The organism is Asticcacaulis machinosus, assembly GCF_028550435.1.
Taxonomy (GTDB): domain Bacteria; phylum Pseudomonadota; class Alphaproteobacteria; order Caulobacterales; family Caulobacteraceae; genus Asticcacaulis; species Asticcacaulis machinosus.
The window spans coordinates 173,015-228,697 of the sequence record NZ_JAQQKV010000003.1 but is presented as its reverse complement, the minus strand read 5'-3'; the positions used below and the strand labels follow the sequence as shown (position 1 = coordinate 228,697).

At 57.8% G+C, this 55,683-nt stretch carries 61 protein-coding genes and 1 other RNA gene (1 of these 62 running past the window's edge); 26 read left to right on the top strand and 36 right to left on the bottom strand.

Features of this window, described 5'->3' with window-relative positions:
- A protein-coding gene (locus PQU98_RS14640) for a hypothetical protein (RefSeq protein ID WP_272745700.1) crosses the window boundary here: on the top strand, positions 1-535 show its 3' portion. The gene continues 203 nt to the left of window position 1, outside the view; the window shows 535 of its 738 coding nt (coding positions 204-738); its start codon lies off the left edge, out of view; the stop codon is at positions 533-535.
- Positions 536-538: 3 nt separating this feature from the next.
- Here the strand turns inward: PQU98_RS14640 and PQU98_RS14635 are convergent, their stop codons facing one another.
- From PQU98_RS14635 to rpsU, 3 genes are all read right to left on the bottom strand, one after another.
- Positions 539-1,063 (bottom strand): hypothetical protein, encoded by a 525-nt coding sequence (locus tag PQU98_RS14635; RefSeq protein ID WP_272745699.1) that lies wholly within the window; start codon positions 1,061-1,063, stop codon positions 539-541.
- 295 nt (positions 1,064-1,358) lie between these two features.
- A complete protein-coding gene (locus tag PQU98_RS14630; RefSeq protein ID WP_272745698.1) occupies positions 1,359-1,763 on the bottom strand; it encodes an acyl-CoA thioesterase in 405 nt (134 codons plus the stop codon).
- 77 nt (positions 1,764-1,840) lie between these two features.
- Positions 1,841-2,080: a 30S ribosomal protein S21 gene (rpsU, locus tag PQU98_RS14625; RefSeq protein WP_272745822.1), complete on the bottom strand. Its 240-nt coding sequence runs from the start codon at positions 2,078-2,080 to the stop codon at positions 1,841-1,843.
- A 281-nt stretch (positions 2,081-2,361) separates the two neighbouring features.
- On the opposite strand from rpsU, the gene PQU98_RS14620 reads away from it, so the two are divergent.
- Entirely contained in the window at positions 2,362-3,021 is a 660-nt protein-coding gene (locus tag PQU98_RS14620) for a COQ9 family protein (RefSeq protein WP_272745697.1), read from the top strand.
- Positions 3,022-3,192: 171 nt separating this feature from the next.
- Here PQU98_RS14620 and PQU98_RS14615 read toward each other — a convergent pair whose 3' ends face one another.
- Positions 3,193-4,278: a 5-(carboxyamino)imidazole ribonucleotide synthase gene (locus PQU98_RS14615; RefSeq protein WP_272745696.1), complete on the bottom strand. Its 1,086-nt coding sequence runs from the start codon at positions 4,276-4,278 to the stop codon at positions 3,193-3,195.
- Positions 4,278-4,769 carry a 5-(carboxyamino)imidazole ribonucleotide mutase gene (gene purE / locus PQU98_RS14610; RefSeq protein WP_272745695.1) on the bottom strand — a complete coding sequence of 164 codons (492 nt, stop codon included), beginning with the start codon at positions 4,767-4,769 and terminating at the stop codon, positions 4,278-4,280. The genes PQU98_RS14615 and purE overlap by 1 nt, the downstream gene beginning before the upstream one ends.
- A 252-nt stretch (positions 4,770-5,021) precedes the next feature.
- Between purE and PQU98_RS14605 the strand changes: the two genes are divergently transcribed.
- The 4 genes from PQU98_RS14605 (at position 5,022) to PQU98_RS14590 (ending at position 7,765) form a co-directional block, all read left to right on the top strand.
- Positions 5,022-5,876, top strand: coding sequence for a GGDEF domain-containing protein (locus PQU98_RS14605; protein WP_272745694.1), 855 nt, complete (start codon positions 5,022-5,024; stop codon positions 5,874-5,876).
- Between the two features lie 47 nt (positions 5,877-5,923).
- Positions 5,924-6,397 carry a T6SS immunity protein Tdi1 domain-containing protein gene (locus tag PQU98_RS14600; protein WP_272745693.1) on the top strand — a complete coding sequence of 158 codons (474 nt, stop codon included), beginning with the start codon at positions 5,924-5,926 and terminating at the stop codon, positions 6,395-6,397.
- 261 nt (positions 6,398-6,658) lie between these two features.
- Positions 6,659-7,021: an endonuclease domain-containing protein gene (locus PQU98_RS14595; RefSeq protein ID WP_272745692.1), complete on the top strand. Its 363-nt coding sequence runs from the start codon at positions 6,659-6,661 to the stop codon at positions 7,019-7,021.
- 156 nt (positions 7,022-7,177) lie between these two features.
- Entirely contained in the window at positions 7,178-7,765 is a 588-nt protein-coding gene (locus PQU98_RS14590) for a hypothetical protein (RefSeq protein ID WP_272745691.1), read from the top strand.
- Between the two features lie 218 nt (positions 7,766-7,983).
- Here PQU98_RS14590 and PQU98_RS14585 read toward each other — a convergent pair whose 3' ends face one another.
- The 4 genes from PQU98_RS14585 to PQU98_RS14570 all read right to left on the bottom strand — a co-directional run bounded on the left by PQU98_RS14585 (position 7,984) and on the right by PQU98_RS14570 (position 11,115).
- Complete coding sequence (locus tag PQU98_RS14585) at positions 7,984-9,021, bottom strand: alpha/beta hydrolase (RefSeq protein WP_272745690.1); 1,038 nt, start codon at positions 9,019-9,021, stop codon at positions 7,984-7,986.
- A gap of 69 nt (positions 9,022-9,090) precedes the next feature.
- Entirely contained in the window at positions 9,091-10,041 is a 951-nt protein-coding gene (locus PQU98_RS14580) for a class I SAM-dependent methyltransferase (protein ID WP_272745689.1), read from the bottom strand.
- A 347-nt stretch (positions 10,042-10,388) separates the two neighbouring features.
- On the bottom strand, positions 10,389-10,877 hold the full coding sequence (bfr, locus tag PQU98_RS14575; RefSeq protein WP_272745688.1) for a bacterioferritin: 489 nt from the start codon (positions 10,875-10,877) through the stop codon (positions 10,389-10,391).
- A 52-nt stretch (positions 10,878-10,929) separates the two neighbouring features.
- Positions 10,930-11,115: a (2Fe-2S)-binding protein gene (locus tag PQU98_RS14570; protein WP_272745687.1), complete on the bottom strand. Its 186-nt coding sequence runs from the start codon at positions 11,113-11,115 to the stop codon at positions 10,930-10,932.
- A 241-nt stretch (positions 11,116-11,356) separates the two neighbouring features.
- On the opposite strand from PQU98_RS14570, the gene thiE reads away from it, so the two are divergent.
- Positions 11,357-12,028, top strand: a complete 672-nt coding sequence (gene thiE, locus PQU98_RS14565; protein WP_272745686.1) for a thiamine phosphate synthase — start codon at positions 11,357-11,359, stop codon at positions 12,026-12,028.
- Between the two features lie 4 nt (positions 12,029-12,032).
- On the opposite strand, the gene PQU98_RS14560 is transcribed toward thiE, so the two are convergent.
- Positions 12,033-12,713 carry a hypothetical protein gene (locus tag PQU98_RS14560; protein ID WP_272745685.1) on the bottom strand — a complete coding sequence of 227 codons (681 nt, stop codon included), beginning with the start codon at positions 12,711-12,713 and terminating at the stop codon, positions 12,033-12,035.
- Positions 12,714-13,088: 375 nt separating this feature from the next.
- Between PQU98_RS14560 and efp the strand changes: the two genes are divergently transcribed.
- The 3 genes from efp (at position 13,089) to PQU98_RS14545 (ending at position 15,705) form a co-directional block, all read left to right on the top strand.
- Positions 13,089-13,658 (top strand): elongation factor P, encoded by a 570-nt coding sequence (gene efp / locus PQU98_RS14555; RefSeq protein WP_189486323.1) that lies wholly within the window; start codon positions 13,089-13,091, stop codon positions 13,656-13,658.
- A gap of 151 nt (positions 13,659-13,809) precedes the next feature.
- Positions 13,810-14,604: an inositol monophosphatase family protein gene (locus PQU98_RS14550; protein ID WP_272745684.1), complete on the top strand. Its 795-nt coding sequence runs from the start codon at positions 13,810-13,812 to the stop codon at positions 14,602-14,604.
- Between the two features lie 138 nt (positions 14,605-14,742).
- Positions 14,743-15,705, top strand: coding sequence for an SMP-30/gluconolactonase/LRE family protein (locus PQU98_RS14545; RefSeq protein WP_272745683.1), 963 nt, complete (start codon positions 14,743-14,745; stop codon positions 15,703-15,705).
- Positions 15,706-15,919: 214 nt separating this feature from the next.
- Here the strand turns inward: PQU98_RS14545 and PQU98_RS14540 are convergent, their stop codons facing one another.
- Positions 15,920-17,773, bottom strand: coding sequence for an ABC transporter transmembrane domain-containing protein (locus PQU98_RS14540; RefSeq protein ID WP_272745682.1), 1,854 nt, complete (start codon positions 17,771-17,773; stop codon positions 15,920-15,922).
- Between the two features lie 152 nt (positions 17,774-17,925).
- Between PQU98_RS14540 and rpmE the strand changes: the two genes are divergently transcribed.
- From rpmE to PQU98_RS14525, 3 genes are all read left to right on the top strand, one after another.
- Positions 17,926-18,150, top strand: coding sequence for a 50S ribosomal protein L31 (gene rpmE / locus PQU98_RS14535; protein WP_272745681.1), 225 nt, complete (start codon positions 17,926-17,928; stop codon positions 18,148-18,150).
- 123 nt (positions 18,151-18,273) lie between these two features.
- Entirely contained in the window at positions 18,274-19,149 is an 876-nt protein-coding gene (locus PQU98_RS14530; protein ID WP_272745680.1) for a heme-dependent oxidative N-demethylase family protein, read from the top strand.
- A 38-nt stretch (positions 19,150-19,187) separates the two neighbouring features.
- Entirely contained in the window at positions 19,188-19,634 is a 447-nt protein-coding gene (locus PQU98_RS14525) for a hypothetical protein (RefSeq protein WP_272745679.1), read from the top strand.
- Between the two features lie 231 nt (positions 19,635-19,865).
- On the opposite strand, the gene cckA is transcribed toward PQU98_RS14525, so the two are convergent.
- The 5 genes from cckA to fliQ form a co-directional block, all read right to left on the bottom strand.
- Complete coding sequence (gene cckA / locus PQU98_RS17105; RefSeq protein ID WP_272745678.1) at positions 19,866-22,022, bottom strand: cell cycle histidine kinase CckA; 2,157 nt, start codon at positions 22,020-22,022, stop codon at positions 19,866-19,868.
- A gap of 147 nt (positions 22,023-22,169) precedes the next feature.
- Positions 22,170-22,589, bottom strand: a complete 420-nt coding sequence (locus PQU98_RS14515; RefSeq protein ID WP_272745677.1) for a hypothetical protein — start codon at positions 22,587-22,589, stop codon at positions 22,170-22,172.
- Between the two features lie 90 nt (positions 22,590-22,679).
- Positions 22,680-23,753: a flagellar biosynthesis protein FlhB gene (flhB, locus tag PQU98_RS14510; protein ID WP_272745676.1), complete on the bottom strand. Its 1,074-nt coding sequence runs from the start codon at positions 23,751-23,753 to the stop codon at positions 22,680-22,682.
- 3 nt (positions 23,754-23,756) lie between these two features.
- Positions 23,757-24,569 (bottom strand): flagellar biosynthetic protein FliR, encoded by an 813-nt coding sequence (gene fliR / locus PQU98_RS14505; RefSeq protein ID WP_272745675.1) that lies wholly within the window; start codon positions 24,567-24,569, stop codon positions 23,757-23,759.
- 11 nt (positions 24,570-24,580) lie between these two features.
- On the bottom strand, positions 24,581-24,844 hold the full coding sequence (gene fliQ, locus PQU98_RS14500) for a flagellar biosynthesis protein FliQ (RefSeq protein WP_272745674.1): 264 nt from the start codon (positions 24,842-24,844) through the stop codon (positions 24,581-24,583).
- Between the two features lie 183 nt (positions 24,845-25,027).
- Between fliQ and PQU98_RS14495 the strand changes: the two genes are divergently transcribed.
- Both PQU98_RS14495 and PQU98_RS14490 read left to right on the top strand, forming a co-directional pair.
- Positions 25,028-25,330: an autorepressor SdpR family transcription factor gene (locus tag PQU98_RS14495; protein WP_272745673.1), complete on the top strand. Its 303-nt coding sequence runs from the start codon at positions 25,028-25,030 to the stop codon at positions 25,328-25,330.
- Entirely contained in the window at positions 25,327-25,701 is a 375-nt protein-coding gene (locus PQU98_RS14490) for an SdpI family protein (RefSeq protein ID WP_272745672.1), read from the top strand. The genes PQU98_RS14495 and PQU98_RS14490 overlap by 4 nt, the downstream gene beginning before the upstream one ends.
- Before the next feature lie 200 nt (positions 25,702-25,901).
- Here the strand turns inward: PQU98_RS14490 and fliE are convergent, their stop codons facing one another.
- The 3 genes from fliE to flgB are packed head-to-tail and all read right to left on the bottom strand — an operon-like array spanning position 25,902 to position 27,094.
- Positions 25,902-26,216: a flagellar hook-basal body complex protein FliE gene (gene fliE / locus PQU98_RS14485; protein ID WP_272745671.1), complete on the bottom strand. Its 315-nt coding sequence runs from the start codon at positions 26,214-26,216 to the stop codon at positions 25,902-25,904.
- Positions 26,217-26,225: 9 nt separating this feature from the next.
- The gene (flgC, locus tag PQU98_RS14480) at positions 26,226-26,663 is read right to left on the bottom strand and encodes a flagellar basal body rod protein FlgC (protein WP_272745670.1); all 438 of its coding nucleotides are present in this window, start codon (positions 26,661-26,663) and stop codon (positions 26,226-26,228) included.
- A 23-nt stretch (positions 26,664-26,686) separates the two neighbouring features.
- The gene (flgB, locus tag PQU98_RS14475; protein WP_272745669.1) at positions 26,687-27,094 is read right to left on the bottom strand and encodes a flagellar basal body rod protein FlgB; all 408 of its coding nucleotides are present in this window, start codon (positions 27,092-27,094) and stop codon (positions 26,687-26,689) included.
- A 218-nt stretch (positions 27,095-27,312) separates the two neighbouring features.
- On the opposite strand from flgB, the gene PQU98_RS14470 reads away from it, so the two are divergent.
- Genes PQU98_RS14470 through PQU98_RS14460 form a run of 3 tightly spaced genes read left to right on the top strand, consistent with a single transcriptional unit; the run spans position 27,313 to position 28,847 of the window.
- Positions 27,313-27,669 carry a flagellar biosynthetic protein FliO gene (locus tag PQU98_RS14470; protein WP_272745668.1) on the top strand — a complete coding sequence of 119 codons (357 nt, stop codon included), beginning with the start codon at positions 27,313-27,315 and terminating at the stop codon, positions 27,667-27,669.
- Between the two features lie 47 nt (positions 27,670-27,716).
- A complete protein-coding gene (fliP, locus tag PQU98_RS14465) occupies positions 27,717-28,484 on the top strand; it encodes a flagellar type III secretion system pore protein FliP (RefSeq protein WP_272745821.1) in 768 nt (255 codons plus the stop codon).
- The gene (locus PQU98_RS14460; protein WP_272745667.1) at positions 28,485-28,847 is read left to right on the top strand and encodes a hypothetical protein; all 363 of its coding nucleotides are present in this window, start codon (positions 28,485-28,487) and stop codon (positions 28,845-28,847) included. It abuts the gene before it with no gap.
- 11 nt (positions 28,848-28,858) lie between these two features.
- Here PQU98_RS14460 and PQU98_RS14455 read toward each other — a convergent pair whose 3' ends face one another.
- The 7 genes from PQU98_RS14455 to PQU98_RS14425 form a co-directional block, all read right to left on the bottom strand.
- The gene (locus PQU98_RS14455; RefSeq protein ID WP_272745666.1) at positions 28,859-29,776 is read right to left on the bottom strand and encodes a hypothetical protein; all 918 of its coding nucleotides are present in this window, start codon (positions 29,774-29,776) and stop codon (positions 28,859-28,861) included.
- Positions 29,777-29,897: 121 nt separating this feature from the next.
- Positions 29,898-30,794 (bottom strand): SPFH domain-containing protein, encoded by an 897-nt coding sequence (locus PQU98_RS14450; protein WP_272745665.1) that lies wholly within the window; start codon positions 30,792-30,794, stop codon positions 29,898-29,900.
- A gap of 61 nt (positions 30,795-30,855) precedes the next feature.
- Positions 30,856-33,900, bottom strand: a complete 3,045-nt coding sequence (locus tag PQU98_RS14445; RefSeq protein WP_272745664.1) for a tetratricopeptide repeat protein — start codon at positions 33,898-33,900, stop codon at positions 30,856-30,858.
- Positions 33,901-33,921: 21 nt separating this feature from the next.
- Entirely contained in the window at positions 33,922-34,749 is an 828-nt protein-coding gene (locus PQU98_RS14440; protein ID WP_272745663.1) for a MotE family protein, read from the bottom strand.
- A 16-nt stretch (positions 34,750-34,765) separates the two neighbouring features.
- Positions 34,766-35,509, bottom strand: coding sequence for a DUF6468 domain-containing protein (locus PQU98_RS14435; RefSeq protein WP_272745662.1), 744 nt, complete (start codon positions 35,507-35,509; stop codon positions 34,766-34,768).
- An 11-nt stretch (positions 35,510-35,520) separates the two neighbouring features.
- Positions 35,521-36,699 (bottom strand): flagellar motor switch protein FliM, encoded by a 1,179-nt coding sequence (gene fliM / locus PQU98_RS14430; protein ID WP_272745661.1) that lies wholly within the window; start codon positions 36,697-36,699, stop codon positions 35,521-35,523.
- A gap of 116 nt (positions 36,700-36,815) precedes the next feature.
- Positions 36,816-37,484, bottom strand: a complete 669-nt coding sequence (locus PQU98_RS14425; protein WP_272745660.1) for a flagellar basal body-associated FliL family protein — start codon at positions 37,482-37,484, stop codon at positions 36,816-36,818.
- A gap of 357 nt (positions 37,485-37,841) precedes the next feature.
- Here PQU98_RS14425 and flgF point away from each other — a divergent pair, with 357 nt between their 5' ends.
- From flgF to flgH, 4 genes are read left to right on the top strand one after another with little or no spacing between them, the layout of a single operon-like run.
- Complete coding sequence (flgF, locus tag PQU98_RS14420) at positions 37,842-38,594, top strand: flagellar basal-body rod protein FlgF (protein ID WP_272745659.1); 753 nt, start codon at positions 37,842-37,844, stop codon at positions 38,592-38,594.
- Position 38,595: 1 nt separating this feature from the next.
- Positions 38,596-39,384 carry a flagellar basal-body rod protein FlgG gene (gene flgG, locus PQU98_RS14415; protein ID WP_272745658.1) on the top strand — a complete coding sequence of 263 codons (789 nt, stop codon included), beginning with the start codon at positions 38,596-38,598 and terminating at the stop codon, positions 39,382-39,384.
- A gap of 12 nt (positions 39,385-39,396) precedes the next feature.
- Complete coding sequence (flgA, locus tag PQU98_RS14410; protein ID WP_272745657.1) at positions 39,397-40,164, top strand: flagellar basal body P-ring formation chaperone FlgA; 768 nt, start codon at positions 39,397-39,399, stop codon at positions 40,162-40,164.
- A 9-nt stretch (positions 40,165-40,173) separates the two neighbouring features.
- Complete coding sequence (flgH, locus tag PQU98_RS14405; protein WP_272745656.1) at positions 40,174-40,908, top strand: flagellar basal body L-ring protein FlgH; 735 nt, start codon at positions 40,174-40,176, stop codon at positions 40,906-40,908.
- A 165-nt stretch (positions 40,909-41,073) separates the two neighbouring features.
- Here flgH and PQU98_RS14400 read toward each other — a convergent pair whose 3' ends face one another.
- Together PQU98_RS14400 and PQU98_RS14395 are read right to left on the bottom strand one after the other, a co-directional pair.
- Positions 41,074-43,500, bottom strand: a complete 2,427-nt coding sequence (locus PQU98_RS14400; protein ID WP_272745655.1) for a TonB-dependent receptor — start codon at positions 43,498-43,500, stop codon at positions 41,074-41,076.
- A 185-nt stretch (positions 43,501-43,685) separates the two neighbouring features.
- Positions 43,686-43,862 (bottom strand): YezD family protein, encoded by a 177-nt coding sequence (locus tag PQU98_RS14395; RefSeq protein WP_272745654.1) that lies wholly within the window; start codon positions 43,860-43,862, stop codon positions 43,686-43,688.
- A gap of 325 nt (positions 43,863-44,187) precedes the next feature.
- Here PQU98_RS14395 and ssrA point away from each other — a divergent pair.
- Positions 44,188-44,546, top strand: a transfer-messenger RNA (tmRNA) gene (gene ssrA / locus PQU98_RS14390).
- Positions 44,547-44,600: 54 nt separating this feature from the next.
- On the opposite strand, the gene PQU98_RS14385 is transcribed toward ssrA, so the two are convergent.
- Positions 44,601-45,941, bottom strand: a complete 1,341-nt coding sequence (locus tag PQU98_RS14385) for a globin-coupled sensor protein (RefSeq protein ID WP_272745653.1) — start codon at positions 45,939-45,941, stop codon at positions 44,601-44,603.
- Positions 45,942-46,183: 242 nt separating this feature from the next.
- Here PQU98_RS14385 and PQU98_RS14380 point away from each other — a divergent pair, with 242 nt between their 5' ends.
- From PQU98_RS14380 to PQU98_RS14370, 3 genes are all read left to right on the top strand, one after another.
- Positions 46,184-47,437 (top strand): alpha/beta hydrolase family protein, encoded by a 1,254-nt coding sequence (locus PQU98_RS14380; protein WP_272745652.1) that lies wholly within the window; start codon positions 46,184-46,186, stop codon positions 47,435-47,437.
- A gap of 189 nt (positions 47,438-47,626) precedes the next feature.
- Complete coding sequence (locus tag PQU98_RS14375) at positions 47,627-48,133, top strand: SspB family protein (RefSeq protein WP_272745651.1); 507 nt, start codon at positions 47,627-47,629, stop codon at positions 48,131-48,133.
- Between the two features lie 37 nt (positions 48,134-48,170).
- Complete coding sequence (locus PQU98_RS14370; RefSeq protein ID WP_272745650.1) at positions 48,171-50,369, top strand: serine hydrolase domain-containing protein; 2,199 nt, start codon at positions 48,171-48,173, stop codon at positions 50,367-50,369.
- Between the two features lie 50 nt (positions 50,370-50,419).
- On the opposite strand, the gene PQU98_RS14365 is transcribed toward PQU98_RS14370, so the two are convergent.
- From PQU98_RS14365 to PQU98_RS14335, 7 genes are all read right to left on the bottom strand, one after another.
- Positions 50,420-50,827: a hypothetical protein gene (locus tag PQU98_RS14365; protein ID WP_272745649.1), complete on the bottom strand. Its 408-nt coding sequence runs from the start codon at positions 50,825-50,827 to the stop codon at positions 50,420-50,422.
- Positions 50,828-50,849: 22 nt separating this feature from the next.
- Positions 50,850-51,206 carry a RusA family crossover junction endodeoxyribonuclease gene (locus PQU98_RS14360; protein WP_272745648.1) on the bottom strand — a complete coding sequence of 119 codons (357 nt, stop codon included), beginning with the start codon at positions 51,204-51,206 and terminating at the stop codon, positions 50,850-50,852.
- Positions 51,203-51,808 carry a hypothetical protein gene (locus tag PQU98_RS14355; RefSeq protein ID WP_272745647.1) on the bottom strand — a complete coding sequence of 202 codons (606 nt, stop codon included), beginning with the start codon at positions 51,806-51,808 and terminating at the stop codon, positions 51,203-51,205. The genes PQU98_RS14360 and PQU98_RS14355 overlap by 4 nt, the downstream gene beginning before the upstream one ends.
- A gap of 3 nt (positions 51,809-51,811) precedes the next feature.
- A complete protein-coding gene (locus PQU98_RS14350; RefSeq protein WP_272745646.1) occupies positions 51,812-51,979 on the bottom strand; it encodes a hypothetical protein in 168 nt (55 codons plus the stop codon).
- A 53-nt stretch (positions 51,980-52,032) separates the two neighbouring features.
- Positions 52,033-52,833, bottom strand: a complete 801-nt coding sequence (locus tag PQU98_RS14345) for a peptidylprolyl isomerase (RefSeq protein ID WP_272745645.1) — start codon at positions 52,831-52,833, stop codon at positions 52,033-52,035.
- Complete coding sequence (locus PQU98_RS14340) at positions 52,833-55,127, bottom strand: ATP-dependent helicase (protein WP_272745644.1); 2,295 nt, start codon at positions 55,125-55,127, stop codon at positions 52,833-52,835. Before PQU98_RS14340 ends, PQU98_RS14345 begins: the two co-directional genes overlap by 1 nt.
- 211 nt (positions 55,128-55,338) lie before the next feature.
- Positions 55,339-55,578 carry a ribbon-helix-helix domain-containing protein gene (locus PQU98_RS14335; protein WP_272745643.1) on the bottom strand — a complete coding sequence of 80 codons (240 nt, stop codon included), beginning with the start codon at positions 55,576-55,578 and terminating at the stop codon, positions 55,339-55,341.
- Positions 55,579-55,683 lie beyond the last annotated feature (105 nt).

Here is a 55,683-nt window from a genome sequence, read left to right as displayed (position 1 = left end):
GGCCCGCGACCAGATTCAACTGGCCTATGTGGTGCGCATCAAGCATGTGCCGGTAAGTTCGCTCGATTTCAAGCTTAAGGACGGTGCCAACGTCACCAAGCTGACCCTTGGCCCCGACAACCGCATCACGCCGCTGCCGACACTGGCGCAGCTAAATCGCAATGCGGTTGTGGTGGCGACCGGCCCAAACAATGTCTCTCTGGCCATGAAGCTGAAGGTCTATTCGACGCAAGCCCCTGCCCGCACCCTGTCGGCCGCCGACATGACCAAGGCCGTCAATCAAACCCAGACCGTCGGCAAAAAGGCCGCCGGTCCCGCCGCCCTGCTGATTACCCTGCCGGATCGGGTGTTCTTTGCGGGCGCCGGTAAGGGCACAGTTACCCTGTCTAACGGTCAGGTGAAAACATTACCCATGACGACCAAAGGCGAATACCCGGCGGGTACGCCCTATTTCTACCCGTCAGATCATCCGGGCGCCGTGACGCTGAATTTTGAGCGTGTGCCTCAGCGCATCGAAATCGATAATCTTAAGTAGGTTTTACGCCACTTCCTGACGGGCGGCGGCGCGGCGCTGGGCGCGGACATACTGCTGATGCAGGACGAGGTAGCCCAGCCAGGCGCCGACAAAGGCTGACACGGCCACCAGCGGCACGCTGATCAGATTGAACCACATCGGATGGGGCGTAGTGATCATGATGATCAGATCACCGGCGAACAGCAATATACCGACGATCCAGCCGGGATATTGCCCCGTCTTGGCGACCCGAACCGCTACATAGGCCCCAAACAAGGCCCCAACTGCCCACGATACCAGCGTGATGACAAAGGCCGCCGATGGGATAGTGCTCATCAGCTCCAGCCGCTCTTCGGGGGTGACCATGTCCAGCAGCGGTGGCGGCGGAAACAGATAATCGCCCACTTCCTTGAAAATGGTCTGAAGCACCATACCCAAAAGCAGACCGAGCAAAACAGCCAGCGTACTCACCAGAGCGCGACGGGTCTTTTCCTCATCCCACTCCAGCAGCCAGCGCCGCATCACATTGCTAAAACTTGTCTGTGCCATACGCCAATCACCCCCACGAACCGTTTCACTGCGCCTGTTTTAGACGCGCCCTATTTTGGGCACATTCATGTATCGGCAAGATGTCAGGGCTTTAGGTTGAGGTCAATTGTTTGTTTACCACATGGGGAAGTTGATCCGGGGCAGCGTGAGTCCACCGCCCGACGAGGGACTTAAAACAAGCCGCCACCCGCGGCGCGGCCAAGGTGGCGGAGCCACCGCCCGGCGAGGGACTTAAACAAGCCGCCATTGCGGCGCGGCCAAGGTAGCGGAAGCTACCGCCCGGCGAGGGACTTAATCAGTGATGCGGCAATGGCCGCGGGCGCCCGCCGGAATCAATGGCCACAAATGTAAAGACCGCTTCGGTCACCTTAATGCGCTCATCGCCGTCGCGGGAGCGGCGATAGGCCTCGACCTCGAACTTCATCGACGTGCGGCCGGTGGAAATCAGACGGGCATAGACCGTCACCTCATCCCCGACATGCACCGGCGTCAGAAACACGATCCGGTCAACCGCCACGGTGGCGCACCGGCCGCGCGCGCGACGCCCCGCGACATTGCCCGCCGCCAGGTCCATCTGCGACATCAGCCAGCCGCCGAAAATATCGCCAGCCGGATTGGTATCGGACGGCATGGCGATCGAGCGGATGGCCAGTTCGAACTCACCGGGCTCAGGAATGGAATCAGGGGCGTCGTTGGACATTTCAGGCTCACATCAAAGAAAAAGCGTTGCGACCCAAATGATCACAACGCTTTTATCTCTGCAATAGACAGTGTGTATTAGGCGCGGGCGCGGGTCGGGGTCGGTGCGCCACCTTCGCGCTGAATGCGCTTGCGGGCCAGCTTACGGGCGCGACGCACGGCTTCAGCCTGCTGACGGGCGCGCTTTTCGGAGGGCTTCTCATAGTGTACGTGACGCTTCATTTCGCGGAAGGAACCTTCGCGCTGCATCTTCTTCTTGAGGGCTTTCAGGGCCTGATCGACGTTGTTGTCACGGACAAAAATCTGAACCAGAGGAATCTCTCCATTCTTGCTTGATGCCGAAGGGCTTAACCCCTGATCGGCGACCGGTTACGACCGGCCCCTCTGAATGAAGCGATTGCAACCTAGGTCAATGAAAAATTTGAAAACCCGCAAACACCGGTCTGCGGGCACGTAGGGGAGTGCTCATACATCAACATACTTAAGGAGTCTAGCAGGTACGGCATAAGAAAAACGCATTGTGCGCGAAATTTGCCATAATGCCGCACCTATTCACCAATCCCTTGGCGCGACGGGGGTTTGGGGGTATCTTTGGGGCCATGACGACCTCCCCCCTCAAAGCCCTCGAAGCTGACCTGGCCGCCGCCACCGCGAAATTGATGCCGGATCTGGGCCTCAATTCTTTAAGTTTGCGCCGCGCCGCCGCCTATATCGGCCTCAGTACGGCTGAAACCGACCTGATCTGCCCCAATGGCCCGCGCGATATCGCCGCCGTCCTGTGGCGCGGCCATGATGCCGCGTGGCTGACTGTGGTTCAGGCGACCGACATGAGCATGATGAAAGTGCGCGAGAAAATTTCGTTCCTTCTGACCGCGCGGCTGGATCAGGCCGTGGCTGAGGAATCGGTCACTCATCGCCTGTTTGGCTATCTGATGCTGCCGCAGCATCTGGGGCTGTTGAAGTCGCTGGTGTGGGATAGTGCCGACCTCATCTGGCGCAAGGCCGGAGATCAGGCGCTGGATGAAAACCACTACTCCAAGCGGCTGATCGTATCAGGGATTCTGTCTACGGCCCTGATGACCCGTCTGGCGCAGGGCAAGGCCGCCCAGGATGATCAGATCGCCCGTAATATCGACGCGGTCATGGCCTATGAAAAATTCAAAGCCAAATCGAACTTCCACCCCGAACAGACTTTGCTGGATCTGGCCGGAAAACTCGGCGCCCTGCGGTTCGGTAAGGCGAAGACAGACGCCGCTTAAGAACTCCCCCTCTTGGAGGGGGAGCTGAATTTTGAGGTTGCACCTCGAAATTCAGAGGGGGTAAATTCGGTGCTCCAAAGATTTTATGCGGGAAAGTGTTTACCCCCCTCTTCTCATTGATCAATATGATCAATGAGAAGCTCCCCCTGCATCAGGGGGAGTTCTTAAGGGCTACACTCTGCCCTTGATCCGGTTGATATGGCCCATCTTGCGGCCTTCGCGCGGCTCATCCTTGCCGTAGACATAAAGTCGCGCCCCGGCTTCGGCGGATAAGCTTTCCCACGCCAGCACGTCCGGCCCCAGAAGATTGGTCATTTCAATCTGGAAGCGGGCCTCAGTGTCACCGAGCGGCCAACCGGCGACGGCACGGATATGCTGCTCAAACTGATCACACAGACAGCCATCCTGCGTCCAGTGGCCCGTATTGTGAACCCGCGGGGCGATTTCATTAAGCAAAAGACTGTCATCACTCAATACAAACAATTCGACGCCTAAAACGCCCACATAATCAAGACCTTCCAATACGCGGGTGGCAATCTCCACCGCATTGGCGCGCAGGGATTCCGACACATAGGCGGGGGCCAAGGTCGTCGATAAAATCCCGCCGACATGGTGATTTTCACCGATGGGATAGGTCTTGACCTCACCATCAAAGCCGCGCGCCGCAATCACGGAAACCTCACGTACGAAATCGGCCTTGGCCTCAAGGATCGCGGCCCGCCCGCCAAGGCTTGCATAGGCCGCCTCGATATCGGCAACATCCCTGATCCACACCTGCCCCTTGCCGTCATAGCCTTCGCGGCGGGTCTTCAGCAGCGACGGCACCCCAAGGCGCTCAACACCAGCGCGCAGATCATCGACCGAATTCACCTCATGGAAATCAACCGTGCGAATACCGACCGAACGGGCAAAGCTTTTCTCACTGACGCGGTCCTGCGTGATGCCAAGTGCCTTTGAATTGGGGGCCACCCGCGCGCCACCGGCCAGCAAATGCTCCAATGAGGCCACCGGAATATTCTCGAACTCAAAGGTGACGACATCACATTGGGCGGCAAATTTATCGAGCGCCTCAAGGTCGGTATAGCGCGCCACTTTTGATAAGGCCGACACACTGGCCGCGGGCGATTCGGCGTCAGGCCCAAACACCACGACCTTGAACCCCAGCCGTGACGCCGCCTGAGACAGCATCCGCCCCAGTTGGCCATCACCTAAAATACCGATCTTTGCCCCAAGCGGGAGAGATTTATCGTGGCGCATTAATCTTCTACACTCTCAGGAACGCCGTCCGTCTGCGCCTGACGCAAGGCCTCGACCCGCGCGGCCAAATCCGCATCATTCAGCGCCAGAATCTGCGCCGCCAAAAGCCCGGCGTTCTTAGCCCCCGCCTCACCGACCGCCAAGGTGCCGACCGGCACGCCCCCCGGCATCTGCACGATCGACAGCAGCGAATCGATCCCCTTCAGGCCGTCCCGCACCGGCACCGGCACCCCAAGCACCGGCAGCGGGGTCAGCGATGCGGTCATACCCGGCAAATGTGCGGCCCCACCGGCACCGGCGATAATCACCTTGAAACCGGCCGCTTTCGCGCCCTTGGCAAATTCGACCATCCGCTCCGGCGTGCGATGCGCAGACACCACCTTCGCCTCATAGGCGACGCCCAGCGCCTCAAGCATATCGGCGGCGTGCTTCATGACCGGCCAGTCCGAGCGGGACCCCATTATGATTGCGACTTGCGGCGATGTAGCCATGTGCGGCGGTGTCCTTAAACGGCATTTTTGGAAAGGCGCGGAGTATAGGGAGAAACGCCCCCGTATCAAGCGCTGATTTCAGTTACAAATCCGACTTATCCCCGGCCACAAAACGGGCATCAAAAACCTGTTCTCTTAACCAAAGAATCTTGTCCCAATTTCATTGCGATGCGGTATAGTTGGCGCAATTACCGGCTAGATGTCGGCACAGGGCCCGCTTATCCTCTCCATCCCCGCCAAAGAGTATCGTCTATGGGTTTAGACCCCACGCATCATAAAACCGCGCACGAAAGTTCAGGCGCTGGTCAAGGCTCTGCGGAGGTCACACCGGCGGAACCCCAAAGCGTGTTTGCCTCGACGGCCTCGATGCAAAGCCTGCTGCAATCCTATTTCGAGGAAATGCAGATCGCCCCGCAGCCCGCGGCCAATTCCAATGCACCCAAGCCGGTTGCCCCCGCAAGCACCGTCAAGATCACCCCGACCGCACCCAAGCCCGCCAAACCCACGCCCGAAACGTCTTCCCGCGACCATTGGCCCGATGAGGCCAAGCGCCTGATCGAGACCCTGACGCGACAGAACCGCGACCTTAAGGCCGGCGTGAAAATATTACAGGATCGCCTCGCCCAGACCGAGAACCTGGCCGACTCAGATGTGCTGACGCCAACGCTGAACCGCCGCGCCTTCCTGCGCGAAGTCCACCGCGCTATGGCCGACTGCCGCCGCTATGATCAGCAGGCCTGTCTGGTGTTTCTCGATCTGGATGGGTTTAAGTTCATCAACGACACCTATGGCCACGCCGCCGGTGATCAAGCCCTGATCCATGTGGCCGACCTGCTCATCGCCAATACCCGCGAAGGCGACAGCATCGGGCGCTTAGGCGGAGATGAATTTGCCATCCTGCTGCGCCATGCCGATCTGGCCTCCGCCAAGGTCAAGGCCATGAAGCTTGAGGCCGAACTGAATATCGCCACCTTCCCGCACAAGAACCTGTTTCTAAAAGTCGGCGGATCGTTCGGCGTGCGCGCCTTCTCCGGCCAGAAAACCGCCGAAGCCTGGGTGTCCGAAGCGGATGCCGCCATGTTCCTGATGAAGAAGTCATCGCGTTAGCAGGGGCACGGCCCCTGCACCCGGAAATTCAGCTATGGTAGTATTTCATGGTCAATATCCACGACTATCTAATTGACCAATCTGGAAAAGACTGGGCGGTTTTATTAGCCGATTGGGTCCCGCCACTACCTTCAGATTTCACGGTATGGATGGTCAATAGGTTCGGCGATGTATTTGCAACCTTTGACGACGGTTCAATCCACATGCTTGATATCGGCGGAGGCTCCGCCACTCAGCTTGCAACTAATCGCGAAGATTTTATCACGCAAATCGGCAATGACGAGACCGCCGACAATTGGCTTTTGATGTCATTGACCAATGCTTGCGTCGCCTCTGGAATGACTTTGAAAAACAACGAGTGTTACAGCTTCAAAATACCACCGCTTCTAGGGGGGCTTTACGAAGTAGACAACATTGAACCTACTGACTTATCCGTGCATTATTCATTTCTGGCCGACATATATATTCAAACCAAAGATTTGCCCGAAGGCTCAAAAGTGAATTTCAAATTTATCGGCTAACTCCCTCCTCCCTATCGAGCGTTGGCGAAGATGGGGAGGTGGCATTGAGCGCAGCGAAATGACGGAGGGGGATAGCGCCGCCTTGGCGTACAATAGCGGTTCTTAGTCATGGTAACACTTTAAAGCCGGTGCCGTTGGCTATGCCTGCGCCGCGCCTCCTCCCCACGCAAGCGTAGGGAGGAGAAGCCGCCCCGGTTTGCCATATACCGTCTGATCCGCTAAACTTTGCGCAATAGCCCGCCTCACGCTACGCTCACGGCCATGAAGTCCCCACGAAAACACCAGTTCGCCAAAAGGTTCCGGCGCGAAATGTCGCCGCCGGAAGTGCGGTTATGGGCACGCTTGCGCTCACGAGCTGAGGGTAATCTGGTGTTCCGCCGACAACACCCTATCGGCCCGTATGTGCTTGATTTTTATTGTTCCGTCGCCAAACTCGCCATCGAAGTCGATGGCGCTCACCACACTTTGGATGATCACCAAATCCGCGATATTAAACGCGATCAATGGCTGGCCGATCAGGGCATTCACACCTATCGTATCCCCTCGGTTCAGGTCATGACAGACGCTAATGAAATGGCGGATGGGGTTTACCGGCTGGCGATTGAGCGGGTAACTAAACCCTGAGCTATCCCCCTCCGTCGCGGACTTCGCCGCGCCACCTCCCCATGCCTTTTAGCGCGCTACCGCCGCACGGGCGGCCCCGTTCGCTGCTTGAGCGCAAGCACAGGGAGGAGAAAGACAACTTATCCCCTCTCCTCGCATTTCCCCCATGCTTAAGGGATGGAAACCGGTACACGCACGGCTGAACGCTATACGCCCGAAGAGCGACGGGCGAAGCTGCGCGCCTTTGCCGACCGGATGCTGGATCATCTTGAAGACATGGCCCCGCCGCAGGAGGTGGCAGAGGTTGAGCGCGGGATGCGCACCGGTTTGCTGATTGAGCGGCTCTATAACCGTGTCGATACTGCTGAGCGCACGGAGCGGGCCAACCCCAAACCACGCACAGAAGCAGAGATTGAGGCCGATGTCGCCAAAAGCCGCGCCGAATGGGCGGCCAAGATCACCCGCATGCGCCTTGAAAGTGAGGCCCGTGAAGCCAGGGCCGCCACGCCTGTAACACCACCTGCGCCCGCGCCTAAACCGGCCTGCCCTCCGGCGCTGAAATCCTCGCTCAAGGCCTTGCACCAGCATGAGGATTTGCAACATTTTGCTGATGAGCTTGAGGACGAACGGGTAAACGGGCTGAACCCCGATTGGGTGCCGCCCTACAAAGCTGAACCTTCTCTAGCCCGGTTTATTGATACCGTAGACCCGCTGACCGCTCCAGTTCAGCACTGGCGACCGACGGAGCGCCCTGATAGCAGCTAAGGCGAAGACGCCCCCCACCGTCTGGCCTTCGGCCATCCACCTCCCCCGGCACACCGGGGGAGTATAAGAAAAGTCACCCACATTTATACCTCCCCAGTTTACTGGGGAGGGGGACCATGAGCGATAGCGAAATGGTGGTGGGGGCTCTTTCTACCAAAAACACCCTCCGTCATGACGCTACGCGCCCTGCCACGGCACGGGTCGTCCCTTTAAGTGCGCTAACGCTTGGCTTCTTGAGCGCGGCCCCTTGCGGTGATCGGGCCATCGAACTCCGCCTCAAGCTCATCCGAGACCGGCCCGTCGCGGGGGGCGGCGATGTCGGCCAGCGCATCGAACTCATTGAAAAACTGATCGCGGAAATCATCGATCTCGATCAGGATTTCATGATCCGATCCGGCGACCTCGACATATTTGCCTTTGGTCAAACGCTTGGCAAAGGCCTTGCTTGGGGCCTTCATGATGATGCTGTCTTCGCCGGAGCAGACCACCGTGATCGGGGTCATGACCTTTTTCAGCAGCTTTTGTTTGTCCTTGATCAGGGCCTCACCAACTTTAAGACAAAACGACAGCCACCCCCAGGTCGGCGTCCCGACCGCCAGATGCGGGCAGGCAAACAATTGCTCCTGCCAGATGTCATAGCGCCGGCGGTCATGGGTCAGGGCATCGTTCTCAAACGTATGTTCAAACGGATCATCAAATAAATCAGGCACATACTCCGTTGTCTGCCCGTGATTGACCTTCCAATCGCACTGAAACGTCACCGACCACAGGGTATGCTTACCCGTCTTGACCCTCAGCATCGGATTGGACAACAGTGCGCCCGCAATGCGCTCATCACCCTTAACCAGGGTCGCCAGATTGAGCGCTGCCCCCATCGAATGGCCGATCACGATCCACGGCTTAGGGGCACGGTCTTCAAACCCGTCCAGCAATCGCTGAAAATCATCCAGAAATTCATCAGCCGAACGGGCATGGCATTTCAGCCGCTCAGGCAACAGCCGCGCCGACAGCCCCTGGCCCCGCCAGTCATGGACCACCACGCAGAAATTGCGTGCCAGAATATCGCGCACGGTTTCATAATATTTTTCAATCGGTTCACCGCGGCCTGGACTGATGAAGACCGTGCCACGCGGCTCACCTTGCGCCGCCGCTCCGCCCGTCGGCACCCAATAGCCCAGTCTTAAGCGCAGGCCACCGGCGCCACGGTACCATTCACCGGCCCCGCCCGGCGGGCACATCGCCTCCGGTATGGACATCAAAGGCGCTTGGGTCGAAAGGGCAGCTATGCGGCTCACGTAAGTTATCTCGTCTGCGGAAGCCGTATTCTAAGGCTTCCTGAATTTCAGGGTCATACGGTCGCTTTCTCCGATTGATTCATAGAGCGCCCCGTCGAAGTCAGGATTAGAAGGCTCTCCGCGCTTCGCTGTCAAGCGTTGAGGCGGCAAGGTCCACACGCCAAAGGGATGATCCTTGGAATCTTTCGGGTTGGCGTTGATTTCACTGGCCTCAACGAAGGTGAAACCGGCCTCGCTCGCCAGTTGCTTGACGAAGGGTTCCTGCACATAGCCGGAAGTGGCCGCCGGATCCTGCACGTTGCCAATATCGGCGCGGTGCTGCTCGACCGCCAGCACACCCCCGGATTTCAGGGCCGCAAACGCATCGGCAAAGGCTTTCTCGGCTATCCCCGCCGCCATCCAGTCATGTATATTCAGGAAAAACAGCACCACATCGGCGGTGCCTGCGGGTGCCAGCGCCGTACTGTTCGGGCCAAATTCGGTGATCCCAATTTCTCCGAACAGCTTTTTGTTGTCACCGAAATGCTGGGTATATTGTTCGCCCAGTGAGACCACCGCCTGACTGGAGGTCGCCGCATCCGTTTCTGCGACTTCAGAAGCCTCTTCGGCGGGGGTGCTGTTTTCAAACAGGGCGGCGATATATTTGCCCTTACCGCGCGCCAGATAGGGGGCCAGAATTTCGGTCATATAGCCCGCACCGGGCCAGACATCGATGATGGTATCGCCGGGCTTAACGCCAAAAAATTTAAGCGTTTCAAGGGGATGACGGAACGGATCGCGGGCTTTGTTAAGCGGATTGCGCCAGCCTCCGGCGACAGCCCATTCCAGCGTGCCTTCTTCACCGGCGGCCACCGGCTCACCGTCCGGCGGCGGCGGCGTTTTCTTGCGGTTGACGCACGAATAGATGCCAAAGGTCGAACCCGTCAGCACCGCGCCGGCAATACCTATGCCGATAAAGTCTCTTTTGGTTAAGGATACCATCTTTGAGAGATTAAACCTTTTCCACGCTTACGCTTTGTTTTTTCGCGCATCTTATCCAAAAACCCCAGAAAGATTTTTTGGCACTTTTTGGGACGCGCTCTCAACAGCCTTTTGCTGATGGCAACAGGTTAAGGGGCAGAATTCAAAAGTCAAAGATGAAAACGCGAAATTTTTGATAAATTTTCGCTACTTATGCGGGCATCACAAAAACAATCACACTCCCCTGCCTATGGCGGGGGAGGTGGATTTTTAGCGAAGCTAAAAAGACGGAGGGGGCCTTTTTCAAGATACCCCTCCGTCTCGTAAACTCGACACCTCCCCATAGAAATGGGGAGGAGGAGTAGAAACTAGCCCTCGCCGGACTCGATTTCCTTCATCGCGCTTTGCAGATAATTAGCCTCGCCCATCATCTTGATCAGGCTAAGCTGGGTCTCCAGCCAATCGATGTGATGCTCGGTATCGGACAGGATCTTTTTCAGCAGTTCACGGCTGACGTAATCTGCATGGTCTTCGCAGTATTTAACCCCGGCGACCAGATCAAGATGACCGCGCACCTCAACCGACAGATCGGCCTCAAGACATTCGGTGATCGTCTCACCGATACGCAGCTTATTCAGATCCTGAAGGTTCGGCAGACCCTCAAGGAAAAAGACCCGCTTGATGAGCATGTCGGCATGCTTCATCTCTTCGATCGATTCTTGGTAGACGATCCGGCCGAGGTGCGTAAGGCCCCAGTTTTCCAGCATCCGCGCATGGAGGAAATATTGATTGATCGCCGTCAGTTCGTTGGTCAGAACCTTGTTCAGCAATTTGATGATGTCGGGATTGCCCTTCATAGCGGCGCCTTTCGCATAAATGTCAAAGGCGCAGCAATGAACGGGTGCGCGCCTACTCTGCGGCGATCGCCATGACCGACTGCTGCTCGGCAATCATCTGGCGAATGTCGCAGACACATTTGGCGCATTGGGCGCGGGTCTGGCAATGGTCAAAAACAGCTTTCGGGGTGGATGCCCCCGATAAAATCGCAGATTTGGCATCTCTTTCGCGAATTGCGTTACAATTACAAACGTACACGAGGGAACCTTACAGCCGTTTTTAAGCACATGACTATGCGAACAAGTCTCATATAGCGCACATCAGAGCCATTCGCAAGATTTATGCGAATGCGTTGCAAAGATTCGTGCAAATGCGTAGCAAACCTCAATCTAATGAAGTGGTTATTCTACGCTCACCCGCCCTATGACACCGTAAAAGGCGGTTTCATTGTTATTTTAACCGTTTGCCGCTTATTAAAAAATATGTCATCGGACACGTCATGACCCAGAAATCAGCCCAGAAATCAGCCCAGAAATCAGCGCCCCCCCGAACACCCTGCCAGATCTATCTGATCACGCCGCCGAAGATCGCTGACCTTGGCGCGTTCGCCCGTGACCTTGAGGCCGTGCTTGAGGCGGCCCCCATAGCGGCCCTGCAAATCCGACTGAAAGACGTCACCGATTATGAGATTGTGGATGTCTCAAAGGCCATAACGCCAATCGCTCACAAACATGGCGTCGCCGTGATCATGAATGACCGTGTGCCGTTGGTGAAATCACTGAAACTGGACGGCGTGCATCTGGGCCAGAGCGATATGTCGCTGAAAGAAGCGCGTAAGATTTTGGGGCCGGAGGCTATGATCGGCATCACCTGCCACAATAGCCGGCATCTGGCGATGGAAGCGGCGGAAAACGGCGCGGACTATGTGGCGTTTGGCGCGTTTTATCCGACCTCGACCAAGGACGTTCTTCATATGGCCGAACTTGAAACCCTAAGCATCTGGCAGGAAAGCATGGAAATCCCGTGCGTCGCCATAGGCGGGATCACGGCCGAAACAGCCGCCGAAATCTACGCCGCCGGTGCCGACTTTATTGCCGTCTCTGGCGCCGTATGGAACCACGCGGGCGGCCCCGTCGCCGGTATCAAGGCTCTGACGGCGGCGCTGGCTTAGGCGCCTACTCAGCCCCTTGCGGCCAGGTTAAGCGCAGTTCTGACACCGCCGGAGCCACGCCCTCAAACGCAGGATCATCACTGCGCAACGGGTGATCGCCGCGCAAAGCTTCGGGCAAGGCGGCCTTATCCGGTACGGCAAACCTGAGTTTCAGCGCGCAGCCATCAAGGTGCGCCAGCGCCCCCCCTCTGAAATCGACCACAGTGCCGCCCGCCTCCCAGCCAAAGCCCATCAGCACAAACGGCTTGCCATTGGCGGCCTCCACCTCTTTCAATGTTGTCCCCAGACGCACACCACCCGGCCCGACCCAATCCGTCGCCGTAGGTGTCAGAGACGCATCTGACACCTGCGTCATGGCCGTATCCCAGAACAGCACCTCGATGCGACGTTGCGGCATCTTGGGGTACAAAACCACGGTGCGCGACACCTCGCCCTCAAGGCCGCGAATGACGTTAATCCGCGCCTGCCCACGATAGATTTCGGTCAGGGCCTTGGCGTTTAAGTCTTTGGACACCGGCACGGTGCAGTTGAGGATATTGCTCTCGGATACCCCTGCTGAGGCCGCCGCTTCACTTATGGCGCGCTCAGCCACCGCGCCGGGCCCTAGGTCTTCGGGCTCAGGCTGGCGTGAACAGGCGGTAAGGATAAGCCCCCACACTATCAAACCGCCCAGCCTAAGCCTCATTATCAACTCCTTATGCGCCGTCGTTTGGAGCACAATATATTATCTCTAATACCCTTCTCCCCGCCCGCGGGGAGAAGGTGGTCTGACATCGCAGATGGCGGACCGGATGAGGGGCAAAACCGATATCCGGCGCGTTTGACGTAGCGGTCAGGCCCCTCACCCGACCCTCTCCCCGCAAGCGGGGAGAGGAGAAGGCCGCACAGCTCACTTCGTCATAAAGCTAAACTATTGCGTATCCATAAATAGCCCTTTCCCGGCTCACGCGAACCGAAAGGATCGCCCCCTTGCCTTTGAGGCCCTTTGCGCGTAGTAACGCGCGCAAGCTTTTTTCGGCTGCGCGTGGTGCGCGGCGCTTTCTTTGACAAGTCGTATCTCATGCCCAAAATTAATGCGAACACCATCAAACCCGGTATGGTTCTGGAATATCAGGGCGGTCTGTGGACCGTCGTGAAGACCGCCCACGTAAAACCCGGCAAGGGCGGCGCCTTTGCTCAGGTCGAGCTGAAGAACCTGATCACCGGCACCAAGCTGAATGAGCGTCTGCGCTCAGAAGATACGGTCGATCGCGTTACGCTTGAGCAGAAAGATCACCTCTACCTGTTTGAAGACGGCGACATGCTGGTGTTCATGGATCAGGAAAACTACGAGCAAATCAGCCTGCATAAGGATTGGGTCGGCGAAGACCAGATCCAGTACCTGCATGATGGCATGGTCGTGATTTTGGAATTCCACGATGAGCGTCCGATCTCGATCACCTTGCCCGACACCGTGATCCTCGAGGTCGTGGAAACCGAGCCGACTATCAAGGGCCAGACAGCATCCTCGTCCTATAAGCCCGCCAAGGCCTCCAACGGTATGCGCGTCATGATCCCGCCGTTCATGGGCGTGGGTGAACGCATCGTGGTTGCCACCGAAAACGGCGAATATATGAAAAGAGCCGATTAAAAACCCATTCTCCTCCCCTGCCTGCGGGGGAGGTGTCATTGAGCCTGCGAAAATGACGGAGGGGGCATCCACGGCGCTGGTTTGCCCCCTCCACCGCTTCGCGGTCCCCCTCCCCCGTAAAAACGGGGGCGGAGAATAAAAGGAATTTCACATGATCCTGCAATCCTCCCTCATCCAGGTCATGGTCGCTTCGGTCCGTAAGTCGCTGAAGGGCATTTCGCGCGATTTCGGCGAAGTGACCGAACTTCAGGTCTCACGCAAAGGCCCCGGCGATTTCGTCACCGCCGCCGATAAGCGCGTCGAAGCCGCTCTGTTTGAAGAACTGACCCGCGTGCGCCCCGGCTACGGCTTTCTGGGTGAAGAACAGGGCCTGATCGAAGGCACCGACAAGTCCCACACCTGGATTGTCGATCCGATTGACGGCACCACCAACTTCATGCACGGCATCCCGCACTTTGCCTGCACGGTCGCACTGGAACGTAACAGTGAGATCGTTGCCGGGGTGACCTTTAACCCGATCACCAACGACCTGTACTGGGCCGAAAAGGGCAAGGGTGCCTACCATAACGACCGCCGCCTGCGCGTCTCGTCGCGTAAGCAACTGGACGAAACCGTCATTGCCACCGGCCTGCCGTTCATAGGTAAGGCCGGTCATACCCAGGCCCTGAAAGAACTGCACCAGATCATGCAGCGTACCGCCGGCATCCGCCGTATGGGCGCCTGCTCGCTCGATCTGGCTATGGTCGCTGCGGGTCAGTATGACGGCTACTGGGAACGCGGCCTGAAGCCGTGGGACATGGCCGCCGGGCTGTTGCTGGTGGCGGAAGCTGGCGGTAAGGTCACCTCAATTGAGAACGACGAATCGCCGATGAAAACCGGTGAATTGCTGGCCACAAACCTCGATCTGTACCCTCAACTGCTGGATAAGCTTAAAATCGGCGCATAAGCGCATCCCCAAAAGTGTAACGCGGTTTTGGGATACAGATGCGCGCCATAACGAAAGCGCATCCCGCTTGACATTTTGCGTGTTGCGCTGGCCAATGTAGCGCTAACATAAAAAGAAATGTCTACGGGAAGCGCTATTATGATTACACGTCGATCCGGCCTGAAACTGGCTTTAGGCATGGGAGTGGCCACAGTTCCGCTCCCTGCCCTTGCCGATAGTGGTATCCGCATATTGGGCGGGGCGGGCGATCTGCTCGGCGAAGGGCCGTTATGGTCAGCCGATACCGGTCGCATCTTCTGGGTCAACATCGCCGCCCAGAAAATCTATGCGCTGAACCTGAAAACCAAAGCCTTGCAGACATGGGATGCGCCGAAACCCGTCTGTTATCTGGCCGAACGCAAATCGGGCGGCATGATCGCGGGCCTCAGTGACGGGGTTTATGCGTTTGATGAAAAGACTTCGGCCTTTACCCTGCTGATCAAACCCGAAGACCGCACTGATACCCGCCTCAATGACGGTAAGGTCGATGCCAAGGGCCGCCTGTGGACCGGCACCATGCACCTGCCGTGGTCGGAAAAAGTCGGGGCCTTTTACCGCGTCGACACCGATCTGAAAGCCACCAAGGTTGACGGGCCGTACCTATGCACCAACGGCCCGACCTTCAGTCCCGATTTGAAGCGGCTGTGGCACGTCGAGTCGTTCGACAAGGTGGTCTATGTCTTTGACGTGGCCACTGACGGCAGCCTGTCCAACAAGCAGGTGTTTTCCGATTTCAAAGCCCATGAAGCCGACGGCTGGGGTGGGCCGGACGGCATGGTCACAGACATCAACGGCGGGGTGTGGATCGCCCACTATGGCGGCGGGCGCATCAGCCGCTTTTTCCCGGATGGCAAGCTTGATTTTCAGGTCAAACTGCCCGCCAGCCAGATCACCAGCCTGACCTTTGGCGGCGATAAGCTGGATCACCTGTACATCAGTTCCGCAGCGCAATTCCTGCCCGACGGTGCGCCGGACAAGGCCGTGGCCGGTGCCCTGTTCGAGGTACCCCCGTCCCTTCTGCGCGGTCATAAGGGCTTACCGACGAATAAGTTCGGGGGTTAGTTTCTTATACTCCCCCAACACACTTTAGTGCGCTACCGCTGCGCTGCTTGAGCGCGCATGGGGAGGTATAATGCAGCCTCTCCTCCCTACGCAGTGGGGAGGTGGCAGCGAGCACCGCGAAGCTGACGGAGGGGTACAGCACGTCACAAAGGTACCCCTCCGTCTTTTGGCTAACGCCAAAATCCACCTCCCCATCTTTGATGGGGAGGAGATTCTACGGCGTATTGAACTGCAATTCCGCCAGTCGCGCATAAAGCCCGCCGCGGGCGACCAGTTCGTCATGGGTGCCGCTTTCAACGACCTTGCCGCCATCCATGACCACGATCCGGTCGGCCTTAAGCACGGTCGCTAAGCGGTGGGCAATCACCAGAGTGGTCCGCGTCGTCATGGCCTCATTCAGCGCCGCCTGCACCAGCCGCTCATTTTCGGCATCGAGCGCACTGGTCGCTTCATCCAGCAGCAGGATCGGCGCATCCCTCACCAGAGCCCGCGCAATCGACAGGCGCTGTTTCTGCCCGCCGGACAGAGACTTGGCCCGTTCACCCAGGGGCTGATTGAACCCTTCGGGCAGGACCTCAATAAAGGCAATCGCCTGCGCCTTGGCGGCGGCGGCACGGATATCCTCATCACTGGCCCCCGCATTACCAAAGCGAATATTATCGGACGCCGAACCGGAGAACAGGGCGGCATCCTGCGCCACCAGCGACAGCCGTTCCCGCACTGCCTTGGGGTCAGCCTGCGCGATATCAACGCCGTCCATGAAAATATGGCCGCCCACCGGCTCATAATAGCGCAACAACAACCGGAACACGGTCGATTTTCCGGCCCCTGATGGCCCCACCAGAGCGACGGTTTCCCCCGGCCTGACCTCCAGCGAGAAACCATCCAGCACCGGTAGATCGGGCCGCGACGGATAACCAAAGGAGACATTATCAAACCGGACATGGCCCTGCGCCGGTACGGGCAAAACGACCGGGTTTTCCGGTGCCTTAATGCCTGGTTCAGCGCTTAACAGTTCATCGATGCGGCTCATAGCACCGGCGGCCTTTTGCACATCACCCCAGGTCTCAGATAACGATCCGACCGACCCGGCCACCAACACCGACAGGATGACGAACTGGATCAGCGCGCCTTCGCTCATGTCGCCGCTTAAGACCGACCGCGCCCCCAGCCACAGCACCAGAGCCACCCCACCAAACACCAACGATATCACCATCGCCGTCATGATGGCCCGCGCGCTCATGCGCTTCAGTGAGGTGGCATAGGCCTCATCCACGGCCTGAGAAAACTTAGTCTTGGCAAAGGCTTCGCGCACAAAGGCCTGCACGGTCTCTAAGGCATCCAGCGTTTCACCGGCAAAGCCCACGGCTTGGGCAAAGCGATCCTGAGCCTTACGGGTCAGGCGGCCAACACTGCGGCCGTAGGTGAACAAAGGGATCAGCACAAACGGGAATATCAGCAGCACCAGTCCGGTCAGTTTCGGGCTGACGAACAGCAGCAAAATCAACCCGCCGATAAAGCTTAAGGCGTTGCGCAAAGCAATCGAAATGGCCGACGACACCAGAGTATCGATGATCTGAAGATCAGTCGTCAGGCGCGAAACCACTTCGCCGGTACGGATTTTCAGGAAGAAGCCGGGATCGAGGCCAAGGATATGGCCGAACACATCCTGACGCAAATTGGCGACCACCCGCTCGCCCAGCTTGGTGATATAATAGTACCGTAGCGCCGTGGATATGGCCAGCATGACCGCAACACCTGCCAGCACCAGAAACCAGCGGTTCAGCTCCGCCGCATTGCCGGAGCCAAAGCCATTATCGATCAGAAAGCGCGACGCCCCCGTAAGCCCCAGAGTCGACACCGACGACAGCAAGAGAAACAGCACCGCAAAACCGGCATCGGTCTTTTGCCGCAACAGATACGGCACCAGCCTCTGTAGCGGTTTCAGGTCACGGGTCTTGGCCCGCCCGCCCGCGGCCTGAGACAATTGCGCGGCCAGTTCGCCGCCCGATCCGGGACGGTCAGCAGTGGCAGTATCGGACGGTGACGGTTGCAGATTATCGGCCATGATGGCGGTCTTTACAGAGGAATGGCTTGCGCCGCAACGGCTCATGCTGTAATGAGCGCCCTTCGGATTTTGGCTCAGGGATTGTCCCTTGGCTGCATAACCCTTTTTGCGCGTCCGCGAACATGTTGGTCGGACGTATCAAGGAACCTAAAATGAAAAAAGATGGTCACCCCGATTATCACTGGATCACCGTCACCCTGACCGACGGTTCGTCCTACCAGACACGCTCCACCTACGGCAAGGAAGGCGCTGTCCTGAACCTCGACATCGACCCGCGCACCCATCCGGCATGGACCGGCGGCGCCAACACCCTGCTTGACCGCGCCGGCCGCGTGTCGCGCTTCAACAACAAGTTCGGCGGCTTCCTTAAGAAGTAATCTCCTCCCCTGTTTACGGGGGAGGTGTCTCGACTTGTCGAGACGGAGGGGGCATTTTAGCCCACGACATTTAAATCTGGCTCAGGGCAACTTGAGCCGGATTTTTTGTGTTAAGACGCAGCTATGACCCCACGGCACACCCCTTATGACGGCTCATCAAAACTGTTTCAGATCGGCCTGAAGCCGCTCGATGCGCATGACTGGATTGATGCGGACGTACATCTGCTGACCTATCTGGATGCCAAGGATCAGGTCATGAACCGCGCACCCCATGAGGTGTTTGTGGCTGAGGCGGGCACCGAGGCCGCGCAAGGAGAGGTTCTGCACCTTCTGGCCGATCATTTGCCGCAAAGGTTTCCCGATACTTATCACCGCTTTGGGCCGCAGATCGATATTGTACCGGCGTTCCGGCGGGTGCGAATGGATGCGCCGTTCCTACCGCCGCTGCTGATCGCCGCGGGTCTGGTGCAGGAAGATCTCGTGCTGATGCGCAAAGGCGATGATGGCTGGCGATTATCAGCCGGATGCGTTTGTTTTGCGTCATCGTGGAGCTTGCCCGAAAAGTTCGGTAAGGCGCTGGAGGTCATTCATGGCCCTGTGCCGGGGTTTTCGGCGGGGACGCGTAACGCCACCATCATGGACCGGATTTTCGATAACCTGACGCCCGATCAGCCGGTCGTGCGCTGGAACTGGTCGGTTTATGGTAATGACGAACTGCACCACCCGCATATTTCGCCACCGCATCGGTTTGATGACGGCATTTATCTGCGGCTGGAGCGCCAGACCTTGCGTAAGCTGCCGGTCAGCGGCGATATCCTGTTCACCGTCCGCATCTATATCGACCCGCTGGAAGCCCTCAACCGCCGCGAAGATGGTGCGGAATTGGCGCAGGCGATTGCCGCACAGATCGAGGCGCTATCGCCGGAGGAACTGGACTATAAGGGCCTGACGGTGGAGAAAGACCGGCTGTTAAAACGGTTGGGAGAGATTGCCGGTTAATAAACACCGTGATAGCTTTTTCACTTCGGGGGGAAGATATGAAACGCCTGCTTCTATTGCCTTTACTACTTTTGTCAGCTTGCGTCAGCGGGCCACAAACTTCCACAAACATTTCCCGTGTTAGCGTCCTTGTTCCCGGTGAAGGTTATGTCGGCGGGTGTTTCGCTGGCTTTTTCAGGCCAGATAATGAGTTCAAAGCCGATAAAACAAGAGCCTGGATATTTGTCGATCCATACGACGGAACAGCCGACATACGTTTCAATCGCCAATATGTGAAACTCTCAGTAGCTTCTTCAAGTGGCAGTGAAGATGAAAAACGCGTCCGCAAGACATTCATCAGTTCCAGTCCTGAACTTAAGGCTGATCTGGACTACACGGTCACGAACGTTGATGAAGAGGGTTGGCTCACTTTGGTGGGCATGCTGAAAGTTGAATCGGAAGGTCACTCTGAAGTCATAGCCGTAAAAGGTATGGGCGGTTGTTAAGTGCAACCAGCAGATTAAGTAGCCCCCTCCACCATCTGCGCTACGCTTGATGGTCCCCCTCCCCCGCTTCGCAGGGGCGGAGAAGAAATAGCCACTTCCTTAATTCCACCGGCCGGAAAATCGTGAGATTTGAGGCGAGTAGCAGGAAGCTAGCGACGTGGGTATGTTTGATACCCGCAAGCGACGCTGACGCCCTAATCGGCCAAAGACCGCGATTTTCCCCGCGATTTTTTATGCTGCTAATTGTTCTTTGACCCGCTCCGCCAAGGTCTTGATGTCGAGCGGTTTGGGCAGGAAGGAAATATTGGCCTCGTTATCGAGCAGATCCGAGAACTCGGCCTCGGCATAGCCGGAGATAAACATCACCGGCACATTGCCAATCAGCGGACGGGCCCGCTTGAGCATGGACGGCCCGTCAAGGCCCGGCATGATCACATCGGAGATCAGGAGATCAAACTTGCCGTCTTCGGCCTCAATGATATCGAGCGCTTCTTCGCCGTCAGCGGCCTCAAGCACCTCATAGCCGCGCTGACGCAGCAGACGGGCAGCGATACCGCGCACGATGTCTTCGTCCTCGACAAACAGGATACGGCCCGCGCCGGACATATCCTTGGGCGTGACCTTGGCGACTACGGGCGGCGCGACCGGTGCGGCTTCGGGGACGGCGACCTCAATCTTGACCGGCAGGAAGATGCGGAAGATTGCGCCGTGGTTAGGCTCAGGGGCGACGACCGAGGTGATGGTGATGTGACCGTCGGCCTGATTGACAATGCCGTAGACGGTGGCGAGACCAAGGCCGGTGCCTTCGCCCTGCGGCTTGGTGGTAAAGAACGGCTCAAACACCTTGGCCATGATGTCAGGCGGGATGCCGGGGCCATTGTCGGACACTTCGATCAGGGCCGCGCCCTGTTCGGGGGCATCGGCCCAGCCGAGTGCCGCGGCCTCAGATTGCGTCAGCACCGCCGTTTTGATACGCACCTTGCCACCGCCGGACGCGTGAACCGCATCGCGGGCATTGACCACCAGGTTCATGACCGCCATTTCCATCTGGCTCTTGTCAGCATGGATATTGGGCAGGTCGCGGCCATAGTCGGTTTCAAGCTTGACGTCTTCGCGCATCAAACGGCGCAGGAAGACCTCGAACTCAGAGACCAGTTCACCAATGTTAAGCGTGACGCGCTTAACGGTCTTTTTGCGGGCAAAGGCCAGTAGCTTTGAGACCAGATCCTCAGCGCGGGTGCCAATCTGGCGGATTTCTTTCAGGCCATCATAGGACGGATCGCCGAGCGGATGGTTATAGAGCAGTTCATCGATGCGCAGTTTCAGGCCGGTCAGGAGGTTGTTCAGATCGTGAGCGACCCCGCCCGCAAACTGCCCGATGGCCTGCATCTTTTGTACCTGAGCCAGGCTTTGTTCCAGCTCCTTTTGTTCAGACACATCAAACAGATAGACCATGAAGCCGGTCGTGTCTTCGGAGATCAGCATCTGCACCGGCAGGTCGGGATTGGCCGCCAGATGAATATCAAAGCGCCCGCTTTTGCCGCTGATGAGGCGGGATTCAGTTTCGGCACGCGAGGCCTGGGTTAAAAGATCACCAAAGTTGCGATCGGTCAGGTCGTCGGCTGAGGCTTTCAACAGGCGGGCAAAGGCGGCATTGACACCAACGACCGTCGCTGACAGCAGGTCATCCCCGCTGAGCAAAGCCTTACCAAACGGTGCGCCGCGCGCAAATGAATCGAATGCACCGCCGGTTTCGGTAGCTGGTGCCGGTGTCTCAATCAGGAAACTGTCATTTGCATGATCCCCCTGCGCCGGTTCGGCATAAACGGCCACTTCGGGAACCACTACCGGCACGGCCCGCACCAGCACCTGATCATCGGTCAGGCGCGTGGCGGTCACATCGAAATCCCCTCCGGCAAACGCAAGCGTGGCACGGCCCAGACCGTGGGCGCGGGCGTCTTTCATGGCGACAAACATGGCCGGGGCCGCTGCCCCTTGCGGCAGACGCCGATCAGACCCGCCAATGGCCCGCCAGCCCTTATTGGCTGCCAGAACCCGTCCGTCGAGCGCGGCGACCACAGCGGCCTCAGTCAGGGCGTCAACCAGATGGCGGGCCTGAAGGCCGTCACCGGATGCGTGATCGTCACCGAAAAATGCGAATAGGCCCATACCGATCACTCCTGCTACCGCCACCAATACCGCCGCCAGAACCATGCCCAATGGCAAGGTGCCGGATACTACCCAGAAGGCCGCGGATGCCGTTATCACTACCACCGCAATCCACGCCACGGTCCACAGAGTTTTCCGGTCTGATAATCGTGCAGCGATCGCCCGGATATCAAAGGCAGGCGATGCGGTAAGATGGTCTGACTCGGAAGCTGCGGACACAATAACTCCTGAGATATAAACGGTTCATCAAAGCACAGGCCCGCCCGTAACTTTGCGAATCACGTCAGTAGGATAACGGATTTCGGCCCATCTGACCCGTCAAGATTGAACGAAGTGTTTATGCGCAGGATAAAGAACGATCTAATGTTATGTATCGATGTGCGCCAAGCTTGCAGCCCAATAGATAGCCGTCACTTTATTATCTTTGAAGAAGACAAAAACCCGGCCATCCCATCCAAGTTTTTGAACACGATAATAATCGAAAGTATGGCCACGGCCACAGGCAACACGCTTTTGCCAAACCTCATCGCAAACATCAGAATCGTATTTAATTTTAGGCTGTTTTTCATCTGAATTTGGGTAAAATATCGCCCCGGAATCAATCATCTTTTCACGAGCTATTTGGCGCGTATCGCCGATCTTTACCCCGAATTTTTTACCCGTATCCACATACCCATAATAGACTGTATCCGTTCCCAGTCTCACAGGCCCCGGCGGTTGTTCCGAACAGCCATGTAAAGCAACCGACAGAACAACAAGGCTAACCCTGATAATTTTACCGAACATTCCCCACCCCTGTGTCACTAATTTCGGTCACCATAAATATTTCCGTGAAAAAGTACACTGAGCGTCAGCGAGGGACTTTTTTACGAAGCCCTAAAATCCGCGCTTCTTGCGGGCCATAACGAAGCCGATCAGCTTGGCCACCGCCACGAAATGCTCTTCGGGGATGATCTCATCCAGATCAACCGCCGCATAGAGCGCACGCGCCAGCGGCGGGTCTTCGACAATCATGACTTCATGCTTGGCCGCCTCTTCGCGGATACGTAAGGCCACGGCATCGACGCCCTTGGCCACGCACATGGGCGCAGGCGTGTCTTCGGCATCGTACCTGAGCGCCACCGCATAGTGGGTCGGGTTAGTGACCACGACGGTCGCGGTCGCCACATTGGCCATCATGCGCTGACGGCCCTTTTCCATGCGGATCTGACGCAGGCGAGCCTTGACGTGCGGATCACCTTCGGCCTGCTTATATTCGTCCTTTTGCTCGGTGCGCGACATCTTCATTTTCTGGGCGAAGCGGAATTTTTGCCACAGGAAATCAAGCCCTGCGCCCACAAACAAAAAAATGCAGACCGCCATCGTCATGACGATCAGGGCATCGCGCACATAGGGGAAGATCAGCACCGGCGACCCGCCCGCCAGCATCGGAATGTCCATCAGCCGCGGCTTAAGCACCACCCAGACGATCCATGAGGTGATGATGACCTTGACGAAGGTTTTCAGAAACTGCACCAGCGCATCAATGCCGAACAGGCGGCCAAAGCCCTTGATCGGGTCAAGCTTATTAAAGGTCGGTTTCAGGCTTTCGGTCGAAAACAGAAGCCCCGTCTGCAACAGGTTGCCAGCGATCCCCAGCACAAACGCGCCGGCCATCACCAGCGCAATTACCGGCAGGACGATCAGAATAATATGACGGGCAATCTCAACCCCGCCGCCATTATCGAGGTTTTTGACCAGGGCATGCGGCATGGCCAGAAACGGCGTCAGGCTTTCGATCAGGCTAAGGCATATTGGCTCGCCATACATGGCAATCACGGCGCAGGTGCCGATCAGGCCCATGACCTGCGGCAGATCCGGGGTCTTGGCGACCTCACCCCGTTTTCGCGCATCGTCCAGTTTCTTGGCCGAGGCTTCTTCTGTTTTATCTTCGTCATTCCCCTCGGCCATGATCTATTCTGGCCTTATGAAGAAGGACAGAAAGTCACGGTAGTGGGTCAGGAACATGGTCCCCGACACCCCAAGGCCAATGGCAAAGACGCTCAACCCCAGCAGAACACTTAAGGGGGATGAGGCGAAGAAAATCGGAAAATTCGGCATGATCCGGCCGACAAAGCCGGTGGCAATGTTAAAGATAAGGCTAAAGGCGATGACCGGCGCCGAAATCTGAATGGCGACCATAAAGGTCTGAGAGACCGTCCGGATCATCATGGTGACCGCATCCCCGATCTTAATGGCGGCTCCGGGTGTGAAAATCTGATAGGAATCGACAATGCCTTCGATGAACAGGTGGTGCAGGCCCGTGGCATAGATCAGCACCAACCCCAGCAGCGCCAGAAAGGTAGCCAGAGTCGTGCCCGGCTGGGCCTGCATCGGATTGGCCGTCTGCGAAAACGACAGGGTCGTACTCAGCGACAGGATTTCCCCCGCAACGGCCAGAGCGGCGATAAATACCCGGATGATCGCCCCCATCATCAAACCGATCAGAAGCTCCAGAATAATCAGCCCGCCGGCTTCACCGACACTGGCCGGCAGAGGCGGAATCTGCGGCCCCAGAACAGGCAGCATCATCAGCGAAAAGACCAGCGAAAACCCTAAGCGCATCCGCGGCGGCACGGCCTGATCACCCAGTCCGGGCAAGAGCATGACCACCGCTCCGATGCGCAGGAAAATCAGCCCCGCGGCCCAGACCTGCTGTGACGGGCCGAAAAACGACACGACTTCGGTGGCGGTCTGCACATCAGCGGGGGTTAGGGGGAGGCTCATTGCACCCCGCCTCACATACCGGCGATTCGGGCCGCAATCTCACGCATAAAGGTCGACAATAGCCCGCCCATAAACGGCAGGACCAGCAACAAGGTGGCGAAGATGGCGATAATCTTGGGGGCATAGATCAGGGTGGCTTCCTGAATCTGGGTCAGGGCCTGAAACAGACCAATGACCACCCCGACGACGAGGCCGACCAGCAACACCGGCGCACAGAGCTGAATCGTCAGCCAGATCGCATCGCGGCCCACATCCAAAACTTCGCCACCGGTCATGAAACGCTCATCCTAAATCTTAATATTTGCCCGCAGACCGGCAGGATATGCCGACCATACGGGCAGAAAATGCACCCCGGAGGGTTAATTTCGCATTAAGGGTTAGCGCGATTCTGACAAGGTGCGCGAAGGAAAAAAACGCTCGGCTTGACAACAATTAGACAATTAGCTAATTATAAAATTATGAACACCGTATTCAAAGCCCTGTCCGATCCAACCCGCCGCCGCGTCTTGCAGCTTTTGCAGACCGGCCCGTTGAGCGCGGGCGACATCGGCAAACACTTCGATGTGTCCGCCCCCACCATGTCGGCCCACTTTGCGGTGTTGAAAGAGGCTGACCTTATCCACGCCGAAAAGGCCGGAAAGTCGGTCATTTACCATTTGAAACTGTCGGTACTCGAAGACGCCCTGCTGGGGTTTGCCCAGTCGTTTGGCATCGGCGAGGACACCTCAACCTCATCCGTTAAGCTGGAGATTAAGCCGTGAAAAAAGATATTTTGGGATCGCTGGCCTGGGCCGCCGCCATGATTTTATCGGCACTGGCCGCCAGCTATGGACGCGCTCAGGGCTATATCGATCAGGAAACGGTGCTCAGGGTGGTGGCCATGAACGGGCTTTATATTGCCTATCTGGGCAACAGCATCCCCAAAAAAGTCGCCCCCAGCGTCCATGCCCAGAAGGTCAATCGCTTTGCGGGTTGGGTGCTGGTCATCAGCGGTCTGATCTATGCGGGCTTCTGGGCCTTGGCGCCGCTGGATCTGGCTATGACTATCGGCACCGGCGCGGTCGCCGTCGGGGCCATACTGACGCTGGGCTATTGCCTCGGCCTGCGTTCACAGACGCGGGCGGGGGCGTAAAAGAGCCCCCACCACCCCTTTGCTACGCAAAGCGGTCCCCCTCCCCAGTGAACTGGGGAGATATGACAAAGTAGCCTACTCTTAATTTCCACTGTCCCAAAATCGTGAGATTTGAGTCGAGTACTAGGCGTCTAGCGCCGCAGGTAGACTAACTACCTGCAAGCGACGACAACGACGTAATCGGCCAAAGACCACGATTTTTAAATGGGCATGCGCATGATTTCTTGATACGCCGCAATCACTTGATCGCGCACCGCAATCACGGTTTCAAGCGACGCCTCAGCGCTGGAAATGGCCGTGACCGCATCGATCAGTTCGGTTTTCCCTTGAGCCTGCAAAGCGATCTGGTTTTCGGCATTGGCCGTTGAGGCATAGGTCTGCTGCACGGTATTTTGCAGCAGGCTTGAGAACTTCGAGCCGATATCCGGCGTACCCTGCGCCTCATCCCCGCCGGAGATTTTATTGAACTGACTTTGGGCGGCGCCGTAAGCCTTGGCTGCTAGGATCGGATTCACTTACAACTCCTAGCGCTTGAGAATATCGATCGTGCGCTGCTGCATAGCGCGCGCCGTATCGATGACATTTAGGTTGGCCTCATAGGCACGCTGGGCTTCGCGCATGTCCATCGTCTCAATCAGCGAATTGACGTTGGGGCGTTTGACATAGCCCTTGGCATCAGCCGCCGGATGGGACGGGTCATGCTCGACCGAGAAATCGCTCATGTCCGGCTTGACCTGTGCCAGTCTCACGCCGGTCGTGCCGTCGATGGGAGCAGCCTGAAAAACCGGCACCTGACGGCGATACGGGTCACCACCGGGGGTCTTGGCCGTCGATTGGGCATTGGCGATATTTTCCGCGATGATGCGCATCCGCGCCTGCTGGGCCTTAAGGGCAGATGCCGCCGCCACCATAGCCGAGTTCTGCGTCAGGTTTTCACCGCGTTGCGATTTGATCGTGGGCATAAGCTATTCCTTATCTTTAGCCGTTATCTGGGCCGCGTCGAAGCCATACGCAGCATGGCCAGCGATTTCTGATAAAAGCCGATGGCCGCATCGTACTGCATCCGGCTTTCGGCCATTTTGAGCATTTGCTCTTCGACCACCACCGAATTGCCATCCAGCGTCGTTTCCGAGTCGGGTGCTATCACAGCCTTGGCATTATTGGCCAGCCCGCCTGCCGGCGCGATGTGACCTGCGCGCGTGGCCGCCATCTTAAGCTCGCCCGACGCCTGCCCCTTCATGGCGGCGGCAAAATCCTGCGGCCTCAGATCGCGAGGTTTAAAGCCCGGCGTTGAGGCATTGGCGACGTTTTGGGCCACCACCTTCTGGCGCTGCCCCAGCCAGCCCATCTGGGTTTTCAGGGCTGAAAAGATGCCGATCTTATTCAGATCCATTAAGGCTGTACCTTTACAAAGATTAACCACCTGACGCCGACTCATCCTATAGGACAAGTCAGCTAAGCAAATTATGCCCAGTTTTTGGTTAACAACGCCTTTACGATAACCGCTTGTTAACCCCCGCCGGGCATGGCTAATCGTGTAGAATTTTAGTGACGCGCATTTGAGTCCGAAAACCGCTGCACACTTTTCGGAATGCGCTTTTGGGAGTATCTATGGATCTGGTCGGCGTGCTGAGGGCCGTGTTTGCGCTGATGACGGTGTTGGGCCTTATTCTGGGTCTGGCCTTCGTCTTGCGCCGCTATGCGCCGCAACTGATGGCACGCCTCACCGCTCCACGCGGCCAAAAACGTATGCAGGTGGTCGAAACGCTTGTGCTCGATCCCGCGCGGCGTCTGGTTCTGGTGCGGCTGGATGATGAGGAGCGCCTGCTGCTGCTCGGCGAAGGTAAGGAACTGATCGAACCGCGCCAGTTTCCTAAGCCCAAGCCCAAATTGCCGCCCTCACCTGAGCCCGCGCCCGCGGTGAAGCCTGCTCTGCGCACCCGCCCCCTGTCGGATAAGGATCTGTAATGACCAAATCCGTCACGCTGTCCACGGCGCGCAAACCCAAAACACCAATGCCAAACTGGGCGACTTACGGGTTGTTGCTGGCGGGATTCATCATAGGCTTTGCCATGATGATCATGCCGACCCAGGTTCTGGCGCAATCGATCAATCTCGACCTCGGCACCGGCGGCGGCTTAAGCTCGCGCATCGTGCAGATGATCGGCCTGCTGACGGTGCTGTCGCTGGCACCGTCAATCGTCGTCATGACGACGTCGTTTATCCGGATTGTGGTGGTGCTGTCGCTGCTGCGGACCGCGCTTGGCCTGCAACAAAGCCCGCCCAATGCGGTGATCATTTCCCTGTCGCTGTTTCTGTCGGCCATCGTCATGGCCCCGACCTATCAGGAAGCCTATCAGGCTGGCATCCGTCCGCTAATGGATCAGGAAATGGAACTTCCCCAAGCCTTTGATGCGTCGTCTGAGCCCGCCAAGCGCTTTATGCTGTCTCAGGTCGACGAAAAAGATCTGGCCCTGTTTGTGCGCCTGTCCAAGGTTGAACGTCCTCAGGAAGCCATCGATCTGCCCATCACCGTCATCACCCCGGCCTTTATGATCTCGGAGCTGAAAAAGGCGTTTGAGATCGGGTTTTTGCTGTTTGTGCCGTTTCTGGTGATCGACCTGGTGGTCGCGTCCGTGCTGATGAGCATGGGTATGATGATGCTGCCGCCAGTCGTGGTGTCCCTGCCGTTCAAGCTGATTTTCTTTGTTCTGGTCGACGGCTGGAACCTTGTGGCCGGGTCACTGGTCGAAAGCTTCCAGAAGGGCACAGGAACGGGGTAGATGCGGCTACCATTTATCTTCGTCGGCCAATTCGAGACTACAGCAAATGGCACGAAAGTCCGCAGGTGGTTCCGAAAGTATGCGTATGCGCTTCAGGATGAAGCGCTGACTCAAAAAATTAAATCCACCATAAACAGTAGCAAGTTGACGGTGATTAGTCAGGCTCTGGGCACAGGTTCTTTTTTGTTTGCCATGTGTCTGAGCTATATGCTCGGCGGTATTGATTGGTTGAGCTTTTGGAATATTATTCTCATGTCCATTATAGCCCTTCCCTTTTCGCTGGCCTATCTGATCTACAATGAATGGCAGCTCAATCGTTTGCTAAAAACGGCTCCGCGACATAGCGAAGCCGTTTCCAGATAAGCGCATCGCCTCTAAAACGCGTCCGCCGCATTGGTACCCTTGGTGCTTAAGGCCTGATAGGCGGCGGTCGTGGCGCCGTAGAACAGCGCATAACCTATGCCGGACAGCAGGCCGCTGATGACGATCTGAATACCATAAATGCCGGTAAACAAGGCCGTAAGCGACGACATATCCGGCTGCATGATCTGACTGGCGGCTTCGGAAAAGCCGATACCCATGCCCATCGCCACGCCGAACAAAACCCCGAACACCACCGCCGCAATCATGATCACCACAATGGTTAGCAGGACATAGCCGCCCAGCAGGGTCCAGCCGCTGCCCTTGGTCAGTTTGAAGCTGCCCAGCAGATTGATTTTGCGCTCATCGAAACTTTGCACCAGCGCCAGCGACCAGCGGCTGAGGATATAGATAAATGCCACCACAGCGGCGACGGCGACGATAAAGATCAGGATACCGCCCAGCACACCGTTGGCCCGCGTTACCAAACTGGCGAGCACCAGAGGAATCATAGCGGCGACCAGAAATAGAATATAGAACAGGAAAAACGCCAGATACCACAGGATGGTCGCAATGACCTGACGTAGTTCGTGGCTGCCCAGTTGCATATAGCCAAAGCCCTTCGCGGAGGGCTGCAACACCGTTCGGTAGACGGCGCACTGAATGACGGCTGAGACCACAAGACCGATAAGCCCCGCCAGCAGGGCCGACGGCAGAATGGCCGCCAATTGCCCGAAGACGGCGGTGGGATCTGCGGGCGGTGACTGTTCATAGCTTTGCAAAGCCGCCAGCGATGTCCCGCCCATCAGGACCATAAGCACCGTCGCGACCAGACTGACCACCGTATAGACGACGCCCCACAGCAACACCGCCACCGGATTTTTCTTGATAATCTCAAAGCCTGCAAAGGCAAAATCGATCGACAGTTTCATGGTTCCCTCCCGCTATAGGTGCAAACGGTATCCTATGACGCGGGCTGGCACAAGCCACCCTTAAGGTGCAAAAAAAGGGAGGGCCATAAGCCCTCCCTCTCATCTTGCGATAAACCGCAGTCTATTCGGCGTTTTTCAGGTTTATGAACGGCGTGGCCGATCCGGTCACCTGCGGCAGCTTGCCGTCCCACTTTTCGATGGCGCGCAGTTGCACAACACTGGGGCTGGCGGCAATAGACTGCGCGATCAGGCGGTTGGCCTCGGCCTGACCGCGGGCTTCTTCGATCTTGGCATCAGCCTGGGCCTTGGCGACGGCGACCTGAGCCTGGGCGGCAGACGCGTCGGCATCAGCCTTGGTCTTGGCCTGAATAGAATCGAGGATCACCTGCGGATAACGGATGGTGCCGATCCAGTCGAGCTGGCTGATGTTCACGCCTTGCGGTTCCCATTTGCGGTTGACGCGGGCCAGAGCCTTTTGAATGACCTGCTGACGGCCACCGCGATAGAGGAACTCCACACTGACCAGTTCGGTTTCCGCCGCAATGGCTGAGCGGACATCGTTGCGGATCGGCCCCTCGAACAACTGATCGAACGTCAGGCGATAGCGGGTATAAAGCGCCGGAGCCTTGGCACGGTCAATGCGCATAACCAACTGCACATCCGCCGTCATCGGCAAGGCATTGTTATCAGAGAAGCTGACCTCCTCATTTTCCGGTCCGCGCTCATCGGATTCCCGGGTGTAGGTATAGGTGCGCTGAATGGCGGGGAACTCAACAATACGTTCGCCGGGCAAATTGATGTGCCAACCGGAATTCAACGGCACAGCATCAACACCGGCATTAGGCCCAAGGGTTCTGATTTTCACCCCGACATTACCGGGTTGAATGGTCTGCCCGCACGAAGCCAGCCCCACCAGCGCCAGCACCGCCGCCGCCCCGATCAGGACGATATTCATATTGACCTTACGCGGCCCGCCCGCACCGGAGCCACCACCTTTAGGCATATTGAAAACGTTCATAAAACAACCCTCTCCCTGACAAAAAATACGACAAACCACCTGAGCGCTGCGCGCAACCCTATCAGGCCTGAGGCGCTTTGGCAGCCTCATTAGCGGCGGTACGCTGAGTGCCCGCCCCCGGTAACGGCTGAGATGCCTTATCCCGCAGGCGTTTTTTCATGCCCGCGACCCAGCCGGTAAAACTGTCGGCCTTTGAGGCGGCCAGTGCGAAATCCTGCGCGTTGATCGGGCCGTTGTCCATACCGGCCAGCGCCACATGCACAGCTTCGGGCGATTGCGCGCCTTCGGCAAACTTGCCGAAACGATCGGCCAGACGGCTCAAAGCGCGCTGATCCGACACCAGACTATAGGCCACCCCCGCCCGGATCAGGCGCGACTCGTCCTCAAGGCTCAAAGCCCCGTCCCGCTTCCAGCGGTCGCCAAGCCGCTTTTCCAGTATAGCCCCGGCCTTAGCCCAGTCCTTATCGCGCCAGAAAATATCGGCACGGATATCCATAGCCTCACCGGAGTTATCCGTCCCCAGAACCTCAAGCGCGTGATCGGTGCGCCCCAGTTCAGTAAGTGCGCGCGCCTCAAGGATACGGCGTTCCGCCATAACGGGTTTCGGCAGCAGGGAGGTGCGGGTCTTCCACAGGGCCTGAAGCGCTTTTTCCGGCTGACGGTTCATCAACTGGATGGCTGCGACATCGGCCGCGACCGACGATTTGGCAACACCTTGCAGGCGGTTATCAATCTGATATTGCAGCAAATCCGCAGACTGATCGAGCAGATCAACGTCCATCAGGCGCCGCGCCAGACGGCGCACCATATCGTCACCATCGGCCCCCACCGGCGTCAGGTCACGGAAATCATAGAACAGGCCCAGGGCCTCAACCGGCTGAAGGCCATCGGCCTGCCCCTCAAGGAACAGCCCGCGGAAGGCCGTGCTGAGCTTATTTTGAATCTGAACCGCATCAGGGCTGCTGCCGAATTGTTTGCCGCCGGTTTTCATCACGTCCAGCGCCTGCCGGTAGCGGCCCTGCCCCAGATAGATATCCCCGATCGAGGAAATCAGCTCCAGTTCGGTATCGTCACCGCGCCAGCGGTAGCGCAGGCCATTCAGCGCCTCAAGGGTTTCATCGGGCTTTGATTTGCCTAAGCTCAGATTAAGCCGCGCCGCCCGCAGTTGTGCGGGCATTGCCACCCGCCCCAAGGGCGCGCGGGCAATGGCATTATACATCTTCAGCGCACGGGTCTTATCGCCCATGCCTTCAAAAATCTGGGCCTGCACCAGTTGCGCCTCAAGGGTTTCCAGCGGAGGGGCCCCCTGTGACACGGCATAGGTGATCAAATCCTTGGCCGCCGCCAGATCGTTCATCTGATAGGCCGCCGTCGCATTAGCCGCCGCAAAGCGCGTGCGCCAGATCGGCGGAAACACATCCAGCGCCCCGGCTCCGGATTTAAAGCTTTGGCGGGCATCCGCAAAGTGCCCGTCCTGAACCGCGACATAGCCGCGCCACAGATCAGCCGCCGGATCATTGATCAGCGGCGTGGAATCGAGATCAGCCTTAGCGTCGCGATAACGGCCCGCCATGATCTTGGCCATAGCCCGAAGGCCCCGGAACTGCGCATCACTTAAGCTCGCCGGCGTTTGCCTGGCCAGCATATCCAGCACGCCAATGGCCTCATAGTTCAGGCCTTGGCCCACCAGAAACCTTGCCAGTGACAACCGCGCACCGGTCGTGGCGCCGATGCCTTTGTCGGCCTCGTCCGCCGCCTGTTGCTGAAGCTGGTTGTAACGGCCCAGAAACCCTGACATGGGGCCACTGGTCGGCAGCTTTGACCAGTTTTCCTCATCCATCAGCGCCGGAAAGGCCGCCGGTTTATATTCCAGCGTGCGCGCCGCCACATCTTCGCGCGCCCATTGCGCCGGAGCCGACAGGGCAAGGCCATTGGGGCGGCTGACCGTGACGATATCGCCGGAGACATCGACCGTGATATCCGGCGTCATGCGCTCAATCACCAGACCGTGGGACGTGGCCCCCAAAGCGGCCTGCGGGGTGGTGCGCTCCGACATCAGCCGCTTGACCGGCCCGCGCGCCGTCACCACCGCCATGCGGTCGCCAATGGCCGGATCGCGTATCCAGGCCACACGGCTGGCCCCCGCCATATTGACCGCCAAAGCCGACGCGCCTGTGGTATCATCGCGCGCCACACTGACCTCACTGACCTGACCGGCATCGACCGGACGCCCGCCGACCCGCACGGTCCACAGGCCGTTTTCTACCTTCGCGGTGACGGCACCGGCAGGGGCGGTCAGGCGCAAGGCCGTAAAGCCGTCATTGCGGGCATAGGCCGCGCTGGTCACCACTGCACCGCCTTTGAGTGAAGCCGGCAGGTTTAGGTCAACCTCCTGATCGAAGACGACCCACACCGATTCCCCGCGCCGGAAAACCGAGGCCCCGACAGGGGTTGCAAACGGAAAGCTTAGGTCTATGCCGCCGTCAATGGCCGTGGCCTTGACCTGAACCGAAGCAGCGGACGCGGCCTTGTTGGTGCGGCTCAACTCCTGCAGGGTGACGGTAATATCGCCGCGCGCCGCGGGAGTTTCCGGTTTGGGCAAGTCAATCTGCACGAATACCGCCCCGTCAGCGCGCCCGAAATGGGTCTCAACCCCGTCCTTGAGCGTCATCAATAATTCAGTGGCGCGACTGTCCTGGCGGATACTGACCGCCGATATGCCTTCGGGCGGATTGGCGCTCAGGTCACCGATATCTGGCCGCAAATTACCGGGCAGACGCACGATCACCTGACCTTTTTCGCGGCGGACAGACGCTTTTGATCCGGTCGAGCCATAGATTTCGATCCGTCCGGCGCTGTCGTTACGGCCCACGCGAATGTCGATCTGCGCGCGTGAGGCGATAGCACTGGCGATACCCTGCTTGACCGCCGGGGTGGCCAGCGCGATCGAGGTCACGCCAAATCCTGACAGAAACACCACCGCCGCGGTAGTTTTGAGCGCCGCGCGCAAGGAGACAGTCGCAGATTTGCCTGCGTCGGTCTCAACATTGTCTTTATCCGTGCTACTCACTTCGAACAGTGAGCCGGACAAGAGGGCGCGGGTCATTTTGGTCAGCACCTTTAAGCGTTACTTTCGGGCGGTAGTTTGCGGTGGTGTGGCCGGTTTAGCGGCCATCTGGTTAAGCTTTGATTGAATGTCTTCACTTTGTTTCATGCGCATGGCCAGTTTTTCGGTCAGTTCCTTGGCGCCGGTCGGCGTCATCTGGGCCAGTACGGCCGCAAGATTACGCTCCTTCATCTTGGCGGCGATCGGCAGACGGACATCATCGCGCATGGTTTCCAGCACACGGGCGGCATCCTTGGGCTTCATAGCCTCATAGACCTTGATCATGCGGGCGGTGTCGTCATCGGCGCCCTTGTTGGCCTGATCGAGCAGGGCCTGAATCTGGCCTTTCAGGGCTTCCATCTGCTTGATGCGGCCGTCAAGCTTGGCATCCGCCGCCTGAATGAGCGCTTCCTGTGAGGCAATCTGCTTTTCGCGGGCATCCAGTTGGGTGCGGCGGGTGCCCAGCGATTGCAGCACCTGAAGCTCAGACGGCGACATACCGGCCTGTTTGGCCAGATCATTGATCGAGGTTGCACACACCGGCGCGGGTGCAACGGTTGCCGCCGGGGTGGCTATATCCATCACGCTCATGGCATTGGTAGCTTGGGCATTTTCAGCTTGGGCCCCCTCCGTACCGCCATCGGCCTTGGTTCCAGCCGTTTGGGCTTCGGCGGTTTTGGCCGCCGGTTTGGCGGGGGCCTTCTGTGCGGGGGCCGCCTCTTCGGCAAAGGCCGCCCGCGCCGATTTCAGCATGTCCGGCACGGAATCGACAGACGATACCGCCTTCATGGCCAGAACGCCGCCAATGGCGACGAACACAAGCGGTAAGAAACGGGGCAGATTAGCCATAACTACTCAAATCTCACTATTCAAACGTTTGACGACGGCGGCGCGATGGCAGATCCAGCGGCGGCTCAGAATCTACCTCTGGCGGGGCATCGAACAAATCATCATCGCGGCGTCTCTCATCTGGTTTAGGCACTTCAAAGGACCGCAGCATGTTATTCAGTGACGCCAGCACGTTTTCGGAGATGTGCGGCACCTCGTCGTCGTCCGGACGCTCTTTGGCGGCTTTCTTAAACGGAGCCCCCTTAAACGGAGCCCCCTTAAACGGAGAAGGCCGCTCGGCGCGCAAGGCACCGAAACGGCGGTTATCAGCAGATCTCGCAACCGGCATTTCCGGCTCCGGCACAGAGGGCGGCGGCTCCGGCTGAACCTCTGGCCGTATCGCCACCAGCGGTGCACTGCGCAGCTTCGGCTCTGGCCTTACCTCCGGTTTAAAGTCTTTGACCGACTCAATCTGGCGCCCGATATCACGCTCGGCCTTTTCGGCGCGCGCGATCTGGGTTTCCAGCCTGGTCAGCAGGTCACGCGCCGCCAGAATACGCCCGTGCAGCAATTCCTGCGATTCATCGGTTCCGGCATGAAGCTCCCGCAGCGCCGAATGCGCCTTCAGGGCCGCCTGATCGAGGTCGGCCACGGCGCGGGCAAAGCTGTCATGGGCCGCCCGCAAACCTTTGAGGCGCTTGTCCAGACGCACGCCAAACAACAGCGCCGCAATCAGCAGCGCCATCAGGACGACATCCATGACAATGCCCGCATAGGACATGGGTTAAACCTCTACTTCTTCTTGTTGATCTGCGTCAGGCGACGCTTGGTGGAGGTGGCGAGCGGGGCATCGACCCGCACGGCGATATTGTGGCCCTTGCGTCCCATGTGACCATGAGTCAGCGGAATGGTGCCGCAGCGTAGCTGCACCGGCGATTCGGCATTGGCATTGAGCATCAGGGTCTCCCCGACCTTGAGGTTCAGCACCTTGCTGAGCGGCACCTGCTGCTCATCCAACACAGCGCGCACCTCCATCTGGGTCGTCCACAACTCCGTCGCCAGGTGGCTTTCCCAGATGTTATCGCGGCCAAATTTTTCGCCCATGAACTGCTGCAACAGCATCTTACGGATCGGTTCCAAGGTGGCATAGGGCAGCAACAGCTCAACCCGCCCGCCGCGATCTTCCATGTCGATGCGCAGCTTGACAAGGATCGCCGCATTGGCCGGACGCGCAATGGCGGCAAAGCGCGGATTGGTCTCAAGGCGATCGAGATTGAAATTCACCGGCGTCAGGGGCTCAAACGCCGCCTTGGCGTCGGCCAGAATGACCTCGACCATCCTTTGCACCAGCACGCGCTCGATCGTGGTATAGGGCCGGCCTTCGATGCGCAGGGCCGCCGTGCCGCGCCGCCCGCCCAGCAGCACATCCACGATCGAATAGATCAGATTGGAATCGACCGTCAGCAGGCCGTAATTATCAAGCTCCTCAGCCCGGAATACCGCCAGAATCGCGGGTAGCGGAATCGAGTTGAGATAGTCGCCAAACCGGATCGACGAAATATTATCCAGCGAGACTTCGACGTTATCGGACGTAAAGTTGCGCAAAGAGGTCGTCATCAACCGCACCAGACGGTCGAAGACGATCTCCAGCATCGGCAGGCGCTCATAGGACACCATCGCCGAATTGATGATCGCCCGGATGCCGGAGCGCTCGTTATAATCCTCATCCGACAGGTCAAAGCCCAGCAGGCTGTCGATTTCATCCTGATTAAGGATGCGCTCGGCGCCCGCCGGCACATTCATCCGGTCGCCGCCACCTGCGCCACCGCCGACCATAGCTTCCCACTCGGCCGCCAGATCGTTGCCATTGCCCCCGGCGCCACCGCCACCACCCGTCGCGGCTTCCGCCTCGGCGGCCAGTTCGGCCTCCCACTGGGCCATCATGGCTTCCTGATCGACTTCACCCGTCATCTAGCGCATCCCGAAAAGTGTGAAGCGGTTTTCGGATGAAGATGCGCGCCACAAAGCAGCGCATCCCCAAAAGTGTGACGCGGTTTTGGGATCAAGATGCGCGTAAAACAACTTCATCATGTGATCAGCATCTCTTCGATCAGCACGGCATTGACCTTATGCGGGGCCATAACCAGATTGACCCGTCGCAGAATCTCCAGACGCAACTGGTAATTACCCTGCGATCCGGCCATGTCTTCGGGGCGCAGCTCACGCAGGAAGGACTGAAGCACATCCTGAATGCGCGGCATGTTAGGCCCCAAAGCCTCAACGGTTTCATGATCGGCGCACTCAAACGTCAGCTTGAGTTTGAGGTATGACGCCCGCCCATCTGCCGACTGAATATTGGATAACAATGGCGGCAAGGTGTAATAGGTAACGCCGTTTGGCCCTTCGGCAATCACCGGCTGCTTTGACGGATCGACCTCGGCCTCAGCGCCGCCGCCGTGACCGCCTTTTTCTTCCTTCTTCTTGCCGTGGCCGTCATCTTTTTTTTCTTCTTTTTTGCCGTGGCCATCCTCGGCCTCTTTGCCGTGCTCACCGGCCTCGGCCGCAGGCTTCGGCGCCAGCAAAAGGAAATAGGCAGCCGCTCCGCCACCACCGAGCAGCAAAACGCCCGCCGCAATCGCAATAATCAGTATCGGCGGGCCTTTTTTCTTGGGCGCACCTTCGCCGTCCGCTGCGGCTTCGCCATCAACCGGCGGCGCGTCTGCGTCTTTTGGCTTTTTATCCTTACCCTTGGCCATACTTGCCTTAAATCCCAATCCGACCCGCGCACAAAACACTCATCAAGGGGCGGTTGCGGATTGATTAACAAACCTTACCTTAACCCTCGTAAACCGATCATGACCAAACATGGTTAACGATCCGTTTGGATGACGGCCCTACGCACGGCATTTTTTGCCGCACACAAACCCGCCTCCGACCATGAGCAGATTCGCGATACGAATCCATAACCCACCGCAAAAGCATAGATTTTAAAGGTTTTAGAGCAATGTTTACGCCGTTAACCATGTTTGGCACGGCGATTGCAGACGATTAAGAAACCGTCCGGCCATTATGGTTAACGGCATTTTAACAACGGGATCGAAGGAGCGTCATAAATGGATAATGCGAGCTATATCGCCCTGTCCCGTCAACTGACGCTGCGGCGCGAACTGGACATCACGGCGAACAACATCGCCAACATGAACACCAATGGCTATAAGTTCGAGCAGTTGCTGGTCGAGACCGAGCCCGGCCGCCCGGCCTTTAACGATCCGATCCGTACCCCCGCCAATTTCGCCTATGATAAGGGCGTGGGCCGTGACTTTTCGCAAGGCACCCTGACCCGCACCGGCTCACCCTATGATCTGGCGCTGGACGGCGACAACACCTTCTTTGCGATTAACGGTGCCGATGGCACACTCTATACCCGCAACGGCGCCTTTAGCGTGAACCCGCAAGGCATTCTGGTCACGCAAAACGGCCTGTCGGTGCAGGGTGAAGGCGGCGCTGAAATCCGGCTTGATCCGCAATATGGCGAACCGTCGATCTCCGCGGACGGTATTGTCTCCCAGCGCACACCTGATGGGGCTTTGCGCGTCGGTAAGATCGGTATCGTGCGCATTGCCACCTTAAGCGACTTAGAGAAAGCCGGTGACACCAGCTACCGCCTGAACAATCCGCAGGCCGCCACCCCCACGACCGAGTCCGTCGTGCGTCAGGGGATGCTGGAATCGTCCAACGTCAATTCGGTGATGGAAATCACCAAGCTGGTTGAAATCAACCGCTCTTACGCCTCACTGGCGCGATTAATAGATCAAAATCAAGAACTTAACCGCACGGCGGTCGAGAGATTAGGAAAGGTTGCTTAGTATGCGAGCCTTAAGAACCGCCACCACCGGCATGTCCGCCCAGCAGATGAACGTCGAAGTCATCTCGCACAACATCGCCAACATGAATACCGTCGGCTTCAAGAAACAGCGCGCCGAGTTTCAGGACCTTTTGTACCAGAACGTCGAGCGCATGGGCGCGCAGTCGTCGGAAACCGGCACGGTCGTCCCCACCGGCATCCAGATCGGTAACGGCGTAAAGGCGGGCGCGACCTACCGCATCATGACGCAAGGTGCGCCGACCCGGACCGAGGGCACCTATGATCTGGCTATCGAGGGCAAGGGCTATTTCCAGATCCTGATGCCGTCGGGGGAAACCGCCTACACCCGCGCCGGGAATTTTGCCGTCAATGATCAGGGCCAACTGGTCACCGACGACGGCTATCTGGTGCAGCCCGCCATCACAGTGCCGCAAGGGGTGCGCGACGTCGCCGTCTCCAAGACCGGTCAGGTGCAGGTCGTGCAGGACGGGGTGACCGCCCCCACCATCATTGGCCAGCTTGAAATCGCTACCTTTTTCAACGAAGCCGGTCTTGAGGCGATGGGCGACAATCTGTTTCTGGAGAGCGGCGCGTCGGGTGCGCCCAATATCTCGACGCCGGGCGATGTCGGTTATGGCACCTTGCTGCAGGGCTATATCGAAGCCTCCAATGTCGATGCCGTATCGGAAATTACCTCGCTGATCGTGGCTCAGCGCGCCTATGAAATGAACTCCAAGGTCATCACCACTGCCGATGAAATGCTGTCGGTTGCCGGTCAGCTCAGGTCATAGGGATAACCGATCATGCGTAAGCTATTGTTATACCTTGCCTTTGCCGCCGCTCCCACCCTGGCGATGGCCGACAATATGCTGGTGCTCAAGGCCGCCCCAAGCGACAGTGACGGACGCATTACCCTCGGCGATGTCTTTGACTATGCTGATGGGGCCTCCGATGTGGTGCTTGGCGTGCGCTCAGGCGCCACGGCGGTTCTGGATGCGGCTCAGGTGCAGGCGATTGCCCGCCAGAACGGCTATTACTGGACCAACCCCAAGGGTTTGCGCCGGATTATCGTCGCTCAGGGAGCTGATAGTTCCGCGCCCGCGCCGCAGGTTGTGCGCAGCGCCGCCAAAGCCCCCGCAGGCAAGATGGCCGAAGCCCTGACATTTACCCGCTCCCTCAATACCGGCGATGTGGTGCAGCCCTCCGACATCGCCTACCAACCGGTTCAGGCTCATCTGGCCGGCGCTAACGTCTCGCCGCAGGATATTATCGGCAAGTCCGCCCGCTATCCTTTGCGTGAAGGGGCTGTGGTGCGGGCGGGCGACCTGTCCAATCCTGTCGTCGTCAAGAAATCTCAATCGGTGAAGGTTGTCTGGACGGTCGGCGGCATCAACCTGTCGATGACCGGCCTCGCCCAAAAAGATGGCGCTGCCGGTGATGTTATTCAGGTGCTCAATCCGACCTCGAAAAAGACCGTCGATGCGGTGATAACCGGCCCAGGCACGGCCGCCGCTGGCCCCGCCGCCCTTCAAATGCGTGCGTCTAACCCGCAATATTATTCCGCCAGATAGGTTATTATCATGCGTAATCTCAAAGCCTTAGCTGTTGTCACGCTTGTCGGTGCATCGCTCACCGCCTGCTCGACCGTCACCGAAGCGGTCAAGGGCCCCGAACTGGCCCCCATCGGCTATCCGGCGGCTCTGGTGCCGCAACAACAGATGGTCATGGTGCCGCAGGGTGAGCGCCCCGCCGCCTCCTCCAACAGTCTGTGGCGAGCCGGCGCGCGCACCTTCTTCAATGATCAGCGCGCCCGTAATGTCGGCGATATCCTGACCGTCAGCATCGATATCAACGATTCCGCCCAGACCCAGAACACCACCGCCCGTTCGCGCAACAACGAATATTCGGCCGGGGTCGGCAACTTCTTCGGGCTGGAGTCCTCTCTGGGGAAGATTTTGCCTAACGGCTACGATCCGGCCAATGCCTTAAGCTCGCAGGGCTCGACCACGTCCAATGGCACCGGCACAGTCAATCGCTCTGAGAAAGTGTCACTGACGATTGCGGCGGTGGTTTCGGGTGTCATGCCGAACGGCAATCTGATCATTCAGGGCCGTCAGGAAGTGCGCACCAACCGTGAAGTGCGCGAACTGACCGTCGCGGGCATTGTCCGCCCCGAAGATATTTCCTCCGCGAACACCATCAAGCACACCCAATTGGCCGAAGCGCGCATTTCCTATGGTGGTCGAGGCGACATCACCCGCATGCAGGGCGCTCCAGCGTCTCAGGCCATTATGGAACGGTTTTCACCGTTTTGATTTCCTTCTCCCCGTTTCACGGGGAGAAGGTGGTTTTCGATTTTATCGGAAACCGGATGAGGGGCAAACCCCTTACACGGTGTACATGACACAATTGCAGCCCGCCCTCACCCTTTTTTGCCCCTCACCCTAACCCTCTCCCCGCACGCGGGGAGAGGGAACGCGTTAGAACGTCCGGCGGATGGTCACGCCCAGCGTACGCGGATCGCCCGGCTGGCCGTAGATAGCCCCTGAGTTCCCAGCCTGAATGGTGGTGAACTGGAGATATTCCTCATCAAAGGCGTTCTTGATCCACAGGAAGGCTTCGGTGCCGCCCGACGACCGGTAACCCAGCCGCAGATTGACAACCGTCGATTCCTCGATCTCAGCATATTTCGAGACCGAAGAGTCCGAATTCCACTTTGAGCGGTAAGAGACATCGCCGCTGAGGTAGGCATCGCCGGTCAGCGCGCCGATGACCTGCGGCCAGGTGTATTCGGCGTTCAGAGACCCGGCCCACTTGGACACGCCCGGCAGTTCCTTACCCGACAGGTCGGTAATCGACGTGCTGGATGATTGCAGTTCCAGCGGTGCGGGCGCGTTTTTGAACGAGGCATAGATGGCGTCGGTGTAGCTTAAACTACCAAACAGCGACAGGTTATCGGTGGCGAACCAGCGCCCGTCGACTTCGACGCCGCGCACTTCAACCTTTTCGATATTGGCCAGATAGCCACGCAAAGCGCCCGGGCCGGAATCGACGACATTGGCCTGATAGTCATTGATGTCGGTAGAAAAGGCGACGGCGTTCAATGTGACCCGCTTATCAAAATACTGCGACTTGAAGCCGACCTCAAGATTGGTGACCTCTTCGGGCTTGATCACCGCGCTGACCAGAGACGGCGAACCGTCGGCCGCCGTCGGGATACCCGCCGCATTGATACCGCCGGACTTATAGCCGCGTGAGACGTTGACATAGGCGAGGAAGTCCGGCGTCACGTCATAGGCCGCATTGATTTGCCCCGACAGGCTGTCGTCGGAGACTTCGGCCTGATAGAACTGATCACGGGCAATACCGAGCTTGGCATTAATCAGTGTCGGATCAGTGGTGGCAAGGCCGCCGGTGACCTTCTGGTCAAAAGTGGCGTCCTTTTCTTCAGAGGTAAAACGCAGGCCCGGCGTGATGCGCAGGCGATCGGTGACCTTCCATGTCAATTGGCCAAAACCCGCATAAGATTTGGTGTTGGACTGGACATTGTTGGTTTGCAGATAACCATCCAGCAGATTGGCCGGCACGGTCGAATTGATTAGCCAGCGCGCGGCATTCGCTCCCCAGCCTTCGCGGCCATTGGTTTCGACGTTCTGATCGAAGTAATAGAGGCCGACCACCCAGTCGATGTTCTGCTCACCATTGGAGGCCAGCCGCACTTCCTGACTGAACTGCTCCTGCACCGACGGGTTATTAGAGACCGTGCGGATGGCCAGCGCCGTGTAATCGCGGTCGTTCTGCGGCGTCCAGTCCCAGTGACGCCAGGCGGTGATCGAGGTCAGGGTGGTGTTGCCCAGATCCCAGTTCACCGTGCCTGACAGGCCGTTGATGATCTGCTTGGCCTGAATGGGCGAATTGACATCGACCAGACGGTCATAAGGGTTGGTCGACGGCGGCGCATAACCGGCTTGCCCCGCCAGGAACGGGAACTGACGGTTGGCGGCGCGTAAAGTAGGGCCATAGCGTACGAAGGTCTGGGTATTGGCTTCCGGATTCTGGAAGGCGTAATCGTAGCTTAAGCGCACGCTGATATCGTCATTAGGCGTATACAGCAACTGGGCGCGCACGACCTGACTGTCGAGATCATTCTGCAACGACTTGGTCGTCACGTTCTTGAACAGGCCGTCGCGCTGGGTGACGCCAAAGGCGATACGTCCGGCCAGTTTGCCGTCAATCAGCGGGCCGGACAGGCTGGCCTTACCCTGCAGGAAGCCATAGTCGCCGGCCGACAGTTCAATGCGGCCTTCCGGCTTAAAGCTGGGCGCGCGTGTGGTGATATTGAGCGCACCAGCGGTCGTGTTTTTGCCGAACAGGGTGCCTTGCGGGCCGCGCAGCACTTCGACGCGCTCAATGTCGATCAGGTCGACCACGGCCGAGCCCGGACGGGCGTAATAGACTTCGTCGACATAGATGCCGACGCCGGGCTCAAGGCCGTCATTGGTCAGCCCGATGGTCGAGCCTAAGCCCCGGATGGTGGTGGCGGTATTGCGGGGGTTGGTGGTGATGAGCTGGATCGACGGCTGCACCCGCGACAACTGATCGACATTATAAACGCCGGTCGCTTCCAGTTGCTCACCGCTGACCGACGAAATGGCCAGAGGTACGTCCTGAAGGTTTTCCGAACGGCGGCGGGCCGTGACGGTGACTTCGGTAACGCCACGCCCGGAGGCGGCGTCAGGGGCATCGTCAGCAATTTCGGCATCAGCCACATCGCTATCCGCCGCATTTGCCGGCGCAAACGCCAGAAGCGACAGGCCGGCCGTCAGGGCCAGAGCGCTTACCAGACTACCGGCCAGGTAAGAGGAGGATCGGCGCACGGTCGCGCCTGTATTGAACAAAGATTTCATATTAACAGCCCCATTTTTGGATCATGTGTTGAGAAATACCTGATGTCAGGTACGAATTAGTCAGTTTACGCCGCGATCACCTTCAGGCCGATCAGAGACGGCGGTGATGATGGCGGTACACATGCCTCCGGCTGTCCGGTGGGCGGTATCAGGAATGGCCGCTTTCAAGATCGCGGCGGGTAGTTTCAGGTGCCCGCAGGGCGCTTGACGTCAAAGCGTAACTTTTCGCTGCGCTCGATCTGAACGATGCGAGAATCGTGGATCAGTATTTCGACCGATCCATATTTGATTTCTTGTATGTATTGTAAAATATGGCGTTCAGCATCGCTTAAACGCTCATCAACAGCGTGTGTCTGACTCATGAGTGATTACCTTTCGGGCAGACGGCTTCGGCCGCCGCAACAGACGCGGGCGTTGAGCCTTCTGAAAATATGCAGGAAAACGACTGAACCGTCAGAACAGTTCAGGCCGCACTAAAGTTTAAGCGGTGACTGGCAACATCGATGTGCAAACATATGGGTTGTCCCTTCAAAGTCCGCACCTCTTACGGTCAGCGGCATTAATCATTACTGATTTGATAGGATATAAACCCAATCCCGACAATAGGAATTAAACTATACTGATTGTGTAGAAATTCTGCGTGTCCGGCGGCATACATATTTTTTGGCACACATGTTTTTTGTGCTGCATCTTTCCCTGCATCACAAATGCCCCTATATATGAAGGGTCAGTTTCGGCTGACTATGGGGATAAACGTGCGTGTAATAAGCGATTTGGACCCGGGTGCAATTCCCGGCGGCTCCACCAAAACTTCAGACGTTATCATCTGGAAACATGGGGCCGATCAGGATCGACAAGCGTGTAAAGACGTGGCTTTCTCTCGGTGTGGGCCTCCGCGATCGGCCTTATTGTAACTGCAAACGATAACTTTGCACAGGATGTTGCTGTCGCTGCGTAATGCGGTGCCGGTAATTCCGACCTAAACTCCTGAGGGGTCGCCCCTCAGGCGGGGCCCGAGGGGTGCCTGGCAACAGAAACCCCTCACTTCTTCACTAAAACTTCAGGCGCCTGGCAACAGAAGCCTGTCACTCCCTCAAAATCTAGCCTGCCCGCAGGGTCTTGAAGAAGCCGTCGACATAGCGGCTCAGGTCTTCGGACTGCTCATTGAGCATACGCGTCGCCTGATCGACCTTGGCCGTGGCTTCGCCGGTATCGCCCACAGCGGAGTTGAGCGATTCGACATTGCCGGATAGCTCCGCCGCACCATTTGAGACGCTGTGGATGCTGGCGGTGATTTCGTTGGTCGCCGTCGATTGCTCTTCCATAGCCGCGGCAATGGCGGTGGCGGTGGCTTCGACATCGCCGATGGACTCGACGATCCGGCCAATGGACTCAACCGCCTTACCCGTCGATTGCTGGATGTCCTGAATCTGCTTGGCGATCTCGGTCGTCGCACGCGCGGTCTGATCGGCCAGTTGCTTGACTTCGGTGGCCACAACCGCAAAGCCCTTACCGGCATCACCGGCGCGGGCGGCCTCAATGGTCGCATTGAGCGCCAGCAGATTGGTCTGGGAGGCAATACCCTGAATCAGTTGCAGGATTTCCCCGATTTTAAGCACCGAGGTCGATAGCTGCCCCACCTCCTGAGATGACGTTCCGGCCATCTGAGCCACCGTGCGGATGCCGTGGGACGCGCCGTGCACCTGAGAGGCGATTTCCTGAATGGCCTTGCTCATCTCCTCAGAGGCCGATGCCACCGACGACACATCCATGCTGGAGCGTTGCGCGATGCTGGCCACGCTTTCGGAGCTGGTCTGGGCGACAGTGACGACCGAGTTGAGCACCTGCGAGGTATTGCCCAGATCATCTGTGCTGCGGTTGACGTTTTTCAGTATCTCGTCGAGCCGGACTTCAAACTCACCAATCGCGGTTTCGATGACTGTATTTTTGCGGTTCAGTTCACCGACCACCGCGTCCTGATAGGTCGAAATGGCGATATCGAGATCAATGAACACCGCCTTATTGACAGCCACCAAAGCAGCGGCAGATTGTTTGGTGTTGAAGCGATAATGGTTGACAATGATTTCAGCCAGAGCGTCGGTGACATACTGATAGGCGGCAATGTACCAGCGCGGCTCCAGCCCGATGCGGTAGTGGGTATTGCCGATGCGGTAAGAGCTTTGGAAATACTCATCGGAAAAACCGGAATTAAACAGGCCCTGCCAGTGGCGTTTTTGCGCGGCCTTCAACGCCGGCTCACGGTCACCAATCATCCGCCCCAGCCCCTCATCGGTGCGGACATGGCGATAAAAGCCGTCCAGAATCCGGTCAAGCTGCGGCTCAATAAATACCCAGACCCGTTTCAGGGTAGCTATATCGGCGGCTTCGATACGGGCGAATGCCAGACGCTGGCGGGTGGTTTGGGTGGCAGCGTGGGTCAATACAAAAGCCCCTATAAACAGCATGGATTACCAAGGCCGTTTTCAACCTGAAATGGTTAATAAAGATTTTCTGCGAGATACTCTCAAAACCTCCACAACCGCAGATAGTCAACCCGTTACCGCAAATGACGCCCCTGAAATAACAACGTTCGGTTATATTTACATAGCCCGCCAAACCTGACAGAACTAAGGCACTGTTTTTACTGAATATATAATACAATAAGGTCATCAGGGGAGCCAGAATGAAAAAAAATTACGCAACATTGCTCATTTTGGGGGCTCTGACACTGGCCAAAGGCGGGATCGCACAGGATATGTCCGAGTTGCCGCCCGCGCTGGGCCCCAAGGTTTATAAGGGCGTAAGCCTGCCGGAAGTCCGCAGCTATCATGAATGGCATAATCTGCGCGCGCCCCTGCTGAAATCCATATTTCAAACCGAAGTCTATGGCCGGCTGCCCACGCCCAACTCACTCAACCTGATCTCGAAAACCACGGTCGATGAAGCTGCATTTGGCGGTCTGGGGCGGCTGGAAGAGGCCGTTTTGACCTCGGATGCGCACAAGGTGCGACTACATGTCGCCTATGTTGTCCCCAAAACCCCCGGTCCGCATCCGGTCGTAATCGTCACAGCCTTTTGCGGCAATGGCTCTACCTTCTCAGATAATCGCCTAAGCCTGCCCGCCGGTGGTCTGCCGGAATTTTGCGCGCGCTTTAAGAACATGCCGCCATCGGCAACAGATGATCCCGATCCGTACCTGATCGCGCCACCGGTTGAGGCTTTACTTAAGCGCGGCTATGCGGTCGCCAGTTTCTCAACCGCAGACATTGTCATCGACGATAAGGCCACGGCCATCATCCCCCTGCACCTGCTGAACCCCACCGCCCCGCCGAATGAGCGGCTGGGGGCAATCGCGGCGTGGGGCTGGGGCTATTCAAAGGTGATCGATTTTCTAGAAACCGACCCGCGCTTTGACCCGAAACGTCAGGCCATTTACGGCCATTCGCGCAATGGCAAGGCCGCCATCTCGGCGGCCGCCTTTGATAAACGCATTGATCTGGTGTTCGCCCATCAATCCGGCCGCGGCGGGGCCAGCCTGTCGCGCAGTCCGGTCGGTGAGCAGGTCTCCAACATCACCGGCGGCTTTCCGCACTGGTTTGCGCCCAACTATGCCCGCTATGGCGACGATCCAAACCGGTTGCCGGTCGATCAGCACGAACTGATCGGCCTGATTGCGCCGCGCCCACTGTTGCTTGGGGCGGGCGTGGATGACCAATGGGCCGATCCCGAAGGGGCCTGGCAGGCGGCCATCGCGGCCACGCCGGTGTATCAGCTATCCGGCCATAAGGGTCTGACCCAGACCACACGCGAAACGCCGAACCTGAGCGCCGATATCGCCTATTTCCTGCGCCCCGGACGGCATGGCACGACCTTGAGCGACTGGGGCCGGTTCATGGACTTTATGGATGCCCATTTCAAAACACCCCGCAAACCATAAACACGCGCCCGCCCTTTAAAGGGCTGTGCTTCTGACCACACTTTTTTGAGGATTTTTATCAAACTCACGCCAATTTGCTGTTTTGTTTATCCATGCCTGTGTTAAGTCTCGAAACAGACCGTGAGCCGGACTATTGAGTCCCGCTCATCCGGCGTTTTCCGATCATGGCATACCCGTAAAGGCATAAGAATGAGCGACGATCAGATCAGCATGGACCATATGGACTATGCAAACCTGACACAGACGGCCCTGAGAGGCGTAATCCGCTCAGCGCTGACACGCGCGACCACGCCCGAAGGCCTGCCCGGCGAACATCATTTCTATGTCACCTTCCTGACCCGTTTTGAGGGCGTTCAGGTACCGGCCGATTTGCTGGCCAAGTATCCGCATGACATCACCATCGTCCTGCAACACCAGTTCCGCGATCTTAAAGTGCTGGAAAACCTGTTTACAGTGACTTTAAGCTTTGGCGGCGCGCCCAAGGTTTTGGTGGTGCCCTATACCGCCATCACCCGCTTTTATGACCCCAGCGTGCAGTTCATTCTCGAATTCGACGTGGTTGAAGGCGATGAGGATGAGGACGATCTCAGTCAGGACCTCAGCATCACGCCGATGGCGGACACCGACAAGCCCGACACCCTACCCGAAGACGCTGGCCCGAAGGTCGTTTCCCTCGATCAGTTCCGGAAAAAATAGCCACTTAGCTAAGATAAAATTACAGATGCCCGCGCCTATGCCCCCAGGTTTTTTGCCCCGCCTTTCAAAAACCCCCGGCCTGTGCGGTGCACTGGCAGGTCTGGTTTTGGGCCTGATGGGCCTACAGGCAGCCGCGGCGCCGCCATCCGAGACCGCATCGCCTCCCGCTATAGTCTCGCCCTCGCCCCTTGCCCCACCGGTGACTTCACCCGTTCAGGCAGCGCCCGCACCGGCGAAACCGGCACCCCAAAGACCTCGCCCCAACTCCGTCACAGCGCCCGCGCCAAACCTGCCCCCTGCCAGTGCCGTACCCGCCAGTGCCGCCGATATCGAAGCCTTCACCGACAGCGTTATTCCGGCCCTGATGAAGCGCGATCATGTGCTCGGCACCACAGTGGCGATCGTACAGGGTGGTAAGCCCCTGCTGATCAAGGGCTACGGCTATGATCGCCTGAGCCCGGCCCGCGCCACTAACGGCTATACCAGCCTGTTTCGTCTGGGATCGATCACCAAGACCTTTACCTGGATCGTGGCTCGCCAGGAAATTGAGGCCGGGCGCATCAAGCTTGACGCGCCCATTGCCGACTACCTGCCGCCGGATATTTTCCGTGAGGATCGCCGCTATGAGCCTTTGCGGATGCGCGACCTGATGGCTCACACCACCGGCTATGAGGACACAAGTCTTGGGCATCTGTTCAGCCTTGATCCCACCCACTTGCAAAGCACCGATTCGTATCTGCGCCGCCATACGCCCATGCGGGTGCGCGATCGCGGTCAGTTCTCCAGCTATTCCAATTTCGGGGCGGCGCTGGCGGCCATGACGGCTGTGCAAACCTCAAAGGCGCGCGATGTTCCCGGTCTGATGGAAGCGCGTATCTTTAAGCCGCTGGGGCTCAACCACACTACCCTGCGTGAGCCCTACAACCCCGACACCTCTCTGAGTGAGCTGCCCGCACCGATGGGCCGCGATCTGGCCGCCAATTTATCGAGCGGCTTTTTGTGGGACGGCGCCACCTGGCAGACCGAGCCCTTTGACCACAGCATCGCCATGTCCGGCGCGCTGGGCGGGTCATCAACCGCCGCCGACATGTCACGCTACATGGCGCTGCTGCTCGGCAACGGCCAACTGGACGGCGTGCAGATATTTGGCCCGTCATCGGCCAATGCCTTCCGCAATCCGCTGCTGAAACTCCCCAAGGGCTATAACGGCTGGGCGTCGGGCTTTGTGATGCGTGAGCATCCGTCCGGCGTCATGACCTATGGCCACGGCGGGGCGACCCTGTGGTTCAATGCCAATATGATTCTGGTGCCGGAACTTGATATCGGCATATATGTAGCCGCCAACACCCAGACCGGAGAGGCTCTGACCGAAGCCTATCCCGACCTGCTTCTGGCTCACCTCAAGGGGGATGCGCCCACCCACGCGCCGCTTCGCCCGGCCAGCGACATGAGCTACGGCAGTCACCGCGCCTATTATGACGCCATTTCCGGTCAGTATGCCTCGACCCGCCGCGCCTATAGCGGCCTTGAGGGGGCCATCACCCGTCTGATCAATACGGTCGATGTCGCCTTTGATGCCAATGGCCGCATGATCCTGTCGTCCGGCGACGGCATGGCCGCCTATGTGCCCGCAGGTACGTCCGGCTTTTTCCTGCCCGAAGATCGCGGCAACTCCGGCACCGGCCTGAATTCCGGCAGTCTGCGCGTGGCGTTTAAACCCGAAGGCGGCAGAGCCCTCGCCTTTGAGACCTCATCAAATATGACGCGCTATGAGCGCATCGGCTGGGTGCATCAGCCCCAGACCCTGGGCGGCTTTACCAAGCTGGTGCTGGTCAGTTGCCTTGTTATGCTGGTCGGCCTTACGCGCCAGCACCATCAGAACAATCCGACCGAGGCCCAGACGCGCGCCGCGTGGTTATCCTATGGCATTGCGTTTATGTGGCTTTTGGCCATCTGGGCATTCAGCGACTGGCGGGCCGGACTGGGCTCCGATCCGTCCAGCCTGTTTATCAACTGGCCGAGCGGTATGGTACGTATGGCCTCCGGTCTGGCCTTCCTCGCCGCCCTTGGCACCGCGCTACAGTTCGCCCTGATGTTCTGGGTGTGGCAGGACGCGCAGTACTATACCGATGGCTGGTCGCTGACGCAAAAGATCGGCCACACGGCACTGATGGCGTTCTGGGCGCTGTATAGCCTTATCCTCATCATGTGGGGCGCTCTGACCTGGTGGAGCTAAAAGGCCTCGCCCAAAAGTTTTACCCTTCGGGTAAATACATTTTGGCCGACTTACCCGGCTTCAAAAACCTGAAGCATCATATCGGCACGGTGCTCATCATCGGGGCTAAGCATACCTGAATTAATCGCCCCCTGAATGACATAGGCCTCGGTAACGGTTCTGATTACACCGCGTTTAAGTATCCGCTCGTGGCCTTTGCCATATTTCGCGATCATCCATTTAACGGTCGGCAGCCCCTGCGCTTCCAGTGCCTGTTCGATAGCCGATAGCCGCTCTTGCGAAAGGTCATTGGCAAATTCAAAAACATCAGGGATAGTCGCCTTAATACTCTTACGCTTTAGCGTATCCGACATCCCGTAAAAATGGTTCAAATCCAAATTATAGGCACCATCGGACTGTAAGTTTGTAAACACCCCGAAGAATGTCAGGTGCTCATCAAGCGTGAACTCTTTTGTCATAATCTCCCCCCTTCAGAACTGATTAGCGTTTAAGGGCATAGACCTTGATGTGGATCTGTTCGCGCTCGCCCTCATGACGTTCAACCAGAAGCCGCGCGACCTGGCTGTCATCGTGGAACACAAAGCCCTTGATGGCATCCAGCAAAGCCTTGGCGAGGTTATCAAGGTCCATCCACGGCGGATCGCCAATGTGTTCCATGCGGATTTCTACGCCGTAGTCACCGTAAGCCGGACGCGCACCTCTCCACTCTTTACGAAAAAACTCATAGACCAGCGGCTTATAATAGCGCCCCTGCGTGGTGAGGCCGTCGATCAGGATTTCAATCCCCTCATCTGTCTCCCGCGCCCGCACTTTTCCCGAAGCAATCCAGTCTGTCATTGATTTTTCTGTGCCAGCCATTCGGTCATAAGGCCAACATCATCGGCATAGGTCAAATCCACCAAAGACAATTGCTTTGCCTCAATCATGATGGGTAAGTCACGCGCAAAATTATCAAACTCATCCGCGATAACCTGACCTCCGGGTACGGTTTTGCGCCGCGAAGCCCGCCGCAGCCATGCCGCTATATCAATAATCAGCCTACGGATATCACCATCGTGGGCGTGAATATCCTGCCCGGCTATATCGGAAATGAACTGCTGATACCTATAGGCAGAGCGATCAAAGATGATCGCCTTTTTCGCCCCCTGCTCAGGGCCATATTTTTTAGCCCCCAGAAACAGGCCCAGTTCAAACGGCATATTAAAGCGCGGCAAGCCCGACGCTTCATCTAGTTCAGTCTTGGAAATATCATGAATGCCGTATTTGCTTTCGGCAATGATCCGGCAAATCTTTTCAAAACGAACATCCCCCCCGTCATCATCTTCACGCGCACATCTGGGGATGAAACCACTGCGGATGACCGTAAAGATTATGGCTTTGAAATGCTGATCATAGTCATCCGAAAACGGACAATTAATGAAAACATCCTCAGATTTCATTTATCAGGCGCTTTTAGCCAAGGCTTTAGCCACGGCCTCACGCAGTTCCGCTTGCGTAAAATTCGTGGCTTTACGACGCGGGGCCAGAATTTTCACGCCGTCCTTGGTCACCCCAAGCACCTTGGGGCGGCTGTCTGCCTTTTTAAACGATTTGGGCGCCTGCATGTTCATAGGTTCAATATCCGCCCGACACCTTAAAAAATCAAGTCAGCTTTCAAAATAACCTAACGCGCCCGCACGGGCACAGCTATGTCACAGACTGAAAAATCTGCGCCGCGTTCAGCACGTATCGCGGTCACATGAGCCTTAAACGCCGCCCCGTCCGTATCCATGATTTCAAGTTTGGGCTGCTCTGCCGCAGTCATATCGGCCATGATCCGTACCTTTTGCATGGCATCCGGCGCGGACGGCGGTTCACCGGTATTCAGCGCTTTGACCACCTCAAAACCCGACACCACACGCCCGACCACCGTATAGTCCCGATCCAGCCGCGACACATCCGACAGGGTAATATAAAGCTCGCTATTGGCCGAATTCTTGGGCTCATCATCACGTCCCATACCGACGACACCGGCGCAGTGCGTTCCCCACGCGCGCACGGCACCGGTCTTGATATGATAATCATTGGTCGAGGCAAACGGGGTCGCGCCAACAAAGCCAACCGTACCCGTCACCGGCCGCGCCACCGTATGATACTGCGTCGTTTTCAGATTGAACACAGCCTCCAGCGCAAGGTTCGGCAGGTCGCTCTTGCCGCCATCCTTATTGTTCGGGTTACCGGTCTGCGCCACAAATTGCGGGATGACGCGGTGGAACAACAACCCGTCATAAAATCCACGCCGCGTCAGAGTTTTAATGCGCTCGACCGCCTGCGGGGCCATTTCAGGTGACAGGGCGATAATCACCCGCCCCTTCGACGTATCAACGACCAGGGTATTGTCGGCATCCAGCGGCTTCCAGTCCGCCGCTTGCGCACTACCGGCCATCATCAGGGCCACAAACCCGATCCCCCATGCTCTCATCATCACGCCTTTTCCACAAAGCTGTCCATGACCTTTTTATCGCCGGTCTCAAAGCGCACAATCAGTTTATTGCCTTCGGTTTCCTTAACCTCGCCATAGCCGAACTTGACGTGGAACACCCGCGTACCAACCGTCAGCCCCTTGGACGGCTGAGGCTTGGCGGGTGCCGACGGGCGGTGCGGCTTGGGCTCAAGTCGGCTCATATCAACGCCCGACAAATTACCGCCAAAGGCTTTGGGTTCCTCACGCTTGGTGTAGTTCGGCTGATAGCCCGCCCGGTCCCAGCGCGATTCCTGCGAGGTCCATCCGGCCTGAGCATAGCCCGTCTGCGACACAGCCTCGACATGTTCAATTGGCATTTCATCAATAAACCGCGACGGCAGTTGTGAGGTCCAGCGCCCGTAAACCTGCCGGTTAGCCACAAAGCTGATGCGCGCCTCTTCGCGCGCACGGGTGATGCCGACATAGGCCAGCCGACGCTCCTCCTCAAGGCCGCGCAGACCGCTTTCATCCATCGACCGCTGCGACGGGAAGATACCCTCTTCCCAGCCGGGCAGATAGACCACCGGAAACTCCAGCCCCTTGGCGCCGTGCAGGGTCATGATCTTGACCGAATTGGCCCCGGCGTCGCGCTCCAGTTCCATCACCAGAGACACATGTTCCAGATAGGCCATAAGATCCTCGAAATCGGCCATCGAATTGACCATTTCCTTGAGGTTATCCAGCCGCGACTGCCCCGACACCTTATCGGCACGGTGCATGTCATAGTAACCGGCATCGGTCAGCACGGTATCAAGCAGCATGTCGTGCTTGATGGTTTTCGCCAGCTCGCGCCAGCGGTCATAGTCGCGCACAAACGCGGTCAAAGGCGTACGCGCGCGTGTCGGCAATTCATCGGTATCGATCAAATCGCGCACGGCGGCCATCACACTTTGGCCCGCCACCCGCGCCTGCATCAAAAGCTTTTGCACCGTCGCGTCGCCAATGCCGCGTTTAGGCACATTGATGATGCGCTCAAACGCCAGATCGTCGTCCGGGGACTGGATCAGCCTTAAGTACGCAATCGCATCACGGATTTCCGCCCGCTCGAAAAAGCGCGGTCCGCCGATCACCACATAGGGGATTTGCAGCATCAGAAAGCGCTCTTCAAACGCCCGCATCTGAAACGAGGCCCGCACCAGCACCGCCATGTCCTGATAGGCGCGTCCGGCTTTTTTCTGCTTTTCAACATCCTCGGAGACCCACTGGGCTTCGGCCGCAGAATCCCAGATGCCCTGCACTAAGACCTTCTTGCCCGCCTGATCCTCGGTCCACAGGGTCTTGCCCAGGCGCGCGCTGTTGGCCTTGATCAGCCCCGCCGCCGCCGCCAGAATATGCTTGGTCGAGCGGTAATTGCGCTCCAGCCGGATAACTTCGGCGCCGGGATAATCGCGCTCGAACTTCAGGATATTGTCAACCTCGGCCCCGCGCCAGCCATAGATCGACTGGTCATCATCACCGACGCAACACAGATTACGATCGGCATTGGTCAATATCCGCAGCCACAGATACTGGGCGACATTGGTATCCTGATACTCATCGACCAGAATATACTTAAACCGCGCATGATATTGCGCCAGCACTTCATGGTACTGTGTGAAAATCTTGAGGGTATGCAGCAGCAGATCACCGAAATCGCAGGCATTGAGCACCCGCAAGCGATCCTGATATTCGGCGTAAATCTCTGCCCCCTTGCCGAATGCAAAATCAGCGCCTTCGTCATTGAGTTTGGCGACCTGATCCGGCAACAGCCCCTTATTCTTCCACTGGTCGATAAAATGCGCCAGGGTCTTGGGCGGAAAGCGCTTGGTATCAATCCGGCGGCCTTCGATGATCTGCTTGAGCAGGCGCACCTGATCATCGTCATCCAGAATCGTAAAGGTCGATTTCAGCCCAACCAGCTCGGCATGGCGGCGCAAAATCTGGGCGGCAATCGAATGGAAGGTCCCCAGATTATAAAGTCCGGTCGCGGCCGGCCCGATCAAACGCTCGGCCCGCTCACGCATTTCGCGCGCCGCCTTATTGGTAAAGGTCACGCACAAAATCTCAGACGGCCGCGCCAAGCCCAGCTTAAGGATATGCGCGATCCGGGTGGTCAGCACGCGGGTCTTGCCCGTGCCGGCCCCGGCCAGCACCAGCACCGGGCCGGTCACGGTCGTGACGGCCTTGAGCTGTTCGGGGTTAAGCCCGCTCAGATAATCCGGCGCAGATGCGCCCAGATGGCTTGAGGCCTGAACGCTTATAGGAATTGCACTCATGTATGAACCATAGCTTAGGGCATTCGCATAACGAAGCCGATGCGGCGGAGCCGTCACGCCGATACAGCGCGCGAGTCACGTTTTGTTCGCATCATAAGCCGATTTTTAGCCGCGATCCAAATCATATCGCAGTTTATGCTCACACAGCGCAAATCCCACCACCCGTTAGTCTTTTTAAGAAACTAACAGGTGGTAAAAAAGCGGTGCAAAATCAGGCCTTCTTCTTTTTCAGGCCACCCGCCTTGGTCTGCACGAAGGCCAGAGCCGACAAACGGCAGAATGATGCCAAAAGCGATTCGCCACGCTTGGAATCCAGATCCGCGATCAGGGCGGCCAAACTTACCCGTCGCTCCTTGGACATATCTTCAAGAACCGTCCAGAATTCCGGCTCCAGCGCCACGGATGTGGCGTGTCCGGCAAGGTTAACAGAGCGTTTTTTTAAACCAGGCATGGGTTTCCTCCAGCGTCACGACGTCTTACCTCGACAGCGTTTGTTTCTTTGAGTTTTATACTGTACTTGGATGAGGTACATTTAATCATGTTTACCTACGGTATT

Bases quoted from the DNA above. Each gene is read 5' to 3' on its own strand.
- PQU98_RS14605 (WP_272745694.1), top strand. From the start codon at position 5,022: ATGGGTTTAGACCCCACGCATCATAAAACCGCGCACGAAAGTTCAGGC.
- flgF (WP_272745659.1), top strand. From the start codon at position 37,842: ATGGATAATGCGAGCTATATCGCCCTGTCCCGTCAACTGACGCTGCGG.
- PQU98_RS14355 (WP_272745647.1), bottom strand. From the start codon at position 51,808: ATGAAATCTGAGGATGTTTTCATTAATTGTCCGTTTTCGGATGACTAT.
- PQU98_RS14630 (WP_272745698.1), bottom strand. From the start codon at position 1,763: ATGTCCAACGACGCCCCTGATTCCATTCCTGAGCCCGGTGAGTTCGAA.
- flgB (WP_272745669.1), bottom strand. From the start codon at position 27,094: ATGGATCTGAATAAGATCGGCATCTTTTCAGCCCTGAAAACCCAGATG.
- PQU98_RS14400 (WP_272745655.1), bottom strand. From the start codon at position 43,500: ATGAAATCTTTGTTCAATACAGGCGCGACCGTGCGCCGATCCTCCTCT.
- PQU98_RS14380 (WP_272745652.1), top strand. From the start codon at position 46,184: ATGAAAAAAAATTACGCAACATTGCTCATTTTGGGGGCTCTGACACTG.
- PQU98_RS14585 (WP_272745690.1), bottom strand. From the start codon at position 9,021: ATGTCCATACCGGAGGCGATGTGCCCGCCGGGCGGGGCCGGTGAATGG.
- PQU98_RS14495 (WP_272745673.1), top strand. From the start codon at position 25,028: ATGAACACCGTATTCAAAGCCCTGTCCGATCCAACCCGCCGCCGCGTC.
- PQU98_RS14615 (WP_272745696.1), bottom strand. From the start codon at position 4,278: ATGCGCCACGATAAATCTCTCCCGCTTGGGGCAAAGATCGGTATTTTA.
- PQU98_RS14395 (WP_272745654.1), bottom strand. From the start codon at position 43,862: ATGAGTCAGACACACGCTGTTGATGAGCGTTTAAGCGATGCTGAACGC.
- PQU98_RS14455 (WP_272745666.1), bottom strand. From the start codon at position 29,776: ATGAAACTGTCGATCGATTTTGCCTTTGCAGGCTTTGAGATTATCAAG.
- PQU98_RS14435 (WP_272745662.1), bottom strand. From the start codon at position 35,509: ATGTCCTATGCGGGCATTGTCATGGATGTCGTCCTGATGGCGCTGCTG.
- bfr (WP_272745688.1), bottom strand. From the start codon at position 10,877: ATGAAGGGCAATCCCGACATCATCAAATTGCTGAACAAGGTTCTGACC.
- PQU98_RS14460 (WP_272745667.1), top strand. From the start codon at position 28,485: ATGCGGCTACCATTTATCTTCGTCGGCCAATTCGAGACTACAGCAAAT.
- PQU98_RS14635 (WP_272745699.1), bottom strand. From the start codon at position 1,063: ATGGCACAGACAAGTTTTAGCAATGTGATGCGGCGCTGGCTGCTGGAG.
- PQU98_RS14470 (WP_272745668.1), top strand. From the start codon at position 27,313: ATGGATCTGGTCGGCGTGCTGAGGGCCGTGTTTGCGCTGATGACGGTG.
- PQU98_RS14525 (WP_272745679.1), top strand. From the start codon at position 19,188: ATGAAACGCCTGCTTCTATTGCCTTTACTACTTTTGTCAGCTTGCGTC.
- PQU98_RS14340 (WP_272745644.1), bottom strand. From the start codon at position 55,127: ATGAGTGCAATTCCTATAAGCGTTCAGGCCTCAAGCCATCTGGGCGCA.
- PQU98_RS14560 (WP_272745685.1), bottom strand. From the start codon at position 12,713: ATGAGGCTTAGGCTGGGCGGTTTGATAGTGTGGGGGCTTATCCTTACC.
- rpmE (WP_272745681.1), top strand. From the start codon at position 17,926: ATGAAAAAAGATGGTCACCCCGATTATCACTGGATCACCGTCACCCTG.
- PQU98_RS14530 (WP_272745680.1), top strand. From the start codon at position 18,274: ATGACCCCACGGCACACCCCTTATGACGGCTCATCAAAACTGTTTCAG.
- fliM (WP_272745661.1), bottom strand. From the start codon at position 36,699: ATGACGGGTGAAGTCGATCAGGAAGCCATGATGGCCCAGTGGGAGGCC.
- PQU98_RS14440 (WP_272745663.1), bottom strand. From the start codon at position 34,749: ATGGCTAATCTGCCCCGTTTCTTACCGCTTGTGTTCGTCGCCATTGGC.
- PQU98_RS14445 (WP_272745664.1), bottom strand. From the start codon at position 33,900: ATGACCCGCGCCCTCTTGTCCGGCTCACTGTTCGAAGTGAGTAGCACG.
- PQU98_RS14550 (WP_272745684.1), top strand. From the start codon at position 13,810: ATGATCCTGCAATCCTCCCTCATCCAGGTCATGGTCGCTTCGGTCCGT.
- PQU98_RS14540 (WP_272745682.1), bottom strand. From the start codon at position 17,773: ATGGCCGATAATCTGCAACCGTCACCGTCCGATACTGCCACTGCTGAC.
- flgG (WP_272745658.1), top strand. From the start codon at position 38,596: ATGCGAGCCTTAAGAACCGCCACCACCGGCATGTCCGCCCAGCAGATG.
- PQU98_RS14370 (WP_272745650.1), top strand. From the start codon at position 48,171: ATGCCCCCAGGTTTTTTGCCCCGCCTTTCAAAAACCCCCGGCCTGTGC.
- PQU98_RS14620 (WP_272745697.1), top strand. From the start codon at position 2,362: ATGACGACCTCCCCCCTCAAAGCCCTCGAAGCTGACCTGGCCGCCGCC.
- purE (WP_272745695.1), bottom strand. From the start codon at position 4,769: ATGGCTACATCGCCGCAAGTCGCAATCATAATGGGGTCCCGCTCGGAC.
- PQU98_RS14345 (WP_272745645.1), bottom strand. From the start codon at position 52,833: ATGATGAGAGCATGGGGGATCGGGTTTGTGGCCCTGATGATGGCCGGT.
- PQU98_RS14360 (WP_272745648.1), bottom strand. From the start codon at position 51,206: ATGACAGACTGGATTGCTTCGGGAAAAGTGCGGGCGCGGGAGACAGAT.
- flgA (WP_272745657.1), top strand. From the start codon at position 39,397: ATGCGTAAGCTATTGTTATACCTTGCCTTTGCCGCCGCTCCCACCCTG.
- fliQ (WP_272745674.1), bottom strand. From the start codon at position 24,844: ATGACCGGTGGCGAAGTTTTGGATGTGGGCCGCGATGCGATCTGGCTG.
- PQU98_RS14580 (WP_272745689.1), bottom strand. From the start codon at position 10,041: ATGGTATCCTTAACCAAAAGAGACTTTATCGGCATAGGTATTGCCGGC.
- PQU98_RS14350 (WP_272745646.1), bottom strand. From the start codon at position 51,979: ATGAACATGCAGGCGCCCAAATCGTTTAAAAAGGCAGACAGCCGCCCC.
- PQU98_RS14515 (WP_272745677.1), bottom strand. From the start codon at position 22,589: ATGTTCGGTAAAATTATCAGGGTTAGCCTTGTTGTTCTGTCGGTTGCT.
- PQU98_RS14365 (WP_272745649.1), bottom strand. From the start codon at position 50,827: ATGACAAAAGAGTTCACGCTTGATGAGCACCTGACATTCTTCGGGGTG.
- flhB (WP_272745676.1), bottom strand. From the start codon at position 23,753: ATGGCCGAGGGGAATGACGAAGATAAAACAGAAGAAGCCTCGGCCAAG.
- PQU98_RS14600 (WP_272745693.1), top strand. From the start codon at position 5,924: ATGGTCAATATCCACGACTATCTAATTGACCAATCTGGAAAAGACTGG.
- PQU98_RS14590 (WP_272745691.1), top strand. From the start codon at position 7,178: ATGGAAACCGGTACACGCACGGCTGAACGCTATACGCCCGAAGAGCGA.
- efp (WP_189486323.1), top strand. From the start codon at position 13,089: ATGCCCAAAATTAATGCGAACACCATCAAACCCGGTATGGTTCTGGAA.
- fliP (WP_272745821.1), top strand. From the start codon at position 27,717: ATGCCAAACTGGGCGACTTACGGGTTGTTGCTGGCGGGATTCATCATA.
- PQU98_RS14335 (WP_272745643.1), bottom strand. From the start codon at position 55,578: ATGCCTGGTTTAAAAAAACGCTCTGTTAACCTTGCCGGACACGCCACA.
- PQU98_RS14450 (WP_272745665.1), bottom strand. From the start codon at position 30,794: ATGAACGTTTTCAATATGCCTAAAGGTGGTGGCTCCGGTGCGGGCGGG.
- PQU98_RS14545 (WP_272745683.1), top strand. From the start codon at position 14,743: ATGATTACACGTCGATCCGGCCTGAAACTGGCTTTAGGCATGGGAGTG.
- thiE (WP_272745686.1), top strand. From the start codon at position 11,357: ATGACCCAGAAATCAGCCCAGAAATCAGCCCAGAAATCAGCGCCCCCC.
- flgH (WP_272745656.1), top strand. From the start codon at position 40,174: ATGCGTAATCTCAAAGCCTTAGCTGTTGTCACGCTTGTCGGTGCATCG.
- PQU98_RS14425 (WP_272745660.1), bottom strand. From the start codon at position 37,484: ATGGCCAAGGGTAAGGATAAAAAGCCAAAAGACGCAGACGCGCCGCCG.
- PQU98_RS14595 (WP_272745692.1), top strand. From the start codon at position 6,659: ATGAAGTCCCCACGAAAACACCAGTTCGCCAAAAGGTTCCGGCGCGAA.
- flgC (WP_272745670.1), bottom strand. From the start codon at position 26,663: ATGCCCACGATCAAATCGCAACGCGGTGAAAACCTGACGCAGAACTCG.
- fliR (WP_272745675.1), bottom strand. From the start codon at position 24,569: ATGAGCCTCCCCCTAACCCCCGCTGATGTGCAGACCGCCACCGAAGTC.
- PQU98_RS14375 (WP_272745651.1), top strand. From the start codon at position 47,627: ATGAGCGACGATCAGATCAGCATGGACCATATGGACTATGCAAACCTG.